The sequence below is a fragment of the Tahibacter harae genome (assembly GCF_024437735.1).
Lineage (GTDB): Bacteria > Pseudomonadota > Gammaproteobacteria > Xanthomonadales > Rhodanobacteraceae > Tahibacter > Tahibacter harae.
Map to the genome: position 1 here is coordinate 1 of NZ_JANFQO010000004.1, position 57,671 is coordinate 57,671.

Sequence of the window (57,671 nt, forward strand, 5' to 3'; positions counted from 1 at the left end):
GCTGGTGGCCTGCATGCGAAAGCTATTGATCATTCTCAATGCGCGTGTGCGCGACGAGCTATCTGCGCTGGCGGCCGTCTAAACGCTTGTTTCGGCGTGAGGGGCAAGACAGTTGCTCTCCCCCAAGCAAGCCTGGAGAAGAGGGAGCACGGCGTGGATGGGTTTACTTTTGGCCCTGCCTGGGCGCGTCGGATCCGGGCTGGTCCGATTGCGGTGACCCGGACTTGCCCTGATCCTGCCGCGCCGCTGCAGGCTTGCCCTGGTCTGACGGCGCCGGTTGCTTGCCCTGGGCCTGGCCGGCCGGCGGCTTGCCTTGAGCCTGCGCCACCGCTTCCGGCTTGCCCTGCACCGCCGCAGTTGCCTGCTGCGCTTCAACCGGCTTTGCCGGTGCGGGCTCGACGCCTAGCCTGCCCACCACCTCGGTCAGCATCTGCGTCGCCTCGCGCGTGGAGCGGGCCATGGCGTTGTCCGCCGAATCGCGCAGCGCCTTGGCCAGGGCTTCGCGCCGGGCCGGCGTGGGGTTGGCGTGGTAGTCGCCCAGCGCGTCGACGGCCAAGGCGAAGGGATGGATGTCCTTTTCCTTGAGCTGCGGATAGCGCTCGGCATCGGCCAGCGACAGGCGAACCAGGGCCTGGGCTTCGGCGTACTTGCCCTGCTCGGCCAGAAACAGCGCATGGCCGGCGCGGAACAGAAACACGTTCAGATGCAGCGGCGGCCATACCTTGGCGGCGGTATCGGTGGCCAGGCGGTAATAGCCTGCAGATTCCTCCACCTTGCCGATCTTGTCCGCGCACAGGGCCAGATTCAGGTAGACCTTCGCCGCCGCCGGCGTGGTTTCCCCCGACTGTGCCTTGACGATTTCCAGTTCCTCCCGGTGCAGCTCGTAGGCGCGGGCGAAATTGCCGCGGGCGCGCTCGATCATCGCAGCGGTGGACAGGGCCGCGCCGAAACGCAGCGAATTGCGGCCGAACACGGTTTCGGCAATGCGCATCTGCACATTGCCCAGTTGCTCGGCCTGATCGACCTTGCTCGCCCGCACCTGCTGCAGGATCAGCAGGTTCATGGTGTCGAGCACGGCCGGCGCGTTCTCGCCCAGGCGCGCCTTCTGCGCCGCGATCAATGCGCTCAGCGCCGGTATCGCCTCGGCGCGCAGCGCGGCGTCGCCGGAACTCATCAGCATCAGGACGCGCTGGCTGGCGCGGGCTTCCTGGTCCGCGGGCGAGAGCAGCGCGGGATCGATCGCCTCGATCATGGCCAGGGATTCGCCTTCCCTTCCCTGCGAAGCTTCCCACTCGGCTTCGTGCAGCTTCCAGCGCGCTGCGGCGGCGGGATCGGCGCTCTCCGCAAGACCACGGCGGATCAGCGCCTGGGCCTCGTCGTGCCGTCCCGTATCCAGCAGCGCCCGCGTCCGGTTGAGCAGCACTTCGTTGCGCTGTTCCGGCGCAAGCAGGCCCGGGTCGATGTCGGCAAGCAGCCGTTCCGCCTGCTGCGGCTGGCCCAGGTCGAGATTGATCGCGGCGATGGCCGCGAGCACGCGCGCGCGCGAATCAGGTTCCAGGCGCGGACTGGCCTTGGCCTGGGCGGCGACGCGCTCGAACACTTCGCGCGCGCTGAGATCCAGCTTGCTGCTGTTGGGATCCAGCGAAGCCACCGCGTCGGTAATCAGGCTGGTCATCTCGTCGGCGCGGCTGCGCTGTGCGGCGGTGGCCAGCTGCTGGCGCCACAGCAGCGCGGCGCCGGTGCCGGCCACGGCCAGGGCCACGCCGGCCAGGCTCACAGCCAGACGATGGCGTGCGGCGAAGCGGCTGGCGCGGTACCAGGCGTTGCCGCGGCGCGCCTGCACCGGACGGCCCTGCAGATGATTGCGCACGTCTTCGGCCAGGTGTTCCACCGAGCTGTAGCGGTCGGCCGGCTGCTTGCGCAGGCAGCGCAGGGTAATCAGATCCAGGTCACGGTCCACGCCCAGGCGCCGGGCCTGCTCGCTGCGCCGGCTGGGCGCGGGCGGATCGACTTCGAGAATCTCGTGCTGCAGTTCGGCCAGGCTGCGCTCGCCCAGCGCGAACGGCGGCAGGCCGGTCAGCAATTCGTACAGCAGGGTGCCCAGGCCATAGACATCGCAGGCGGCGCCGACGCGGCCGTCGCGCAGCTGTTCCGGCGCCGCGTGCGCCGGGGAAAGAAAACGCTGCGCAGCGCTGGTTTCCTCCACCTCGACCGCGCCCAGGCGCGACTGCAGCGGTTTGGCGATGCCGAAATCCAGCAGCCGCGGCCGGCCGCCGCGGTCCACCAGCACGTTGCCGGGCTTGAGGTCGCGGTGCACGACCATGTTGGCGTGCGCATAGGCGACGGCATCGCAGACCTGCAGGAACAGCTGCAGGCGCTGGCGCAGATCCAGCTGCCGTTCGCGCACATGGACGTGGATGGGCGCGCCATCGACGTATTCCATGACCGCGTAGGGACTGCCGTCGTCCAGCTCGCCCAGGTCCAGCATGCCGGCGATGTTGGGATGCTGCAGCACGGCCAGCACCTGGCGTTCCAGGCGGAAGCGCGCGAGGGTGTTGGTATCAAGCATGTCCGGGCGGACGATCTTGATGGCGACCTGCTGCGCCACGCCGCCGTCGACGCGGCTGCCCAGGAATACGCTGCCCATGCCGCCGCGGCCCAGTTCGCGCACGATCTCGTACGGTCCTATGCGCCGGCCTATCCAGTTGCGCGGATCGGCGGGGCTGCGGCCCAGCGCCGGCCGGCTGGTGAGATCGGCGACGCGGGCGTCCGCGGCGAGCAGGCCCTGCAAGTGGCGGCGGGTTTCCTGGTCCAGGTCCGCCTGGGCGTCCAGCCAGCCGTCGCGCTGCTCCAGCGGCAGCTCCACCAGTTGGTCGAACAGCTGCTTGATGCGGTCTATCGAAGACGAAGTCATGCAGAACGATTCCGGAATTGCCGGGCAAATGTGAACAGAGGTAGCCCGCCCCCTGTCCCGGCCATGCGGTACGCCAGCCCTGCCGCCAGGGCCCCTGCTGCGGCGGTGGACTGGTTGTTTGTGCGCGATTGGCGCTTCAGAAGTGGTGATGCGGGATTCACACAAGCTGGTGCGGCACCTCCATCCGTCTCCGCGGATCATCACGACCCGCTGGAACCAGCTCCCATCAATCCGAATTCCGATTCACCAATCCCGGGCTTTCACGCCAGCGCCTGCAACTGATCCGCCAGCCAGGCCTTGGCGAAGCGCCAGTTGCGTACCACGCTGGCGCGGGAAATGCCGGTCGCCTCGGCAATTTCGTCCAGAGTCAGGCCGGAAAAGAATTTCAGCTCCACGATCTGCGCGCAGCCGTGGTCTATGCGTTCCAGCGCATCCAGCGCGGCGTGCACGGCCAGCCAGTCCACGCGCAGGTCTATGCCGTCGCTGCCGCCGGGCTCGTCCGCGCCCAGTTCGTGCAGCGGTACGAAGGGCAGCTGGCCGCCGCGCTTCTCGCTGCCGCGGGCGCGCACATGGTCGATGACGTAGTAGCGGATGGCCCGCGCCGCCATGGCGAAGAAGTGGGTGCGGTCGCGGTATTCGATGTTTTTCTTGCCGGCCAGGCGGGCATAGGTCTCGTTGGCCAGTTCGGTCGCGCTCAGGGTGAAATCCCCCGGCGTACGCAGCAGGCGGGCGCGGGCGATGTCGCGCAGAACCGGATAGACGGCCCGCAACAGGGCGTCCTCGGCCGGTTTCTCCCCGTTGCGCCAGCGCTCCAGCAGGGCGGTGATGTCTGCGTCGGTGGAATTCATGCCATTCGTCGGGTCGGGGCTGTCTGCGGCGCTGCAGGATGGCGGGCCGCCGGCGTGGCGGGACTCTGCGGCAAATCGTCCGCAGACGGACTGGATTGTGCGGCGATTGTTCCGCGACGCGGCCGGAGTTCTGCGGCATCGGTCCATGGCGGTGCCGCAGCAGCCCCCGGAACCGCGTCAGCGGCGCGCCGACGCGAATCTGGCGCGATGGTATACGAACCCCGCCGTAGCCGCTGCCCGGCCCGGCCGGAGCCGGGAAAGAACGCGGCCGCGGCTAGGTTTTCTTCGGCCGCGGCTTGGGCTTGGCCGCGGATTTTCCGCCCGTCTTCTTCGCTGCGGCCCCCTTGCCGCGCACGGCGGCCGGAGCCTGCTGCAGCGCGGCCAGGACGGCGCGGGCCTGGGCGCGCTGGTTGGTATCCAGCTTGCGGTAGCTGTCGAGCATCTCGATCTCGTCCGGCGTGGACGCCGGCGGCACGCGGTACAGCGCGCCGTCCTCGTGCACCCAGCTGCGCACGTCGCGCAGGTTGGCGCTGCGCACGCCGCTGCAGATGTATTGCACATCGAAGCCCTGCCGCACCAGCGCGGCGATGGCATCGAGGGGAGCGGGTATGTACTGTTCCCAGCGTCCTACGGTCTTGGCGCTGCGGCCGGCGAATTCGGCCACCTGCTGCTGGGTCAGATCCAGACGGCTGCGTTCCTCCAGCAGCCGCGCAAAGCATTCCGATGCCAAATCTTCCGAGACTGAGTCCTGCGTTCTCGTGCCCATGGGACGTTCCTGTCCGGCCTTCACGGCGGTAATTTCAACCGTTGCAACCGATTTGCGCAATAGCAAATTGCAATCGCGGCGGCGGAACCGGCGTGAAGGCGTCGTCGCTGCCCCGGCGCCACCGCGGGCCGGCGCGCCGGATCGCGGCAATGCCCCGGCGTATGGGCAGGTTCGACCCGACCGGGTCGAAAAACCCGGCGACGGGCGAATGCCGCTGCTCCGGCGATCCGGCACCCGCCACAGGGATACAGCGGGTGGACCCCGCCAGCACGAAGCAGCCGATCCGGTCCTGCGGGCCGGCAACAGCGCCGCGGCCGGCAGCAATCCGGCAGCGCTGTTGCGCGCCGTGCGGGCGAAGACTGCCCTGGGGAAAGCGCGCGCTGGCTGCGGCGGCGCAGGAAAACGTGCAGCAGCTGCATCGCCGCACCGCGGCGGCCACGCCAGCGGCAGCGTTCTCCGCATCGGCAGCGCTGCTTTTGCACAAACCGGCAAACGCCCATTGCGCGGCTCCGACAACAGCGGTTTCCCACCGCAGTGTCGCGCCATCCGAGCGCCGCCTGCCGTCGCAGAAAAACATCTCTACAAAACCACAAAACAAAATCGCAACGCCATTGCCGCCGCAACGCATCGCACGATGCCATCTCATTCCGCCGCACAAACCATCCGGCAGCGGCACGCGGCAGGAAACCGGCTGCGCTCAGCCACGCCCCTTGCGCGTACGCGGCTTGGCCGCTGCGGAAGCCCGCGATGGCGACTTGGTCTTGCGCGCACCGCGCGGCGGCGGTTGGCGGATTTCGCGTGCGGCGGACGTCTTCAGCGCCAGCACATTCAGCATGGCCCGGGCCTGTTCGCGCTGGGTCGCGCCCAACGCGCGGTAAACCCGCAGCAGTTCCACTTCCTCGCGCGTGGTGCCGGGCATGACTTCGTAATCGACGCCCTTCTCGCGCACTTCGGCCACATTCTTGCTGCGTATGCCGCTGGCCACGTACTGCACGTCATAGCCAATGCCCAGCAGCGGCACCAGCGCGTCCAGCGGAATCGCGACCTGGGACTCCCAGCGCCGCACCGTCTTCACATGCACATTCACCACATCCGCAACCTGCTGCTGGGTGAGGCCCAGACGTGCGCGTTCTTCCCTCAGCCGATCATAGAAATCCATGTATGCACCGCTTGACTTTGGGCCACTTCTGACCCAGCATTTCCAATAGGGACAATTCTGTCCGATACGTTTCGACGCGCTGCGTCTGGCGTCGCCGGCTCTGCTTCGAGCCGGCTGTCGCTGCCGCGCAGCCATCCCCTGGACCGACACGGCTCACGCCCGGACAACCTTCGCGACTCGTCTTGAAACCGTCGACTTCCCGCCACGCGCGACGAAGCACCACTGCCAGACGGCGACAACGAATCAGCAAACGCAGTGCATTTCACCTGCTGCAAGATCATTGCGCAATAGGAAAATTGCGCAAACGCAAATCCGAGCTTTCGCAAACCCGCGCCGTCGACGCAGCGCCTGCGCCCGCGGCCGCGTGTGCGCAGGCTGGAATGCACACGTATGGAATTGTTTTTTCTCGCGCCCCCGTTCATCCGCAACGGCGTGCGTACGTGCAATTGCAATAGTTACAAACCTCGACCCATGGGATGGCCGAGGCCACGGAAAGGGAACCAGTACGCGCGCGTGGCGTTCGTCCCCGAACGGCACCTGCGCGGCAATCCACGGACGATGCACAGGGACAGGCCATGAGCGAGAAGTACACCAACGCAGCCCAGCAACGCATTCTGCGCACCTTGCTGATACTTGCCGAACACGCGCTGGACGGCGCCGCACCAGGCGAGATCGCCCGCCAGCTGAGCACCCTGCCCAGCAACACCACGCGCGATCTCGCCAATCTGCGTCTGGCCGGACTGGCCGAGGTGACGCCCAACGGCCGCTGGCGCATCGCGCCGCGTCTGGTCGAACTGGCCCTGGCCCTGCAGCGCAGCCTGGACAGCGCCCAGCGCCGCCTGGAGGAAACCCGCCGGCGCTATTCGCATGAATGAGCCGGGACTGGTGCAGGTGGCTGCCGCGATGCCGACTGTGTTCGCGCTGGCCGTGCTGACCTTGCTGCACGCGCTGATCGCCTGCTGGGCGGTACGCTCGCTGTGGCCGCGCGCGCGCGCGAAGCGGCTGTCCGCGGGCCCAAGGCGCGCGTCAACGAGGCTGCCGCACTGCAGCACGGAGCCGGTCGGCAAAGCCGCGGCCGGGCGCGAGCCGCTGCGCGCGGACGGCCGTCCGCGCTAGACGACGCGGACGGTACCGGCGCCCGGCACTGCGCCGCCGCCTTCATCTGCGCTAGGCTAGCCCGGCCCTGCCGCACGCGCGGCATTGCCGGAGTGGCGCATGCCCGATGTCGTGCTCGCCTCTGCCCTGGCCCGCTGGCTGGGTCCGCTGCCCGCCGCAGCGCGCGAGCCGCGCATCCGCGTGGACGGCGGCGACCTGCGCACGGTGCTGGACAACCTGTTCCGTCAATACCCGCACCTGCGCGGCTACGTGCTGGACGAACAGGGCCGCGTGCGCCATCACGTCGCGATCTTCGTCGACGGCGCCACCCTGCGCGACAAGTCCGATCTGAGCCAGGCGCTCGCGCCGCAGAGCGAGATCTATCTGCTGCAGGCACTTTCCGGAGGTTGAAATGAAGCGGCACCTGCTGCTGTCCACCCGCAAGGGACTGTTCGCGCTGCAACGCCAGGGCGACGGCGACTGGGTGCTGCGCAATCATTCCTTCCGCGGCGACAACGTCAGCCTGGCCCTGGCCGATGCGCGCGACGGCAGCTGGTATGCGGCGCTGAACCTGGGCCATTTCGGCGTCAAGCTGCAACGTTCCACGGACGAGGGTGCAAGCTGGACTGAATTGGCCGTGCCGGCTTATCCCGCCGGCGAGCTGCTGGCCACGGGCGACGGCAAGGAACCGGTGCCGGCCACGTTGAAACTGCTCTGGTCGCTGGAAACCGGCGGCCGCGACCAGCCCGGCCGGCTCTGGGCCGGCACCATTCCCGGCGGCCTGTTCCGTTCCGACGACGCCGGACAATCCTGGCAGCTGGTGCGCGCGCTGTGGGACGCGCCCGGCCGCGCGCAGTGGTTCGGCGGCGGCTATGACCAGCCCGGCATCCATTCGATCTGCGTGGACCCGCGCGATCCGCGCGTGCTGCGCGTGGCCATATCCTGCGGCGGCGTATGGCAGAGCGACGACGGCGGCGAATCCTGGAACCTGGCCGCGCGCGGCATGTTCGCCGCCTACATGCCGCCGGAGCTGCGCGAGGATCCCAACATCCAGGATCCGCACCGCATGGTGCAATGTCCCGCGGCGCCGGACACCTTGTGGGTGCAGCACCACAACGGCGTCTTCCTCAGCCGCGACGGCGCGCGCAACTGGAGCGAGGTAGCGGCGGTGACGCCCTCGGTGTTCGGCTTCGCGGTGGCCGTACATCCGCAGGATCCGGACACCGCCTGGTTCGTGCCCGCGGTCAAAGATGAATGCCGCATACCCGTCGATGCGCGCCTGGTCGTCGCCCGCACCCGCGACGGAGGCCGCAGTTTCCAGGCCCTGGCCCAGGGCCTGCCGCACCCCGCCTACGACCTGGTCTACCGTCACGGCCTGGCCATCAGCCGCGACGGCGCCGTGCTGGCCATGGCCTCCACCACAGGCGGGCTGTGGCTGAGCGAGGACCAGGGCGACAGCTGGCAGGCGGTTTCGGTGAATCTGCCGCCGGTCTATGCGGTGACGTTTGCTTGAGCGAAGCGATTCGGCGAGTGATTTGGGACAGGTGATTCGGAAGCACCGCACCTGCATCGCTTTTGCGAACCGTCCCACCCAAACCGGCTTTGCATCTCCGGCCCGGCCTTCAGGTCCCGAATCGCCAGTCCCCGCTTCAGGCAACCCGTTTCTTGCGCAGCAACAGCGCGATCACGCCAGCCACCAGCCCCCAGAATGCCGACTTGATGCCGAACAGGCTGATGCCCGACGCGGTGACCAGGAAGGTCAGCAGGGCGGGTTCGCGTTCGTGTTCGTCGGCCAGCGCGGCGGCGAGACCATTGCCGATGGTGCCCAGCAGCGCCAGGCCGGCGATCACCACGATCAGCGCCTTGGGGAAGGCATCGAACACCGCAGCGACGGTGGCGCCGAAGATGCCGACGATGAGATAGAACACGCCGGCCGCGACCGCGGCCACATAGCGCCGCGCGGGGTCTTCATGTGCCTCGCGGCCCATGCAGATGGCCGCGGTGATCGCGGCCAGGTTCAGCGCGAACGCACCGAACGGCGCGAGTACCAGGTTGGCCAGGCCGGTCCAGCCCACCACCGGCGACACCGGCAGCGTATAACCCGAACCGCGCGCCACCGCGATGCCAGGCACGTTCTGCGAGGCCATGGTGACGATGAACAACGGAATCGCCACGCTGACCACGGCGTTGACGCTGAACGCCGGCATGATCCACACCGGCTGTGCCAGCTGCACGCGCACGCCGGCCAGATCGAGCTGGCCCTGGGCCAGGGCCAGCAGCGCGCCCAGCAACAGGGTGACGACCACGGCGTAGCGCGGCCACCAGCGCCGCATGACCAGATAGGCGGCGATCATGCTCAGGGCCAGGCCGAACTGGGTCTCCAGCGCCGCGAATGCGTCGATGCCGAAACGCAGCAGCACGCCGGCCAGCATGCCCGAGGCGATGGATACGGGAATACGGCCGATCACACGCTCGAACAGGCCGGAAAAACCCGCCACGCAGATCAGCACGGCGCTGATAACGAAGGCGCCTATGGCCTGGTCCAGCGGCAGGCCGGCGGCACTGGCGGTAAGCATGGCCGCGCCGGGCGTGGACCAGGCTGTGACCACCGGCATGCGATAGCGCAGCGACAGCAGTATGCAGGTCAGGCCCATGCCCAGTCCCAGCGCCCACATCCACGAAGCCGTCTGCGCCGCATCGGCACCTGCGGCCTGGGCGGCCTGAAACACGATAGCGGCCGAACTGGTGAAGCCGACCAGCACAGTGACAAAGCCGGCGACGACGGCTGGCAGGGACAGGTCGCGCAACAATGAGGCGCGCGGCGGTGCGATGGTTTCGGGCGTGGACATGGGCGGCAGCGCGGCGGAAAACCCCGAGCATAGCGCCTGCGGCAGGCCTGCGTGACGCATGTCCGGGATGGAGCCGGGAGCGGCTGCCGCAGGGGCGGCGCTGCTGGGGAAGCGGAGCTGCTGGGGAAGCGGAGCTGCTGGGGAAGCGGAGCTGCCCGGGGGAGCGGCGCTGTCCGGGGAGCGGCACTGTTGGGAAGGAGCACTGCCCGCATGCAGCCTCCTCTGTCGGCGGCGCGGGGGTTGCGCACGGCGTTGTGCGCCGTGCTGGCTTGCTTGGTCGTGTAAGGCCGTCCCCTCTTGCCTGGCCGTGCCTGGTTTTGCCTGGCCGTGCCTCGTTGGCTTGGTCCTGCCTGGTTTTGCCAAGCAGAGGCCGAAAGCTCCCTCTCCCCCGAGCTTGCCCGGGGGAGAGGGCCGGGGTGAGGGGGCGACGACCAACACGCCTATTCGTTGGATTTTCGCAGCAATATTCAACACACAGCCGGCCGGGGAAAGCCAGAATTTTTTGCAATGCTTGAATCGGCCGAAAATCCTGAATTCTTCGCGCCGGATTCAGCACACTGGCGGGCTGTCCCGAAATCCTGGGGCTGATGCTCACAGAAATGCCGGCTTTTTCCGACTCTTCGTGCGTTGAATTTTCCGGCCAAAATCCAACGAATAGGCGTGTTGGTCGTCGCCCCCTCACCCAACCCTCTCCCCGGGCAAGCCCGTGGGAGAGGGAGCCTTCCGCTTTTATTTGATGCAGTCCGGCACTTTTCACCGGCCAGAAAACAGGTTTCCGCCGCACAATCCTTGCGATTCCGGAATCCCGGCTCCCGAATCCCGATTCCCCCAAACCCACCCACCAACCCCGGCCCCAAGGAACTCCACCCCATTCCCCGTTTTCCAAGCCGCCCGGCCCAACCAGGGAAACTCCGCATGTCCGGCAAGATCCGCAACCTGCTGCGCGAAAATCGCGGCTTCCTCACCTTCGTGGTCCTGATGGTGGTATTCCGCAGTTCGCTGGCCGACTGGAACTCGGTGCCCACCGGCTCCATGAACCCCACCATCGTCGAAGGCGACCGCATCCTGGTCAACAAGCTGGCCTACGACATCAGCTTTCCCCTCACCCATACCCGCCTGCTGCGCCTGGGCGAGCCGCAGCGCGGCGACGTGGTCACCTTTGAATCGGCCGCCGCCAGGACCCGCCTGGTCAAGCGCGTCATCGGCCTGCCCGGCGAGACCGTGCAGCTGGTCGACAACCATCTCATCGTCAACGGCGTCGCTGCCGACTACGCCGACGTGACGCAGACCCCGCGCGGCTTCGAGGCGACCGAGAGCCTGCTCGGCATGAAGCACAAGATCCGCGTCGGCAACGGCTACGGCGCACTGGCCAACTACGGCCCGGTGACGGTACCGGAAGGCCACTACCTGATGCTGGGCGACAACCGCGACAACAGCTCGGACAGCCGCGTCATAGGCCCGGTGCCGCGCGCGGAGATCAGCGGCCGCAGCCAGCGCGTGGTCATGTCGCTGAACTACGACAATTACTACTTGCCGCGCGCGGACCGCTTCCTGCATAGCCTTGATTGAGCTGGGGCTGGGGATTCGGCTCGGAAAGCCTGTGCCGCCCCCGGCCCGCTCCCTCAGTGCCGGATCCCCGATCCCGAATCCCCAATATCTCCGCTTATCCGCCAGACGCGACACCGCATCCGGTAGCGCAGTTGCGGTAGCCGGTGCAGGGGTGACAATGCGGCGGTCTGCCGTGCCGCCAACCTGTCCGGGCGCGGCCGGCCGAATACAGCGTTTCCCTGCGGCCGGCGACGGCCGCGGCCAGACCCGAGGATCGAATCATGCGTCTACTCCTGAGCGCACTGCTGTTCTGCCTGTCGGCCAGCGCCTTTGCCGGCTGCGATGAATGCCTGGCCCAGCTGGGCTGCGACCAGCCCTACAAGGCCTGCATGAGCAAATGCGGCAAGGACGAACTCTGCGGCGAGAAATGCCAGGAAGCCAAGGATCAATGCTTCGCCCAGGCCAAGTCGCGCTGCTCGCTGCAGTGCGAACAGGTACTCAGCTCCGCCGGCAGCCGCGTGCAGCCGATCTGGCAGCAGGCCGAGGCCGGCCCGCGCTGAACCAACCGCCCCGGCGCCCCTCTGCAGCGGCCCGCAAGGCCGCTCGGCACCGGATGGCGGCCTGACGGCATCCGCACCTGAAAAGAGCGCAATTGCGCTCTTTTTTGCGTGTCTGATCCGGCCCTGGCAATTGCCTGACTGCGCCGCGCCGGCGATCACCGCACCGCCGCCTTCGTTCTTCCGCCGTACAGGCCGTTTTTCCCGTGCGTTTGCGCGGTCGCGGACACTTACCGCATTTGCCGCCACCCACAGCCAGTTTGTCCGGCAGCATGAAACCACCGCACATGCGTTTGTGGACACCCACAAACCGGGCCGCCCGGCAGCCACGAAGCCGCCGCGGGAAATCCCCGGCAGAGCCAGCCGGCCAGCCCTGCGCCGCTGCGTCCGCAGCGGCCGTACAGCGATCAGTCCACCCCGTTGCCGGCCATGTCCGCCACAGCCGCGTTACGCGGTGCAACAAAGCTTGCACCCCGCCGGAGCGACTACGCTCCGCTTTCCGCGAAAGCCGCGTTTTAGCCACAAAACCGTAGTGAGCCGGCCGGTTCGGGCAAATTGCAGGCTTTTCCACCATCCGTCTTTATGCGGATGAAAGTCAGCCCCGAGGCTGGTTTCGTGAAAACGTGGTGCGTCGCAGCGTGCCATGGCAGAACCGTAGGGCTAGCATCCCTGCGCCTTCGAAGGGGAGATTCGAAGGGTCGAAGGGGGTTTTGCCGGGGACGATCGTGCTGAAGCCTGCACGCTGCGGTCTTTGACCGCATTGCCAGCAGTTCGCGCGACCGTAGTCATCCGTAGTGCGTTACCGGCAGCCGGCCCCGATCCGGCTCCGGGCCTGGACAACTGTCGCGCATAGGCCGCAGCGGGGGCTGCGGTCTGTGTTCCGGGGGTCAGTCATGCCGCCTGCATGCCAGGCGCCGTGCTGCCGCCTCCGCGCCAGGTTCCGGCGCAGCGCCGATGGCCGCAACGGTTCCGTCAACATCATGCCCGCACCCGTGCGGCGGCGCCCGAAGCGCCGCAGGCGGCGGCCTGTGCGGCAAACCCGGCGACTCCGCGCTCCCGCCCGAGGGATTCCAACAGCCGCAGGCTGCGTCCATCGCGAGACAGGAGCTGTTCCTCATGCGTACATCGTTGTTCATCGGTATAGGTATTGCGTTGTCGTTCTCGGCTCATGCCGCGGACGAAAGCTGCCTGGTTTCGTTCTCCAGCGCCCAGCACGACGTGTGCAGCGGCAAGGTGTCGCTGGTCAACCCGGATCTGGAAGCGCTGGCCAAGCCCGAATCCTTCAAGGATTCGACCCTGCGCCTGATCAAGTTCGATGGTCCCATCGACGCCGCGCGCCGCGCCGCGGTCGAGGCCATCGGCGCCGAAATCGTCGGCTATGCCCCGCACTACGCCTACATCGTGCGCATGGCGCCGGGTCAGGATGCCGCGGCACGCGCGATCTCCGGCGTGCGCTGGTCCGGCCCCTTCCTGCCGGCGTTCAAGGTCGATGCCAACGTCGCCAACGAAATCAAGCACGGCAACATCGCGGCCCGCGCCGGCGTGCAGGAACTCAGCATCAGCCTGCACAACAGCGCTGACCGCAACGCGGTGCAGAACGCCCTGTCCAACGTACCCGGCCTGACCTTCAGCCAGGTCGTCACCGCCGGCGAGGACACCCGCCTGCTGGCCCGCTTCGACCGCGCCCAGCTGCGCAGCTCCGTGGAAGCGCTGGCGGCCAATCCGTCGGTGTCCGCCATCGGCTTCCAGTGGCCGATGCACCTGATGAACTCGCAGGCCGACTGGCTGCACCAGAGCAACGTGAACACGCCGACGCCGCTGCGTCCGGTGTTCGACAAGGGCCTGTACGGCTGCGGCCAGATCATCGGCGCGCTGGACAGTGGCCTGTACATCGGCAACTGCGCGTTCAATGATGCCAACCAGACGCCGCCGATGAGCGCCTGCACCACCGGCGCCAGCTGCCCGACCATCCCCACGCCGAACATGAATCACCGCAAGGTGATCTCGTACTACAAGTGGTCCGGCCTGTCGGGCAGCGGCCCGGAAGACAACCACGGCCACGGCACCCACGTCGCCGGCTCCATCCTCGGCCAGAACCCGGCCACGCCGGTGGACTGCGCCAACTTCACCACGCCGGGCGGCAACACCGACCTGGACGGCACCGCGCCCGGCGCCAAGCTGGTGATGCAGGAATCCGGCGCCAACCTGGCCTACCTCAACACCGCCGGCGGCAACCCGTACCACGCCGCCAGCACCGCCTATGCCAACGGCGCGCGCCTGCACAGCAATTCCTGGGGCGGCGGCTGTACCGACCAGTTCGGCGCCTGCATTTCCGGCTGTACCGTCACCTATGACGCCCAGGCCCGCGACGCCGACAACGTGACCCGCGACAACCAGGATCTGGTCGTCCTGTTCGCCGCCGGCAACGACGCCACTGCCTGCCCGGCCGGCAACAACGTCGGCAGCCCCGGCAACGCCAAGAACGTCATCACCGTCGGCGCCACCCTGCGCGGCACGTCGGCCAACGGCATGGCCAGCTTCTCCTCGCGCGGCCCGACCGACGACGCCCGCACCAAGCCCGACATCACCGCCCAGGGCAACAGCATCGTCTCCGCCGGCCGCAACGCCTGCGGCACCGCCACCATGAGCGGCACCTCGATGGCCACGCCGACCGCGGCCGGCCTCGCCGCCCTGGTGCGCGAATACCTCCAGCGCGGTTTCTACCCGACCGGCCAGAAGGTGCAGGCCAACGAAATCCCCAACCCCTCGGGCGCGCTGATCAAGGCCATCATGATCGCCGGCGCCGCCACCATGACCGGCACCGGCGCGGGCAGCCTGCCCGGCCAGAGCCAGGGCTGGGGCCGCGTGCTGCTGGACAATTCGCTGTTCTTCAACGGCGACACCAGCCGCCTTTACATCCATGACGCCCCGACCGGCCTGCAGACCGGCGGCCAGGACATCCATACCCTGACCGTCGCCGCCGGCACCCCGCTCAGCATCGCGCTGACCTGGACCGACGTCGCCGCCGCCGTCAACGCCAACCCGGCCCTGGTCAACAGCCTGCGCCTGGAAGTGCTGGCACCGGACGGCCAGGTCTATACGCAGAAGCTGCCCGCCGGCGTCAGCGTGACCAACCCGAATCCGACCCAGGATTCGACCACCAGCAATTACGACAATCGCAACAACGTGCACCGCATCCAGTTCGCAGCGCCGACGGCGGGTGCGTACCAGGTGCGCGTGCGCGGCATCAACGTGCCCAGCGGCCCGCAGAAGTACGCCCTGGCCGCGACCGGCAACCTGACGGTGAACACCGGCCCGGACTTCGCCCTGCTGGCCACGCCTAGCACTGCCAACATCTGCGCCGGCTCGCCGGCCGCGTTCAGCACGGGCGTACTCAGCCTGAGCGGTTTCACCGCACCGGTGGCCCTGTCCGTTACCGGCGTTCCCGCCGGCGCCAACGGCGCGTTCACGGTGACCCCGGTCACGCCGGCCGATCCGGCCGCGACCAGCACCTTGAACGTGACCAACACCAGCGGCGTGCCCAGCGGCAGCTACAACCTCGTGATCGCCGGCCAGTCCACCTCGCCGGCCGTGAATCACACCGCCAGCGTCGCGCTGAACGTCACGGCCGCCGCGCCGGTCGCGGGCAGCCTCACCGCCCCGGCCAACGCCGCAACCAACGTGACGACCACGCCGGCCTTCAGCTGGAACGCCATCGCCGAAGCCGCCAGCTACCGCGTCCAGGTGGCCACCGACGCCGGCTTCAGCAACCTGGTGATCAACGAAGTCGTCACCGCGACGAACTACACGCCGACCACCGCGCTGAATCCGAACACCGTCTATCACTGGCGCGTCATCGGCATCAACGCCTGCGGCCCGGGCACGGCTTCGGCGTCCAACAGCTTCACCACCGCGAATGAAATCTGCCGCAACCCGGCCGTCGCCATTCCGGACAACAACACCACCGGCGTCACCGACAGCGTCACCGTCGCCAGCACCGGCGCCCTGACCGGCCTGCGCCTGGCCGTGGACATCACCCACACCTACGTGGGCGACCTGAGCCTGACCCTGACCAAGGGCGCGACCTCGGTCGTGCTGGTGCAGCGTCCGGGCAATGCCGCCAATACCGGCGTCACCGGCTGCAGCGGCCACGACATGGACATCATCCTCGACGATGCCGCCGTGCCGACGGTCGAGACCAACTGCCTGGCCAGCCCGAACGTGGCCTATACCGTCGGCGGCTCCTACAAGCCGAACAACCCGCTCGCGGGCTTCGCCGGCCAGGAACTGTCGGGTCAGTGGAGCCTGAAGGCGACCGACGCGGCCGGCCAGGATACGGGCGTGCTGAACAGCTGGTGCCTGCTGCCGGCGGTGGATGCCGGCCCGGTCGACGAGATCTTCGTGGACGGCTTCGAGCAGTAAGAAACCGCGCGCTATTTCCGCAAGCGCTGTAATGCCGGGGGCGCCGCAGGGCGCCCCCGGTTTTTTCGAGGCGGGGAAAACGCTGCGCCGCGCCCGCCTGCGGCGCAATGCCGCGAACGCCGTTCAGGCCGCGCCGGCTCCCAGCAGTTCGCCCAGCCACGGCGTCGCCGTTCCCAGGCGCAGCGGCAGACCCGGCGCGCCCACGTCGACCACGACCACATGCAGCCGCACAGGGGCGCCCGGCGTGGACGGCAGTTCCAGCACGGTCTCGCGCGCCGCAGCCAGCCCCGCGTGCCAGGGATAGATCAGCGCGACATCGCTGCAGCGGTACGCCGCCGCATAGGCCAGCAGCTGATGCACGTCCTGTACCGCGGGCTCGATATGGCCACCGCGGCCAGGTTCCGCACATTTCCACTTGGTGTCGGCGACGAGGCGCAGTGCGCCGTCCTCGCGCAGCAGCAGATCCGGCTGTACCGGCACCGCCGGATGCGCACGCGGTGCGGTGGCGATATGCGCCAGGAAGGTGCCGCGGTCCTGACGCAGCAGCTCCAGCCGCGCCGGATGCCGCGCGCAGCGTGTCCGCAGATGGCCGGCCACGGCGCGCTCGAACAGCCGGTTGGCGTCGAACAGCAGGCCCGGCGCCACGGCCGCGCCGGCGCGCAGCACGGGCGCGCACGAGGCCACGATCCAGCGCGCCCAGCGCACGGCCGAGGCATAGCGCGCGACCTGCCGGTCCGGCGACAGCCGCGCGAATACGCCGGCGGCATCGGGCAGGTCGGCGACTTCATCAAACGCCGGCCACAGCTCGCTCCAGCGCCGCCGCAGGCGCGGCGAAACCAGCCAGGGACGCAGCACCGCAAGGCCGGCCTTGAGCACGCGGTTCCAGTCATTGTCCGCGCTCAGTTCATCGTAGCGGCAGGCCAGGCGATCCTGGCGCAGCGCGTGGCGGCGCAGCTGCTGCGCAATCAACAGACGCCCGCGCAGCAGCGGCAGGTCGCCGCTTTCCTCGCGGTAGCGCCGCAGCAGCCCGCCGCGCAGCAGCAGGCCGAGTTCATCGAAGAAGGCGGCGATGAAGACGTCCAGCAAGGTCGCCTCGCGCGCGGCCTGGCCCAGCTCGTCCAGCGCGGTCAGCGGCAGGTCGCCGGCCAGCGCCAGCAGGCGCAGGAAGGTGCCGCGGCACTGCGAGGCCGACTGCGTGCGCTGTTCCACCTTGGGCAGGATTTCCAGCGCGCGCCCGGCCAGATGGACCACGCCGCCGTACTGGCTGAAGCGCAGCGAACGGTAGCCGCGCTGGCAGAAACCGGGCCGCTGCAGCGCGATGCGCGCGGCTTCCTCGGCCTCCTGCTCGGACAGCCGCCGCGGCCCGGGCGTCGCGGCGACCGGCACGGCTTCGTGTTCCAGCACGGTCAGCGCCGGCCTCATGCGATATCGGCCTCGTCCTCGCCGGCCACGCCTTCGTACACGCCGCGGAACACCTCCGCGCTCCAGTCCTGCGGCGGCGTCAGCCGGTAGCAGCGCCGTTCGGGTTCCAGTTCCGCGACGCGGCCGAACAGGCTGCGCGCGGCAACGCGCTCTTCGCGCAGGAAGGCGCAGGCGCCGTCCGCATCCGACAGCACGGCAGCGACCCGGCTCCAGTCGTCGAAGAAATATTCCTGCAGCAGCGGCAGGATCTGGCGCGCGAACACTGCCTGCAATTCTTCCAGGCTGGAAACATTCCACAAATAGCCGTGGCCAATGCAGTGATCGCGGTCCAGCAGGTATTCCAGGCGCCGGTTTATCACCTGCAGCAGCCGGCCCAGGTGTACCGCCGCGACCGCACGGTCCAGCGGCTCGTAGCGCGGTGCGAGTTCCTCGAAGGTGAAGCGCCGCCGCAGCGCGATGTCGAGCAAGGCGATGGAGCGGTCCGCCGTGTTCATGCTGCCGTAGATATCCAGATTGGCCGGCACGCCGAACAGCAGCTCGCCCGCGCCGGGCAGCTGCACTTCCAGGCCGCCGGTCAGGCGGCCGTCCGCGTCGTAGCGGGCGCGCTTGTCCGCCTCGACCAGGGTGATCAGCTCGCCGAACACCTTGGCGATATTGGCGCGGTTGATCTCGTCGATGAACAGCGCGTAGCGCCGCGCCGGATTGGCGCGCGCCTGCTGGCAGATCTGCTTGAACACGCCGTCGACCAGGGCGAAGCGCGGCGCGGCGGATTCGGCGTCATCGTCGGTCACCGGGCGCAGGCCGATGACGAAATCCTCGTAGCTGTAGGATGGATGGAAGGTGACCACGCGGTAGCGCCGCACCGGTTCGCGCCCGGCGCCGGGGCCCTGTTCCCAGGCGTGCAGCAGGCGGGCGGCTTCCGGGTCGCGCTCGCGCCATTGCGGCAGCAGGCGCCATTGCGCGTTGGCGTCCTTGTCGAACAGGAAGGGCTCGCGGCGGTTGCTGTAGGCGATCGTGGCCGAGTCAGGATCGGAATGGCTTTGCAGATAACCCCACAACGTCGCCAGCAAATTGCCGCTGCGCCGCCGCTCGGCCGCCTTGGCCAGGATCAGGCCATGCTCGGCGATGTCGCCAACCCGCGCCGTGCCGCCGAGCTGCGCCAGCGCCACCGCGATCACCGCGCGCCAGCCCTGTTCGGCCACCAGGGCGACTTCCCAGGAGCGCCGGTCGATATCGGCTACGGGATCGGTGTATTCGTTGAAAAGCTCCCGCAGTTTTTCAGTCTTGCCCGTGCCGGGCGGACCGTAGTAGATCACGTTGCGCGCCGGCCTGGCGGTGGCGGCCGGCGGCGGCGCGGGTTCGCGCACGCCGGTGTAGACGAAAGACGTCACCGTAGCCGGCGTGGTCTTGTCCTCTTCCTCCTCGTCCGGCTTCCAGCGCGCCCGCAGCGGCGGCGCGTAGAAATCCAGCTTGTCAGTCTGATGCTCGGCTTCCAGCTGCCGGCGCAGGGAAAGCAGCGCCTCGTCGAGCTGGCGGTCGCTCCAGTTCCTGCTGGTCCTCGCATCGGCAACGGCGTAGGCCGCCAGTACGCTGCGCCGGTCGCGGTTGGATGACATGCGCTCCACCTGATCCGGAAACAGGAAGTAGCGCAGCATATGGCGGAACTGGCGCTCGCCTTCCTGCGGCACCGTGGCCAGCCATTCGGTGAAGCTGTCGTACGAGGCGAACACGGCCTCGCGCTGCGCCGGCGGCAGGGCCTTGAGCTTCTGCCCCAGGCCGACCAGGTAGTTCACCTCGCGCCAGCGATTGGTATTCATGCCCATGCCGGCCGAACCGATACCGCGCAGCACCGCGTCGGCCAGCAGCGGATGCTGCGGATCCAGCGCCGCGCCGGACCAGCTCCACACCTCGATGCAGTTCTCGCGCTTGGTATCGGCGGAAATATTCGACGGAAACAACAGCAGCAGCCACAGCGCCTCGGCCATCAGCCGCACCGCCTCCGGCGGCGCCGGCGCCAGCTGGCCGCGCAGCTTTTCGTAGAAGGTGCCCTGGCCTTCGTCGGGCTGCTGGACGAAATAGCGGTCCAGCGCCGCGAAACCCTGCGCCGTCCACAGCGATTGCCCGGAGAACACGCTGCCGTCGCCGATCAGGCAGCGCCGGACGCACGACTGCGCCGCCTCGATGACGGGACTGAGGTTCTTGTCGAAGCCGTAGCGTGCCATGCGATCTCCGCCTGTCGATTGCCGGCCACGGCGCAACTGCCGCGGCCGGAGGCGAATGTATACGACCTCGGCCGTGCGCGTCCGCTGGCATAGACGCGGTGGTCTCCGCTGCGGGCTCAGGCACCGGTTCTGCGCGCGCGACGAGGAGCAGTACGATGGATGTACGGAGCGGCTGCAGCGTTCGCGAGTCCGCCGAAGCTGCGGCTGCAGGAAAATCCCAGACTGGGCATTCCTGCCCTTGCGTCCTCCGGCCCCGACCGCGCGACAGCGGCGGTCGCTGCACAGCGCCGCAGAGCCCCGCTTCCATCGCCTGCCGTTCACCTTCGGTCGCGCTTCGCCATTCTGCACGACGCTATTGCGGCATCGGTCTTTCTGCGCCGCATTTCTGGCAAATGTCGTCATTTATACGCAGCCATCGTGTGGCACACCAATTGCCGTGTCTTCCGGCGCAGCTCGCGCAACACAGTGGAGAGACAACGTGGCAAACAACCAGAACAACCAGGGCGGCAAGAGCGGCCAGGGCCAGGGCGGCCAAAGTGGCCAGGGTAGCCAGGGTGGCCAGGGCAGTCAGGGTGGTGGACGCGGCCAGGACAAGGACAGCGACCGCGGCCAAGGCGAAAGCGGCGGCCGCAGCCAGGAAGAAAGCAGCAGCCAGAGCCGCTCCGGCCAGGGCGGCAGCGAAGGCCGTGGCTTTGCCAGCATGGACGAGGACAAGCAGCGCGAGATCGCCAGCAAGGGCGGCCGCGCCGCGCATGAAAGCGGCAACGCGCACGAGTTCACCTCCGAGGAAGCGCGCGAAGCCGGCCGCAAGGGCGGCGAGTCCGTCAGCCAGGATCGCGAGCACATGGCCGAGATCGGCCGCAAGGGCGGCGAAGCCAGCGGCGGCAACCGGCGCGGCGGCAACGAGTAAGACAGCGGCCAGGGCGGACGCGGTGGCCAGGGCGGCAGCCGCTGACGCTGTGACGTGAACGGCTGATCGCGCGGTCTGGCAGCGCGCCTATGCATCCTGTCGCCGGACCGCGCCTTCGGTTTCACCGTTTCCGCTTTATCCGCACCGCTTTCCGTGCCGAGGTGCCGTGCGTGATCGGCCGCGACGGGTTGCAGCACTTCGCGCCGCGCACGCCGCAGCCATGCGGCCCAGGAGCAAGGGAGAAACACCATGCAAGCACTGGCCTACCACGGCACCAGGGACGTGCGCGTCGAAACCATGCCGGACCCGATACTGCAGCAGGACGACGACATCATCCTGCGCGTGACCGCGACGGCGATCTGCGGTTCGGATCTGCATCTGTACCGCGGCAAGATCCCGGACATGAAGGCCGGCGACATTCTCGGCCATGAATTCATGGGCATCGTCGAAGAAGCCGGCCCGGCGGTGACGCGGGTGCGCAAGGGCGACCGCGTCGTGATCCCGTTCGTGATCGCCTGCGGCCAGTGCTTCTTCTGCGAACGCAGCCAGTTCGCCTGCTGCGAGGCCAGCGGCGACAATCCGGGCTCCGCCCTCAACCGCAAGAACATCTCGCCACCGCCGGCGCTGTTCGGCTACAGCCATCTGTTCGGCGGTGTGCCGGGCGGGCAGGCGGAATTCGTACGCGTGCCCAAGGCCAATGTCGGTCCCTTCGCGGTTCCCGGCAGTCTCGCCGACGAGCAGGTGCTGTTTCTCAGCGACATATTGCCCACCGGCTACCAGGCCGTGCTCAACGCCGAAATCAGCCCGGGCTCGTCGCTGGCGATCTTCGGCGCCGGCCCGGTCGGGCTGATGACAGCGGCCTGCGCGCGGCTGCGCGGCGCGGAAAAGATCTTCATGATCGACCACCATCCCTACCGGCTGGCATTCGCCCAGACCACCTACGGCATCATTCCGCTTAATTTCGACGAAATCAACGATCCGGCCGAAACCATCATCGCCCGGACCCATCAGCGCGGCGTCGACGCAAGCATCGACGCTGTCGGCTTCGAGGCCAAGGGCAGCACTACCGAGACCATCCTGGCCACGCTCAAGATCGAGGCCGGCAGCGGGTTCGTGCTGCGGCAGTGCATCGCGGCTACGCGGCGCGGCGGCATCGTCAGCATTCCCGGCGTCTACGCCGGATGGCTGCACGGATTCCTGCTCGGCGACGCCTTCGACAAGGGGCTCACCTTCCGCATGGGCCAGACCCACGTGCAGCGGCTGCTGCCCGAACTGCTGGCGCATATCGAGAACGGCGACCTCGAACCCCACGCCATCATCACCCACCGCCTGCCCCTGGCGGAGGCGGCGCGCGGCTATGAGATCTTCAACGGGAAACAGGAAGAGTGCCGCAAGGTCGTGCTGGTGCCGTAGCACGGTACACACTGTCCCGGGCGCGCCATTTTCTGCGGTGCGGCTCGGCGTTGCAGCAGCGGCCGACGGTGCGCACCCGCGCGGAGCCATCAAGACCCGGAGTTTGCGGATCCATGCCGTGGATACGGCGATCCCCGGCTCATGATGCGCCCATGTCCCCTGCGAGCCGTTGCCGTCGGCGATGGCGCGTTACGCGCCCCGCGGCCTCCGCAACGCAAGCGGCGCACTGAGCGCGCCCAGCACCAGACTGACCGCAAGAAAACCCAGATCCCACGGAAGCCGGCGGGAAACGAAATCGCGCACATGGTGCAGATCGAGCAGGTGGTGATCGACCACGCCTTCGATACCGTTGAACAGCGCCCAGCCCAGCACCGCGGCAGCCACCAGGCGCCGCCCCTCGCCGGCCAGCGGCGCCCGGCGTGTAGCGCGCCACAGCAGCAGCACGCCAGCGCCGGCGAAAGCCCACATGCCGGCGTGGAAGATACCGTCCCAGAACATGTTGACCTTGGCCGCGATCAGATCGGCCGGTGTCAGGGCGGAGGACACCATGCCGTGCCATTGCAGGATCTGGTGCAGCACGATGCCGTCGACGAAGCCGCCGAAGCCGATACCCAGCAGCAATCCGGCCTGGACCAGCGCGCGCAATCCGCCATCCGCAAAACGGCGGCCTGCCGCCGCGACCAGCAGCACGCAGGCGGCCGCCGTCGCAGCCAGACCGGACAATGGCCGCACTGCACCGAAATCGCCCAGCGCGGCGCGGAATTCGGCACTGCACGAAGGACAGGCACCTGCCGTCGCCGGCAGCAACGCCAGCAGCAGGACCAGAGCGGAGGCACGGCGAAGATCCGCCCGTTTCCGCAGTGCCCGCAATGGCTGCGCAGACGCTTGCCGCGGCCCCGCTGCACTCGCGCCCTGCTTCGCGCCGGAAGAAGACATGCGGCGCGTCACACCAGCGGCGGATCGCGTTCGCGATCGAAATGGCGATGCATGGCCAGCGCCTCGATGAAGCGCTGCGGCAACCCGTCCGCCCAGGCGGCCGCCATGAGCAGGCCGGCATCCGTCTCGTCCGCGGGAATACCGGCGTTCTGCAGCAGTGAAGTGCTGGCGCCGACCAGCAGCATCGTCTTGCAATGGCGGTACTGGTCCTTGAGGAATTCAAGCACGCGGCCGTCCCGGCGCAGCGCCGGCATCTCGCCGTCCGGCACGATCACGCCGTCGAACAAGCAACTGGGCTCGTTCTCCAGCGATGCATCCGCATCGATGACGCCGGGGCCCGTGCTGTCGACCAGGCCTATGCGCGGCCCGACCAGGCGCGGCACGGCACCGGCCTGCAGCAGCGCGCGCTGCAGCGCCGCAACCGTCGCAGCGTTCACGCCGCCGGCCACCAGGATCGCCACCTTGCGGCTGCGCACGCCGGCCTCGCCCGGACGCGCGCGCAGTGAGAGTGCAGGCGAATGGGTGACTTCCGGTGCAGCGGAAGGCTCGATCGCGCGCGGCATGGGTTCGGGCAAGGCCATGCCCAGCCCATCCGCAACCTGCTGCGCGAGATCGTCGGCGACGTTGCGCAGCGATGCCAGCATGCGCTCGCGAACCGCCGGCACGGTGACCTTGCTCAGCTCGAAACGGAAGGCCGCGGCGATATGCGCCTGCTCCGCCGGCGACTGGCTCACATAGAACAGCGTGGCCTGGCGATAGTGCTCGGCAAATTTTTCCGGACGGCCGCGCACTTCGTCCTGCTGCACCGGCTCGGGAAATGGCACGAAGCCCGCGCTGCCGGCCTGGAACGGACAGCCGCCGCCCAGCGAATTCGGCTCGTAGGCCACGCGGCCGCGGTGCACGGTGCGGCGGTGCATGCCGTCGCGCTGGTTGTTGTGCACCGGGGCCAGCGGTGCGTTGATCGGCACCTCGTGGAAATTCGGACCGCCCAGGCGGGAAATCTGCGTATCCACATACGAATGGATGCGCCCGGCCAGCAGTGGATCGTTGCTGAAATCGACACCGGGCACGACATGGGCGGCGCAGAAAGCGACCTGCTCCGTCTCGGCGAAGAAATTGTCGGGATTGCGGTCCAGCACCAGGCGGCCGACGGGAGTGATCGGCACCAGTTCCTCGGGCACGATCTTGCTGGCGTCCAGCACATCGAAGGAATAAGCCTGCGCGGCCTCCTCCGAAATCAGCTGCACACCCAGCTCCCACTGCGGACAGTCGCCGGCTTCGATAGCTTCCCACAGATCGCGGCGATGGTAGTCGGGGTCGGCGCCGCTGATCTTGACGGCCTCGTCCCAGACCAGCGAATGCGTGCCTTGCAGCGGCGTCCAGTGGAATTTCACGAAGGTGGACGCGCCTGCCGCGTTGACGAAGCGGAAAGTGTGCACGCCGAAGCCCTGCATCATGCGATAGCTGCGCGGAATGGCCCGGTCCGACATCAGCCACAGCAGCATGTGGGTGGACTCGGGCATCAGCGAGACGAAATCCCAGAACGTGTCATGCGCCGATGCCGCCTGCGGCATGGCGTGATGCGGTTCGGGCTTCACCGCGTGCACGAGATCGGGGAACTTCATCGCATCCTGGATGAAGAACACCGGCATGTTGTTGCCGACCAGGTCCCAGTTGCCTTCGTCGGTATAGAACTTGACCGCGAAGCCGCGCACGTCGCGCGCCGTGTCCTTGGAGCCGCGCTCGCCGGCCACCGTGGAGAAGCGCACGAATACCGGAGTGCGCTTGCCGGCCGCGGAAAAGAGCGCAGCGCGCGTGAACTCGGTCAGCGGCTCGTAATTCTCGAAATAGCCATGTGCGCCGGAACCGCGCGCGTGCACGATACGCTCGGGAATGCGCTCGTGATCGAAGTGGGTGATCTTCTCGCGCAGGATGAAATCTTTCAGCAGGGCCGGGCCGCGCAGCCCGGCCTTGAGCGAGTTCTGGTTTTCCGCGAGCGGAACGCCCTGGTTGGTGGTGAGCCGCTGGCCGCTGGCGTCGGCGCGCACCGCTTCCAGCGGCGCCACGGCCGCATTGCTGCCCGCGGCGGCGGCGGCGCCGGTCTTCGCCGTGACCCGGCACTCGCTGAGCGTGCTGCCGGTAACGGCCGCAGGGGCTGCCACGTGCGGTCCCTGGGGCGGATCCAGCGCTTGCTCGCGACCGAACTCGGCGGCCTTGATCCGGTTGAACGGAAATGCCGCCGCCGTGCTGTCGACGGCAGCTGCGCGCCGGGCCGGCGCATCATCGCCGGTGCCGTCTGCGCCGGTATGCGCCGGTCCGCTGTCGGTGGCGCGCGCCGCCGCGGCGGCGGCGACTTCGGCCTGGCTGTTGGGTTCTTTGGAAATCATGAGACGCTCCCGAAGCGGCCGGCACGCCGGAAACGGCGCCTGGCCTGGATGGCGGAGAAGAAACTCCCGTTGCGCAAGCACCGTGCCAGTGCGCAGACGGCGGCAAGCGCCCGATCCGTTCCTGTGGTGATGCGCGAAAGGCCGCGGGCAGCGCAGTCCACCCATGCCGCCGCCAGGGCAATGTGCCCTTGGCTGTCCAAACGTTCTTGCAAAACGCATCTTCCACATTGCCGCGGAAGTCACGGGCAGGATGATTTCTGGCGGGGGCGGCAGCTGGCGCGCAGGACGACCGGAATGCACAGACAGGCTCGTCGGCGGCGGATGTGGCGCGCTGCGCCGACGCATCATGCTGGCTGGATCAGGTCCCGCTCGGTACGCGGCAATCCGGCATGGAGATGACAGGCGGCGACCGCCGCGTGGCCGAAGGCCACGGCGATCTGGTTCAGGCCACTGACGATATCGCCGATGGCATAGACGCCGTCGACGGCGGTCATCTGATAGCGGTCGACCTCGATCTCGCCGGCTTCGCTCACGCGCGCGCCGATCGCGGTCACCAGTTCGGCCGCGGTGTTGGAACCCAGGCAGGCATAGACCGCGTCCAGCACGGTGCGGGCGCCCGCGCGTGCGCGGTGCGCGATGCGCCGGCCGTCGAATTCCAGTTCGCCCGGCGGCAGGATCGGCAATCCCGCGGCCGCGGCGGCCTGCCTGTCCTGCTCGTCACCGGCGTCGGTGGGCAGCAGCAGGACCTGTGCGGAAAAGGTGCGCAGAAAGCGCGCGTGGGAAATGAGCTTGTCCAGGCGGCCGTAGACGCCGATGCGCAGGTCCGTGGCCTCGTAGGCGTCGCAGACTGCGCACAGGCGCAGCGCGCGCTGGGCGATGGCCTGTTCCACCCAGGCATACGGCGGCAGCTGATCCTTGATGCCGCTGGCGAGAATGACCGTGCGTGCGCGCCAGGAACGCGCGCCGGCGCAGACCACGAACTCGCCGCCGTCGACGCTGACACGATCAACCAGGCCTTTCTCCAGGGTCACGCCATAGGACCCGGCGTGCTGGTGCAGACGCTGCAGCAGCCGGGGACCGCGGATGCCGTCGGGAAATCCCGGGCAGTTGTTGCTTTCCGGTATCCAGCGCGCGCGGCTTTCGCCCGCATCCACCACCAGACAGCTGCGGTGAAACCGGCACAGGTACGTCGCGGCGGTCAGTCCGGCGGGCCCGCCGCCGATGATGAGGCAATCCCAGCAGTGTTCTGTCGCGGCCATGTCCGGTACCCGTCGCCGATCCGGCTTTCCACACAGCAAATAGCCGGCCAGGCCGGGCGGCGCCCGTCGCATCCGGTTCAGCCAGCGCGCCGCCGGGGTTTCCGCAACCGCAGCGGTTTCACGTGCAGCGCCCGGTGCAATACCGAATCGCGCGTGCATCCCCGCGCACCGCGCCAGCCAGGCCATTCGATACGTGGCGGGCTGCGCCGCGCGGCCGTATGCGAGGACCAGCGCCGCGGACGCTGTCCACCGTCACCAGATCAGATCGTCCGGCACCTTGAACTGGGCGTAATACGCATCGTCTTCGGAAGTACCGGCGGCCGGCTCGGCGCCGGTGCTCTGGCCGTGATCGAGCACGATCATGGACGCATCGCGTTCGCGCACCTTGTCGGCGGCCGCGCGCGGCAGCAGCTCGAAGCGATCATCCACGCGCACGATCACCAGCGCGCCGCTGGACAGCTTGCCGCGCAGATCCGCGTTCACCAGCAGCGTGCGGATGGCGCCGTCGACGCTGAAGCGGTATTCGCTCTCGCCGGAGCGCGGCACCTTGCGGTCCTGGATGATCTGGCGCGCCTGGGCGCGCAGTTCGGCGATGCGCGCCTGGGCCTTGCTCTCGGCGGCGAGCACGCGGTCGCGCTCGACCTTCTCCGCCCTGGCCCGCTCGGCCTCGATCTGGATTTCGCTGGGCCCGGCCGGCGCCTTGGCATGCCGCGCCTTGTTCTGTTCGCGCGCCACCTCGGCCACTTTGGACTTCTTGACCAGGCCGGCCTTGAGCAGCTGTTCCTGGAGCGGATTCGCCTTCGCCATGTCACGGTTTCATGTTGAGGATTTCCGTCCCATCATACCTGCCGTTCCCGCCGCCCGCGCCCCTGCCGAACATGAGTCCTCTGAAATACCTCGCCGGCTACTCGCCGCATCTGCAGATGCGGGTGCAGGAGCTGATCGCACAGGGCCGGCTGGGCACGCTGCTGGCCGAAAAGTACGGCCAGCCCCACGGCGTGCGCAACGACGGCCAGCTCTACGACTACGTGCAGGCGCTCAAGGAGCGGCACCTGAAAAAGTCGGCGCCGCTGGGCAAGGTGATCTACGACGCCAGGCTGCAGGTGATGAAGCACGCGCTGGGCACGCATACCACCATCTCCCGCGTACAGGGCAGCCGGCTCAAGGCCAGCCGCGAAATCCGTATCGCCAGCGTCTTCCGCGAGGCGCCCGCCGAATTTCTCCGCACCATCGTGGTACACGAACTGGCGCATCTGAAGGAGGCCGAGCACAACAAGGCCTTCTACCAGCTGTGTACGCATATCGAGCCGGACTACCACCAGCTGGAATTCGATCTGCGGCTGTATCTGACGCAGCTCGAACTGGAACAGGCGGAGCAGGCACGGCCCGGCGGCATACGCTGAGGCCGGAGAATGGCCGGCCGCCGCGGCCCGCACCTGGATTCAAGCCTGCGGTATCACCGCCGCAGCAAACGGCGCAAGCACCATCCAGCCGAGATTCGCATACAGGCCGCGGCCGTCTTCTGTCGCGACCAGGAGCTGCGGCGTGGCCGCCGAGTTTCTCGCCGCGCCGAGCGCGGCCATCACCGCGGCCCCGAGTCCCTTGCGCCGATGATCCGGCGAGGTTTCGATGCGGTCGTAAATGAACACCGCCGCCGTCTCCGCGGCGCATCCGCTTGCTGCCAGCCCGCCATCCGGCGCGACGACGCAAGCCCGGACGACGGGCCCGGCCTGCGCGACGTCCATCCTGTACCCATCCGGCAGCGGCTTCGTACCAGGCATTGCCGCCGTCGCGACCATGAAATAGTTCGCCGGCTGAATCGTCCAGCGATCCGGCAGCACACTGCGCAATTCCTCGTCGGTGCCGCACAGCTTCAGGAAATGCCGCGGTGCCGCGATTTCCTGCGCGATTTCGCGCAGGCCCGCACACAGCTGCGGAAACACCCAGCGCTTCACTTCTTTTTCCGAACCGGTATCGACGCGATAGCCGCCGCGGTCATGCACGGGAAGCGGCGCGCCGCGGGCCATGGAATGGGCGGTTTGCCAGGCAAGAACGAGCTGCGGATCGATGCGGGATGGCGTCATGGGCGGTTGCAGATGTGGGACGGGATGCGATGCATTCCTGCGGGATTGCGCGTACCAGCCCGGGCGTCGTACGCAAAGTCCGAGGACTCATTGTAATCATTCGGGTCCTATGAGCATCATGGCGAGGAGCACCGAAATGAAGAACAAGACCGACTTCGGCAACCGTTGCGCGCGCTCCGCGCCGAACGTGGCTACTCGCAGGAACAGCGCGCCCGTATCTGCGGCCTCGGTCGCAGCTACGTCGGCGGCGCTGAGCGGGTTGCGCGGAATGTCAGCCTTGTCAACATCCGCAAGCTGGCGAACGCTCTCATGCTATCGCCCGGGGAGTTCTTCGAGTGAACCGATCTGCCGATGCCGTAGCAATCCTGCACGCTGATGCGCCAAAGGTGATGGACGCAATCAACGCGTTCACAGCACAGACATTCCGGACGCGCGGCGGCCGCCTGGGCAGCGGCATGGGCAGCTTGCTTGAGGCACTGTGGGTGTACCACATGAACAATGTGCTGGCGAATGAAGGCGGACTTGCGCGCAAGTGCGAGCTGGCGTGGCTGCCGGATCACGAGCCCGCAGATTTCGCCTGCCTGTACCGGGGCGCCGAATGGGAACCGCAAGGCCGCCACGGCGAGCTGTTCCGGATCGAAGCCAAATCAATGAATGTCGGCGTGGACGAAGCCAAAGGCCACTTCACGAACCTCGCAAAGGAGACGGCCGGACACGACCAGCTTCTTGTGCTGATCTGGTCGTGGGAAAACCTGGAAAACGGATATTCGTGGCCGAGAATTCACGACTACTTCCTGGGCCCCTCTCTGCCCATCATCGAGGTGCGCGACCAGCTTCACCTGGCGCGGGGCGGTACTTTCGTAACCGGATCGGCCTGCCCGGACGGCTGCACCCGGAAGGCATGCACGCATGATGGAGAACCGCTGAACGCCGCCGGCAAACGGGAGCGGAGATCCGGCCCCAAGTCGTGCAAGCCCGCGAACGTCGAATACGCGGCGAATTTCGGCGGCCTGGTGCGGATGCTGAAGACCGACAACGGCGCAGCCCGCGCCATCTTCCGCGGGCTGCGGAAAAAGGACGACATCATTCATGCCTACATATCATTCATTCACAGACACTTTCCTTCCGAAGAAGTCAACCAGTTCAAAAAGATCGAATGGCAAGCCGCGCTGAAGGCGCTGGGAATCAATGCCGTGAACCCGACCGCCGCAGCAGCAAACGAACTGCTGCGTAAGCATGTATCCGACTACCAGGACCGCTTGCGAAGCCTGTTCTAGGGCATCAATCCGCCGCGGCAGTCCGGATGACAGGCTTTCCCGTTGAAAGCGCTTCCAGAAGCCCTTCGGCCTGCTGCAATGGCAGCGCTTCCAGGCGCGCGCGCAGCGCGATGATCTCCTGATCGATTTCCAGAAGCTGTTCGACCAGCCTGGATTGCACATCAAGAGGCGGCACCGGAACTTCTATGCTGAACAAGTCCTCCGCAGCCATGCGCGGAAGCGAGGCGCCGACCGTGAACTTTCCCGCAAGCTGCGTGACGAAGGGCGAGGCCAGAATGTGCCGCAGATAACGCGGCAGCACCCTGTCCTGGCGCGCGGTCAGGACAATGAATTCGCCGGAACAGACGCCCTCCGATGCGGGCGGCTGTGCCAAATAGACCTTGTTCAATTCCGGGCGCAGGCGCCCGTACAGGACGTCATTTTCCCGGAATGTCTTCGATCGGGATTTGATCGACGACGCCCGGCGCGGCGCGAATTCCACCAGCTCTCCGGTCGTCGACCTGATGTTTTCCAGACCAAGATAGACGATGCGCGTGTCGCCGTAGTGCTGGGGGTCGAGCGTGGTTCGGCGCTCGTCGGCCAGTTCCCGCAAGGGAAGATGGCGATACGCGGAAACGCCGGGAGCCTCAGCCTCGGCAAAGTAGGAAACCGTCCACCGATTTGCCTTCAGCAGCCTCGTGCTCTCGACAACATCCACCCACATCACCAGCCCTCCTTGTCAAGAAACGCTCTGAAGCGATTGGCTGCCGCCTCGAGGTCGCTGTCGCCGGAAGGCCGGCCGCTGGCGTCGTACCCTATGGAGCCGAGATCAGCGAGAAATATGTTGTAGCCGCCTGGATCCGCCTCCCCAGGCTCGCATTTTCGCAGGACGAGAATGCTGGTCTTGATATTGGCCCCGAACGGCGAGAAGGTTTCGACGGGCAGGCTGAAAATGGCACGCACGCGCGCCTGGCCTGCAATCCAATGGCGCACGCCGGCGGTGCTGCGGTTGCCGAGCACGCTGTCCGGAAGAACAATCGCAAGACGGCCGCCGGGACGCAAAAGCTGAAGACACCGCTCAAGCGCGACGATTTCCAGCGAGACTGCCGAGCGGCGATCTGCCGCCAGCTCAAAAGGACCCAGTTGCGAAAGACTGTCTTGCGGCAAGTCCACACCAAACGGCGGATTGGTCATTACCAGGTCGAAAGTACCGCGGTACAGGTCAGGATAATTGGAGAACGGAAGAAGCGAGTCGATACATCGGATATTGCTGTGTCCATCGCCGTGAAGCCGCATATCGGTCATCGCAATCCTGACCATGCGGTCGCTCTTCTCGATGCCATGCAGCCGCGTGAAGGCAAACTCGTGGAACAGCTTGCCTGCCTTGGCGTGGGTTTTGCGGACGTAGTCGATGGCCGAGGTCAGAAAATGACCGGAACCGCAAAAAGGGTCGATGATGAGTTCGCGAACATTCGGCTGCATCACGCGCACGATGAAGTCGATGACTTCCTTAGGCGTGAAATATTGCCCCATGCCGGCGCGGACAGCGGGAAGCAGGACGTTCTGGAACGCCCGGCCCTTGATGTCCACCGGCGAATTGCTGAGATCGTAGTACTGGAGCAGTTCGACCGCGCGAACGATGGCAGGACTCGACAGAAGCAACTGGCCGCGGAATACGCCGCGCGAACGCTCATAGGCGGGGATCCTGTTGGAGAATATCGCCTTGTCGTCGTCTATCGCCTTGAGATAGAGCCGCCTGATTTCAGCGGCACACTCCTCCACCGCGGTATAGCGGGAACGCTGAAAGAGAAGCTCGCCCGTCTTGATGCTCTGCTCTTCATCGTAGAGCTTGGCGTAGATCAGCTTGCAGATCTCGTCCAGCGCATCCGGCGCATGCAGACCATCGATATCCCGCAACGCGCTATGCACCTCGAACAGGACATTCTCCAGCTTGCCTGTAAGCGGCTTGAGGGACTTGGGTTCGAGGCGGTGAGCGGAGGCAGGGATGCTGGGCTTCTCAAAGGAAGCGACATAGTCGAAATCACCGGTCCGCAAGCTGTGCCGGATGATCTTCCTGACCTGCCCCTTGGCATCGAGCTGGAGCGCCATGCTGACGGGCGGCAAGGCCAGCAGGCACTTGCGCAGGTGTGCGTCATCGCCGGACGTCGACCCTTTTTTTGCAATCGCGCAGATTACGTAGTTCGTACCTCGTTCGTTGGAGACGACGTACACCTCGCTGCCGGCCTCTTGTGCGTAGCGGTCGATGGAATGGCCGCCGGTAGCGGGAAGCGCGAGGGCTTCTGCTATGAGCAGCCGGGCATTCGTGACCAAGGGAACCACACTCCATGACAGGACGCCGCGCCGTATTATGACAGAAGGTCATGCAGGGCATTCCAGATCCTGCGCCGGCATTGGCTTGGGGTTTCTTCGGCCCGCGTCCAGGACGGGAAAACAAGGCTTGAGAGGGATGCCATCCGCACTCCAGCGAAATTGCGCTGGCGCTATCGGCGACATCAATCGCCTGCGGCATCCGTTTCCGCCCGGTCCATTTCCAGGACATATCGGCCCGCTTTACGCGCACTTCGGGCGAAGCACCGCGTGAGCCGGGCTGACTTGGCGTGCAGTAACGCCGCGTCTGGCTCGCGGCAACGGGCTTTCGCGCCTATCAGCCGATGGCAGGCACGAAGCCCACGGATAATCTGTTCAACAGCCGATCCAAGTCGGCCGACCTCGCCAGCAAGCGAAGCCGCTGCCTGAACTGGACCGCGCCCAGGACACGCGGCAAGTCCGGGTTCCACGCCGATCACCGCATCCAGTACTCCGGCGCACGCTCATCTGCAGGATCGGAGCCTTGCCCGAGGCATGCGCCCGCGAGGCGGATGCGGGGCAGCGCCGAGGCCGGATGCTTCTCCGGTCTGAAAGACGGATTGATCCAACGTCTGACGGAAGTGGTGGGCCCACCAGGATTCGAACCTGGAACCAAAGGATTATGAGTCCTCTGCTCTAACCGTTGAGCTATAGGCCCGTCAATGACTTGGCAGCGCTTTCCGGAAACCCGGTGTAATTTCTGTGTAACCGTGCCGGACAATCTGCCCCCAGCGCATCCATTGCCACGCCGAGGTTGGCCGCGTGCGTGTAGCGATCGGCCATGGCCCGGGTTTTCCAGCCGCCAAGACCCTGGATTGTAGCTGAGTCCAGGCCAGCTTGGGCAGCACCGGTCGCAACGCCGTGCCGCGGGTGTGCGAGGCGCAGGATGCGGCAGCTCGCCGCTTCGTTCGCCCCTTTTCTGGGTGCCTGCCAGCCGACCCGGACGAGGATGCCTGGTTGTTTCCAAAAGCAATTCCCGCTACGTCGCCTGCACGATGCCCACACCGGTCGCCGCTGGCGAACCGCCTGTACGGGGCTCCGGTATCGGAGCGGTGTCAACAGCCGTCGACCTGCGTTCCCCGTGCATCCGTCGCGCCCGGAGAACTGCCGTTCTCGCGCAGCGACATGCCAGATGGAACACTCCAACTCGCCGCACCCGACGCCGGCAGCGGCCGCGTCACGCATTTGTCATTATTTCCACAGGTATATCAGGTCCGGTTCCGCCGTCTGCCAGGCACAACAGTATCCCGATACGCGAACGGATGGCCCGGCCGTTCCACACCGCCGAAGGCTGTGCTATCTGATAGGGACTTGCTCGACGCCGTCGCCAGGGGACTCTGCCGTATTCGCAACGACTACGGCCGTGGCGCGGCTGCGCAGTGCGGGTGACCATCATCGCTATACACGCGCCATGGGGATATCGCATGCGAAAGTATTTGTTTGTCTGTGTAAGTCTGTCCTTGTCTTTCTCGGCCTACGCCGCGGGCGGCGAGCGTTGTGCCGTGTCGTTCGCCGGAGCGCAGATGGATGTCTGCAGCGGCAAGGTGTCGGCGCCGGAGCCGTTTGCGCAGCTGGCGCAGGTCGAGGCGTTCAAGGATTCCAGCCTGCGCCTGATCAAGTTCGACGGCCCCATCGATGACGCGCGGCGCGCGGCGGTGGAGGCGATCGGGGCAAAGATCGTCGACTACGCGCCGTACTACGCCTACGTGGTGCAGATGCCGTCCACGCTGGACGGCCGCGCCCGCGCCATTCCCGGCGTGGTGTGGAGCGGTCCGTTCCTGCCGGCGTTCAAGATCGATCCGAACATCGCCGCGGAACTGCGCGGCGGCACGCTGCTGCGGGATGCGGGCATCACCGAGCTTTCCATCAGCCTGCACGCGGGCGCCGACCGCGCCGCGATGCAGCAGCTGGCGGCCCGCGCGCCGGGGCTGAGCGTGGTCAACACGGTCGCGGCCGGCGGCGATACGCAGCTGATTGCGCGCTTCGAGCGCGCCCAGCTGCGCGCGGCGGTGGAGCAGCTGGCGGCGGATCCGCGGGTTTCGGCGATCGGCTTCCGCCTGCCCAAGCGCCTGCTCAATTCCCAGGCGGACTGGCTGCACCAGAGCAATGTCAACTCGCCCAGCCCGCTGCGCCCGGTATTCGCCAAGGGCCTGTACGGCTGCGGACAGACGGTAGGCGTGCTGGATTCGGGCCTGTTCATCGGCAACTGCGCCTTCAACGACGCGGCGCAGACGCCGGCCATCAGCGACTGCAACACCGGCGCGAGCTGTCCGCCGGTGACCACGCCCAATCTCGCCCACCGCAAGGTGACGGCCTACTACAAATGGTCCGGCGATGCCGGCGGCGCACCGGCCGACGAACACGGCCACGGCACGCATGTGACCGGCTCGATCGCCGGCAACAATCCGGCCAATGCGGTGGACTGCACCAACTTCACCACCGAAGGCGGCAATACCGATCTGGACGGCACCGCGCCCGGCGCCAAGATCGTGATGCAGGAGATGGGCGGCGATCTGGCCTATCTGAGCAACACCGGCAATCCGTATCACGCCGCGGACATGGCCTATACCAGCGGCGCGCGCCTGCACAGCAATTCCTGGGGCGGCGGTTGCACCAACATCTTCGGCGGCTGCGTCAGCGGCTGTACCGTCACCTACGATGCCGAGGCACGCCATGCCGACAACATCATGCACGACCGGCCGGAGATGCTGGTGCTGTTTGCCGCCGGCAACGACGCCTCGGCCTGCCCGGCCGGCAACAACGTCGGCAGCCCGGGCAATGCCAAGAGCGTGATGACCATTGGCGCCAGCCTGCGCGGCACCGCCGCCAACGGCATGGCCAGCTTTTCCTCGCGCGGCCCCACGCTGGATGTGCGCACCAAGCCGGATCTCACCGCCCAGGGCGACAGCATAGTGTCGGCCCAGCGCGACGCCTGCGGTACGCGCACCTCCAGCGGCACCTCGATGGCCACGCCCACCGCCGCCGGCCTGGCCGCGCTGGTGCGCGACTATCTCGCGCGCGGCTTCTATCCCAGCGGCCAGCGCAATCCGGCCGACGCCATCACCAATCCATCCGGCGCCCTGATCAAGGCCATCATGATTTCCGGCGCCTTCAGCATGAGCGGCAGCGGCGCCGGCAGCGCGCCCGGCCAGTCGCAGGGCTGGGGCCGGATACTTCTGGATAATTCCCTTTATTTCAACGGCGACACCAGCCGGCTCTACATCCACGATTCGCCCAACGGCCTGTCCACCGGCGGGCAGGATACGCATACCGTGGTGATCACCGCCGGTCAGCCCTTCAACGCCACCCTGGCCTGGACCGACGCCGCCGCCGCCATCGGCGCCAGCCCGGCCCTGGTCAACAGCCTGCGCCTGGAAGTGGTCGCGCCCAACGGCGATGTGTGGACGCAGAAGCTGCCGGCCGCCGCCACGCCGTCCAATCCCAATCCGACCCAGGACACGACCACGGCCAACTACGACGACCGCAACACGGTGCAGCGCATCAGCTTCACCGCACCGGCCACCGGCCCGTATCAGCTGCGCGTGCGCGGCATCAACGTGCCCAGCGGACCGCAGAAATACGCCCTGGCCGCCACCGGCTCCCTGGTCGTGGGCACCGATCCGGACTTTGCCCTGCAGGTCAATCCGCAGACCGCCAATATCTGCGCCGGCTCGCCAGCCAGCTACGACGTCGGCGTGCAGAGCCTGAACGGCTTCACCAGTCCGGTCACCCTCAGCGTCACCGGCCTGCCGGGCAGCGCGACGGGCACGTTCACACCCAACCCGGTGACGCCGGCCCAGCCGGCGGCGATCTCGCAGCTGGCCGTGGCCAATACCGCCGGCGTGGCGAGCGGCAGCTACACCCTGTCCCTGGCCGGCAATTCGGCCTCGCCGCCGCTGCAGCACACGGCCAGTGCGACGCTGAACGTGGTCGCCGCCGCCCCCGCCGCGGGCAGCCTGACCGCACCGGCCAACAACGCCACCGGCCAGGCGACCTCGCCGGTCTTCAGCTGGGCGCCGATCGCCGATGCGGCGTCGTATCGCATCCAGGTCGCCACCGACGCGGGCTTCACCACCCTGGTAGAGAACCAGGTCGTCACCACCACCAGCTATACGCCCAGCGTGGCGCTGAGCCCGGACACGGCGTATTTCTGGCGCGTCTACGGCATCAATGCCTGCGGCCAGGGCACGGTGTCGGCGGTGTTCCAGTTCCGCACGGCGAATGAGATCTGCCGCGCACCCAATGCCGCGATTCCGGACAACAACGCCACCGGCGTCACCGACAGCCAGACCGTGGCGACCACGGGCACGCTGAACGGCCTGCGCCTGGGTCTGCAGATCACCCATACCTACGTGGGCGACCTCACCCTGACCCTGAGCAAGGGCGCCACCTCGGTCGTGTTCCTGCAGCGCCCGCCCAACGGCAACGGCGGCTGCAGCGGCAACAACATGGACCTGACCGTCGACGACGCGGCCACCCTGGCCCTGCACGCCAACTGCACCAGCGGCACCGAGCCCGCGCCGGCCTACATCACCGGCAGCAGCTACAAGCCCAACAGTCCGCTGGCGGCCTTCGCCGGACACGATCTGAGCGGCAGCTGGAGCCTGAAGGCAGTCGACAGCGCCGGCCAGGACACGGGCACCATCGTGCGCTGGTGCCTGCTGCCGGATGTGGCGCCGCCGCAGCCGGACCAGATCTTCAAGGACGGCTTCGAAGCGCCGGCACGCTGAACCCAGCGCGGCACGCACAAGCCGGGGGCGGCGACGTCCCCGGCTTTTTTCTTGTCGGCGGTGTGACCGGACGCCGCAGCTAGTCGCGGCGCCTGGGGCTTCCGTCGCCATGCGCTCAGGCATTGGCCGCGCCCCGCCCGGGCCGCCCGCAATTTTCGGCGGCGCCGGAGGCCGCGCAGCGGCGCGTTTGTGCAGTCCGCGACGAACCAGCTCATCCCCGCTGCAACCTGCGGCGCGCGCCCGGCACTTGAGCCCCGCGCGCCAACCCGCGATTCTTACGGGCTGGAACGGGCCGCCGCAGCGGCCCGGCACAGGACGCCCGGGGGCCGCGGCTGTATCGACGCCGCGCGGGCACTGGCAGGGACAACTCGGGGGGAATTGCTGATGTCGATTTCGCGCATGGCCTGGGCCGTGCTGAATGCGTTGCAGCTGGTGTTCACGCTGCTGTGGACGGCGGGCTGGATCTGCCTGGCCCTGCTGGTGCTGCTGGTCACGCGCAGCCGCCGCCTGCCGCTGCGCATGGCCGCGCGCTGCTGGGCGCCGGGGCTGCTGCGCGGTTCAGGCGCACGCCTGGTGGTGCGCGGGGCCGAGCAGGTGGACTGGTCCAGGCCGCATGTGGTGGTGGCCAACCACCAGTCCATGATCGACATTTGCGCCCTGTTCCGCGCCGTGCCGGTACCGCTGCAGTTCCTGCTCAAGCAGGAGCTGGCGCGGGTGCCGTTCGTGGGGCGCTACGCCCGCGCCATGGGCATGATCTTCGTCGAGCGTTCCAGCGCGCGCGAGGCGGCGCGGCGCACGCGCGAGGCGACCGACCTGGTCGCCGCCGGCGCCACGCTGTGCGTATTCCCCGAAGGCACGCGCAGCCGCGACGGCGAGGTGCAGGCATTCAAGAGCGGCGCCTTCCAGATCGCGCTGGACGCCGGCGCCGAAGTGGTGCCCATCGCCATCCACGGTTCGGGCAAGGTGCTGAGCCTGCAGGGCCTCTTCCACGTGCGGCCGGGCACCATCGTGGTGAATATCGGCCGGCCCATCTCCGCCGCCGAGCTGGCCGACCGCCAGGCGCTGGCGCAGCGCGCGCGCGAGGATGTGATTGCGCTGCTGCGGGCGGCTTGAGCGGCTGTGCGAATTTGAACGGTTGCACACAGCCGGGAAGCGCGGCTCGCAAGCCCTGGCGCCGTACGTAATTCCCGCGCCATAGCGGCGGCGACCGGACACGGCCGCAACCGGGCTGCCGGCCAGGGGCGCAGTCCTTGCCAGTCACGGATGCCGTTCCATGCGGCGCCGGCGCTGCGTTCGCCGGCAGTTCCGCACTCGCGCCGCAACACCGATCGCACCGCCTGCAGAGATGGCCGCAACCGCCGGCTCTCTCACCGCTGCGCGCCGCGAAACCCGCAGCGCGCAGTGCTCAAGGCCGCGTATTCAGCGCCGTGCGCTCGCCGCGCGCGGCCGGGTTCATCCAGATATCCGAAGCGCCGCGCATGCCGCTCTGCGCGACCAGGCGCGCGCGGCGCTCGTCCGGGCAGCCGGCGGCGGCGATATTGGCATCCATCAGGCTGTGCACCAGCAGTTCGCCGAGCACATCGCCGCGCTCGCGCGCGTCGGCGTGCAGGGCGTCGATCTGGCGCGCCGCAGCGGCAAGCTGGCCGCGCGACTGGCTGAGCAGGGCCTGCACCGTGCGCAGGCGGCGGCGCTCGTACCAGTAGTCGGCCGGCAGCAGGGCGGCGCCGGCGGCAGCTTCGCGTTCCGCATCGGCGGGACGGTCCTCGGCCAGGGCGATCTCCGCCAGCGTGATGCGCAGGTCGGCCTCGATCAGGCGGTAGCCCGATTCGACCACCGCCGGCAGCACTTCCTCGACCAGCTCGCGCGCGCCGCGCAGGTCGCCGCTGCGGGCCAGCAGCGGGGCCAGGTCCATGCTCAGGCCCCAGCGGTCCGGCTGCGCGCTCACCGCGGCCAGGCGCGCACGCACGGGCGCGAGCAGGCGGCGCGCCTCGGCCAGGTCGCCGGCCTGGATGGCGAGTTCCGCGTCGCCCAGGTCGGCCAGCTGGTTGAACGCGGGCAGGCCGGAGGCGCGGCAGTCGCGGTAGTCGTTGCGCGCGCTGGTCGTCTGGCCCAGCAAGGTGTGCACGATGGCGCGGTAGCAGCCTACAGTGACAGCGATCTGCGGCAGCACGCCGTCGCCGGCTTCGCGCAGCAGATCGTCGGTCTGCTGCAGCACGGCCAGCGCGGCCGGGTACTGGCCGCGCAGGTAGTGCAGGCGCGCCTGGGCCACGCCGACCGCGTAGGCCAGCGCGCCCTGCAGCGGCTGCGCGCGCAGCACGGCGATGCGGTTTTCCAGCGCGGCGAAATCCAGCCGCAGCGCGTCCTCGCGCAGCAGTTCCATGTCGGTGCGGCGGCGTTCGTAGCGGTTGCCGGTGGATTCGGCCACGGCGGCGGCCTGGTCCAGGCGCGCGCGCACATCGCGTGCGTCGCCGCGGCGGTAGCTCCACTGCGCGGCGCGGCGCAGGGCGTCGATCTCGACCGCGGCATTGCCGGCCGAGCGCGCCTGGGCCAGCAGTTCGTCCAGATGCGCCAGGGCAGCCGCGGCCGGCGCCTGGGCGAGTTCCGCATACAGCCGCGCGCGCAGCGCGCCGAGGCGGTCGCCGGCGGCTTCGAAGCCGGCCGCCGCCTGTGCGAACAGATCCTGTTCCACCGCCTGGCCGCGGCTGACCTGGATATCGGCCAGCAGCAGCGCGGCCCGCGCCTGCTCGTGGGTGGAACCCTGGCGGCGGGCCAGCTCCAGCGCCCGCGCCGCGGTTTCGCCGGCGCGCGCCAGGTCGCGGTTGGCCAGTTCGATCTGGCTTTGCTCCAGCAGCCAGCGCAGGGCCAGTTCCGGCGCCGCCGGCAGTTCGCCGGCGAGGCGGCGCGCGGCGTCCAGGCTGCGTCCGCCCAGGCTCAGGCTGGCGGCTTCGGCCAGGCGGTAGGCGGGGTTGTCGCCGCCGCTCTTGAGCAGGCCGGCGTAGATCTGCGCGGCGCCGTCGTAGTCGCGCCGGATCAGCGCCTGCTCGGCCTGTATCGGCAGGCGCAGATTGGCCGGCAACGCATCGGTCCAGGGCTGGGCGCGGGACAGTTCGACCTGCGCCGCGGCCTGCTGGCCCAGCTCAGCCAGACTCTGCGCCAGGCGCAGGCGGGCAAAGCCCAGACCCGGGGATTTTTCCACGACGCCGGTCAGTATCCGCACCGCCTCGGCCCAGCGCCGCTGCCGCTGCGCGTCCAGGCCGTCGACCAGTTCCGCCGCGGTGAGCTGATCCAGCGCCAGCGGCGGTGCCTGCGCCGCGTCCAGGCGCGCCGACAACGCGGCCAGGGTGCGCCGGCTGACCTGGTCCAGGGTCGCGACCAGGCGCTCGCTGCTGCTGAATTGCACGATGTCGGCCGGCGCCGCGCTGCCGCGGAAACGTGCCGCGACCTGCCATTCGCCGTCGCGCTGGGCGCTCATGTCCACGCTGAGCAGCACGGCCAGTTCGTGGCCCTGGGCCGCGCCGCGGCCGGCGTCGCCCACGACCAGATCCGGCGCGCTGTGCAGCTGCCAGTCCAGCCAGGCGTGCAGCAGCCGGGCCGGCCAGCGCGTGGGCGCGGCCGCGGCGGAATCGGAGGCGTCGACCAGCAGCACGCGCATGGGCAGGGCCGGGCCGCCATCCTTGTGCAGCAGCGCCGCGGCCAGCAGGAACAGGGCCAGGCAGGCGGCCAGGGCCAGCAGTGCGGCGCGGCTGCGGCTGAGCAGCGGCTCGCGCGGCGGCGGCGGCTGCAGCGGTGCGGCCTGCGGCGTGGGTTCTTCGATCGCGGCGTAGTGCTCGCCGTCGTGCAGGGCCTGGGCCGGTGCGGCCGCGGCGGGCTGCGGCTCGGGGTCGCAGACTTCCAGCTGCACCGAGGCCGGCGGATCGAAAATGTAACCTTGTTTGGATACTGTACGTATCCACTGTTTGGCCAGGCCGCCCAGCGCGCGGCGCAGCATCCAGATGCCGGTGGTGAGGTTGGCGTCCTCCACCACCACGCCGGGCCAGACCTTGCGGAAGATGGCCTCACGCGTCTGCAGCATGCGCGGCTCGCGCAGGAACAGCAGCAGCAGTTCAAAGCAGCGCGGATTCAGCTCGTAGGCGACTCCGCCCCTGTGCACGCTGCGGTAGCGCAGGTCGATCTCGACTTCGCCCAGGCGCAGCCGTTGGGCGCCGCATTCCGGCCAGCGCAGCCCCGTGACCTCTTCCATTGTCCCCTCCCCGATGACGCCGTTGCCGCCAGCCCCGGGAATCCCCGGTCTGGCCGCAGGAAGCGCGTAGCCGTCCCCCGACCACTACGCGCGCGTGTCAACTCGGCCGTGTAACCGATCCGCCGGTAATACTCAAGCGTATAAGCCCGCCGGCGCGACGCAGTAATCAATCGGGGCCGGCTGGGGCCGGCAGTGCAGGCGCGCTACGGCAGCGTATGGAAAGCGCGCGGCCGTCGCGCCGGCCGCGTGCCTGGAAACCGGCAGCGCAGGTACGCGGCGGATGCGTACGGAAGGCACAAACGACTGCGGCGCCGGAGGGCATCCGGCGCCGCAGTCGGGTACAAGCGGATTGGCTTATTCCAGGTCGAGGAACGAACGCAGCTGTTCCGAACGGCTGGGATGGCGCAGCTTGCGCAGGGCCTTGGCTTCGATCTGGCGGATGCGCTCGCGGGTCACGTCGAACTGCTTGCCGACTTCCTCAAGGGTGTGGTCGGTGTTCATGTCGATGCCGAAGCGCATGCGCAGCACCTTGGCCTCGCGCGGAGTCAGGCCGGCGAGCACGTCGCGCACGGTCTCCGACAGGCCGGTGCTGGTGGCCGATTCGATCGGCGAATCGACGTTGGTGTCCTCGATGAAGTCGCCCAGGTGGGAATCCTCGTCGTCGCCGATCGGGGTTTCCATGGAGATCGGCTCCTTGGCGATCTTCATGACCTTGCGGATCTTGTCCTCGGGCATCTCCATCTTCTTGGCCAGCTCTTCCGGCGTGGGCTCGCGGCCCATCTCCTGCAGCATCTGGCGGCTGATGCGGTTGAGCTTGTTGATCGTCTCGATCATGTGCACTGGGATGCGGATGGTGCGCGCCTGGTCGGCGATCGAGCGGGTGATGGCCTGGCGTATCCACCAGGTCGCATAGGTGGAGAACTTGTAGCCGCGGCGGTATTCGAACTTGTCCACCGCCTTCATCAGGCCGATGTTGCCTTCCTGGATCAGGTCCAGGAACTGCAGGCCGCGATTCGTATACTTCTTGGCAATGGAGATGACCAGGCGCAGGTTGGCCTCGACCATTTCCTTCTTGGCGCGGCGGGCCTTGGCCTCGCCGATGGACATGGCGCGGTTGATTTCCTTGATGTCGGGCAGGGACAGGAACAGGCCCTTCTCGATCGCGACCAGCTTTTCCTGCTCGGCGACGATCTCGTCCTTGTGCGCGCGTATGCCCGAGGACCACTTCTGCTTCTTGCGGATCAGTTCCTCGGTCCACTCCAGGTCGATCTCGTGGCCCGGGAAGGCGCGCAGGAAGTCCTTGCGCGGCATCTTGGCGTACTTGACGCACAGGTCGAGGATGATGCGCTCGTGGTTGCGGATGTTGCCGACCACGTCGCGCAGCTTCTTGACGAAGCTGTCGATCATCACCGCCGGCAGCTTGAGCTTGAGGAAGCCTTCGGCCATCTGGTCGCGCAGCTTCTGCGCCTTCTTGTCGGCCAGGCCGTACTTTTCCGCGGTCTTCTGGAACTTGGCATAGAACTGGCGCAGCTCGTCCAGGCGACGGGCGACTTCGACCGGATCCGGGCCCGTCTCGCCGGGGCCGGCTTCCTCGCCGTTGCCGTCGCCTTCTTCCTCGTCGTCCTTGGTCGCGGCGGCCGCGGCGCCGCCGTTCTCGTCGGCTTCGAGCATTTCCTCGCTGATGGCCGGCTGCGGCTCTTCCACGTCGGCGAAGCCGGCAATGACTTCGGACAGGCGGCGCTTGCCTTCGATGTGCTGGTCGTATTCCTCGATCAGCAGCTGGATCGACCAGGGGAAGCTGGCCAGGGCGGTCTGCACCGCGGTCAGGCCTTCCTCGATGCGCTTGGCGATGGCGATTTCGCCCTCGCGGGTGAGCAGTTCCACCGTGCCCATCTCGCGCATGTACATGCGCACCGGGTCGGTGGTGCGGCCGACTTCGGCGTCCACCGCGGCCAGGATGGCGACGGCCTCCTCGGTCGCGGTTTCGTCGTCGGCCACGGCCGAAGGCGCGTCCTGCGGCAGCATCTCGCCTTCGGGTGCGGTCTCGTGCACCTCGATGCCCATGCCGTTGATCATGCCGATGATGTCTTCGATCTGTTCCGGATCGACGATATCGTCGGGCAGGTGGTCGTTGACTTCGGCGTAGGTCAGGTAGCCCTGCTCGCGCCCCTTCACGATGAGGAGCTTCAGGTCGGACTGCTGGTCCTGGGTGGTGTTCTCAATGGCCATGTGGGCTCGGCTGGGGGCAAAGACTGGAAATTATAGGAAGCCTGTCAAGGGCGCCCCGCGGGCGGACTCGAACGGGCATAGCGTGCTCTGGCGTATCAACTCATCAACGGACTTCCAGACGGAAGGTGACAGGCCCGTCGTTGACCAGATGGACCTGCATATGGGCACCGAAACGCCCGGTTTCCACCCCCGGATGGGCCGCCCGGGCCAGTTCGACCAGGCGGTTGAACCAGCGTTCGGCTTCGGCCGGGGCCGCCGCCGTGGTGAAACTGGGCCGCATGCCCGAATCCGTGTCCGCGGCCAGGGTGAACTGGGATACCAGCAGCAGCCCGCCGCCGGTATCGGCCAGGGAGCGGTTCATGCGCCCGGATTCGTCGCCGAACACGCGGTAGCCCAGCAGGCGCTGCAGCATGCGCGCCGTCTGCGCCTCGCCGTCGCCGGGCTGCACCGCGACCAGGGCGAGCAGGCCCGCGCCTATGGCGCCGACCGGGATCTGGTCCACCTCGACACGGGCGCTGCTGACGCGCTGGATCAGGGCGATCATCGCCTTCCTCGGATTCCGGGGGGACGCGATGGTGCGCAAGCATGGCCAGCGGGTCAATCCGGCCGGTACCATCCGCGGTTCGCATGCGCCTACCTGTCGCCATCGTCTATTTCCTGCTGCGCCTGACCGGGCTGCTGCCTTTGCGCCTGCTGCACGGGCTGGGCGCGCTGGCGGGCCGCCTGATGTGGTGGTCCGGCGGCAAGGTGCGCCGCCACACCGAGATCAATCTGCGTCTGGTTCTTACGCAATACGGCGAACAGGAGCGTCAACGGACAGCCCGCCGCGTGCTGGCCGAAACCGGCCGCTCCATCACCGAGATCGCGCGGATCTGGGGCGGCGGGCCATACCGGGCGCTGCGCCTGGTGCGCGAAGTCGACGGTGAAGAACTGTTTCAGGAGGCGCTGACCTCCCGCCGCGGCCTGATCGTGGCGGCGCCGCACCTGGGCTGCTGGGAGTTGCTGAACTTCTGGCTGTGCAGCCGCACCGAGCTGGCCATCGTCTACCGCCCGCCGCGCCACGCCTGGGTGGAACCGCTGCTGCTCAAGGCCCGCGGCGCGCTGCGTCCGGAACAGGTGCGGGCCGAGGGCGCCGGCGTGCGCACCTTGTACAAGCGCCTGCAGGCCGGCGGCGTTGTCGGCATCCTGCCCGACCAGCAGCCCAAGCAGGGCGACGGCGAATTCGCCCCGTTCTTTGGCGTGCAGGCCCTGACCATGGTGCTGGTCTCGCGCCTGGCCCAGCGCACCGGTGCGACCGTGCTGTTCGCCTTCGCCGAACGCCTGCCCCGGGGCCAGGGCTTCCGCATCCGCTTCCGCCCGGCCCCGGCCGGCATCGCCGACGCCGACCTGCCGCGCGCCGTGGCGGCGCTGAACCGGGGCGTGGAAGACTGCGTCAATCTGGCGTTCGAGCAATACCAATGGCATTACAAGCGGTTCCAGTATCGGCCTGGACCGGACGAGCCGAATCCGTACTGGGTCGAGAAGAGCCGGGATCAGGGATTCAGGATTTGAAGAGCGGGCAGCGGCGGCAGGTTGCCGTTTGCCGGGTTCGTCCGATCCTCCCTGCCGCGTTATCCCGGTTTACCTCGGCCCGCAGATTCCGCACCCAGGCCCCAGCTCGACGTCCGGCCCCGAATCCCCATTCCCGAATCCCCAATTCCATGCATCAATCCCCTGCCGCGCGCCTGCGCGAACTCACCCAGACCGCCAGCGCCGGCCTGGTCGGCCGCGAACCGCTGGCCGAGCTGATCGTGCTGGCCGCCGTCGCGCAGGAACACCTGCTGGTGATAGGCCCGCCGGGCACCGCCAAGAGCATCGTGGTACGCCGGGTGGCCCAGGCCCTGGGCGGGCGCTATTTCGAATACCTGCTGGGGCGCTTCACCGAGCCCAGCGAGCTGTTCGGCGCGGTCGACCTGCGCAAGCTGCGCGAGGGCACGGTGGAAACCGACACCAGCGGCATGCTGCCCGAGGCCGAAGTCGCCTTCCTGGACGAGGTCTTCCTTGGCTCCACCGCTATCCTCAACACCTTGCTCGGCATCCTCAACGAGCGCCGCTTCCGCCGCGGCCATACCCAGCAGAGCTGTCCGCTGCGGGTCTGCGTGGGTGCATCCAATGCCCTGCCCGAGGACGAATCCCTCGCCGCCTTCGCCGACCGCTTCCTGCTGCATGTCTTCATCGACGCCGTGCCCGACCACCAGCTCGAAGCCCTGCTCGCCGGCGGCTGGCAGGCCGAGCGCAGCAGCACCGGCCATGTCGCCGACATCGGCGATATCGACCAGCTCAGCCGGCGCGTGCTGGCCGCGGACCTGGACGGCGTGCGCGGCCTGCTTGCCGCCGCCGTGCGCCGCCTGCGCGCGGCGGGGCTGGCCCTGTCGGACCGGCGCATCGTCAAGGCGCAGCGCCTGATCGCCGCCGCCGCGGTGCTGGCCGGCCGCGATACAGCCGAGGCGGCCGACCTGTGGCCGCTGTTCTACGTGCTGCCCACGCGCGAAGCGCAGTCCGCGGCCCAGGACGTGCTGCGCGAGCACCTGGGCGCGGCGGCCAACCCGACCCTGCGGGCGGCGGTGGAAGCCGCTTCGCTGCAACCGCCGGCGCGCGCGGCACGGCTGATCGACGCCGCGCGGCAATGCCTGGCCGACGACACCGCCCACGGCGAAGCCGTGCTGCGCGAGATCGACGCGAATTTCTCCGCCGCCAGCCTGCCGCCGGAACTGGCCGCGCTGCGCCAGGAACTGGCCCGGCGCAGCGCGGACGCATGAACTGGCACTGGCAGGACGAAGCCGCGCCGCCCGAACCCGCCGGCGTGCTGGGCACCGGCGCGGCCGCACGCCGGCTGTGGCGGCGCGCCCAGGCCCGGCTGGAGTCCGGCCCGGACGGCGCCGGCTGGCAAGTGCTGGCCCATGGCGACTTGCTGCTGCTCTGCGGCGCCGCCGCCGGCCTGCCCTGGGTAGAAGGCGCCGTCTACTGCGCCCCGCGCAGCGAGGCTGCAGGCCTGTGGCTGGACACCGCGCGCCGCCCCGGCGCGCCGCTGGACCTGCTGCACAACGCGATCCAGCAGCGCCACGGCGTCGGTTCCTACCTGCTGCTGGCCGAACCGGCCCAGCTGGTCCCACTGGCGCGGCTGCGTCCGGCCAGCGCCGCAACCCTGGCCGCGATCGCGGCGCGCTGGCGCTGAAATGGAGCTGCCGCCGCCCCTGGCGCCCTGGCGCGCGCACCTGAGCGGGTTCGACCCCGCCGTCGCCGGCGTGCTGGTCGACCTGCTGCGCCGGCTGCAACCGCTGCTGGGGCCGGCCAACGCGCATCGGCGCCACGGCCAGCTCCACTACGACGGCGTGGACGGCCTGCAGCGCAACGGCAGCTATGACCGGCTGCTGCCCAGCGAATGGGTGCTGGCCGAGGTTGAACCGGAGGAATTCCTGCGCCGCGCCGCCGTCGGCGAACACCTGTTCCTGGCGCCGCGGCGGGTGCAGCCGCGCTCGCGCCCGCTGCTCGTGGCCGTGTTCGACAGCGGCCCGAACCAGCTCGGCGCGCCGCGCCTGGTCCATATCGCCCTGGCCCTGCTGCTGGCCCAGCGCGCCGCCGCCCTGGGCGCGCAATTCGTCTGGGCCTGCCTGCAGGAACGCGGCGAAGCGGCAGAACTGAGCCAGCCGGAACATCTGCAGCGCCTGCTGCGCAGCCGCAGCCTGCGGCCAGCCGACGCCGCGGACGCGGCCTACTGGAACAGTCGCCTGGCCGTCCCCGCCCCGGCCGAATGCTGGCTGATCGGCGCCGGCGCCGCGCCGGGACTGGCCCACAACCACGCGGTCGACGTGCAGCGCCGCCTGGACGGCCAGCTGGACGTAGAGGTACGCAGCGGCAACCGCCAGCGCGGACTGCTGCTGCAGCCGCCGCCGGACAAGGCCGCCGTGCGCCTGCTGCGCGGCGAATTCGCCGGCCTGGCCGCGCCGCCGGCCAGCACGGCGACGCAACTCAAGCAACGCCTGAGCCTGGCCCATGCGCCGCTGCTGGACTGGCGCGGCCAGCGCCTGGGCCTGGCCCTGCTCGACCGTACCACCCTGCTCTACGTGCGCCTGCAGCCCGGCGGGCGGGTATCGCGCACGCCGCTGCACTGGCGCCGCGGTGCCAGCCTGCTCGGCGCAGTGCTGGGCAACAGCAACCTGGGCGGCGTGCTGTTCGCCGGCGACGCTCTGCGCGGCTGGAACCTGCGCGAATTCAAGCGCTGGCCGCGGCCGCCGGCGCAGGAACTGGCCTGCGTGCCGGGCCAGGCCCACTGGCTGCGCGGCGTGCTGTTGGACGAGGGCGCGCCGCCGCTGTCGCTGTTGCTGCTGGACCACGGCGGCAACCTGGTGGAATGGGTCTGGGATCTGAAAGACCCGCCGCCGGCGGGTTACGAGTCACGCCACGGCATACGCCTGCAGCAGAACTGGCGCCGGGTGCTGGCCCTGCACCAGGCCAGTCCCCGGGATGTGCTGATCGCCCGGGTCGCCGGCGACAAGCTGGAGCTGGTCAGGATCTTCCAGAACCAGAAGCGCCTGTCCCTGCTCTCCCTGGCTACCGTGCCGGTGCCGGATACCGTCTTTCTCGCCGGCAAGGCGGCCGGCGCCGGCTGGCAGGGTTGCTGCGCCCATGCGGTTGCCACGGGCCGCGGCAACGCCACGATCCTGTGGCAGCTGCTGCATCTGGAGACGGACCGCAGCCAGCACACCAGCCTGCTGCCGCTGCCGGCGCAATGCCAGGCACTGGGCTTGGTGCGCGCGCCGGAAACGCCGCAGCAGTACGGCCTGCTGGTGCTGGACGAATCGCGCCGCCGCCTGCGCGTGTTCGCGCCCGCGCCGCAGGCGCTGTACCTGGCCGATGCGCCCATCGTGCATGCGACGGTTTCCGACGACGGCGAGCGCGTCGCCCTGCTGACCGAGCGGCGCGAAGTGCTGCTGCTGGAAGCGGCGACCCGGCGCGTGCTGCTGCACCTGGGCAGCGCGGCATGAACGCGCCGGTGCGCCAGCCGCTGTGGCAGGGCTGCCAGCCGGTAGCCGCGCTGTGGTTCGCCGCGGCGCTGCGCGATGAGTCCGCGCGCGAACGCTGCCTGCTGCGCGAATGGCAGCCCGGCGCGCGGGCACTGCGCTTCGACGAAGGCGACCTGCTCTGTTTCGCCGCGCCCGTCTGGCGCGACTGCAACCAGGGCCTGGGCCTGCCGCTGTGCCGCCACGACGGCGTGCTGTGCAGCGGCCCGCTGCAGGGCGGGGAAGGCGCCAGCCTGGGCGAAGGCGAGATCGGCCTGATCGGCGGCGCGCAGCTGCACACGCTGGCGCTGCAGCTGGGCCAGCCGCTGGACCTGAGCCGGCATCTGTCGCTGGCCGACTACGCCCTGCGCTTGCCCTTCGACCTCGACGAAACCGGCGCCGCCGCGCCGCTGACGGGGAAGAATCCGCGCGAAGTGCTGGGCGCCAAGGCACCGCCGGCCAGCGCGGCGGCGCGGCAGTTCCAGCAGCTGCTGCAGCGCCGTGCCGCGGAACGGAGGAAACAAGGCGGGATGCCGCAGCGCGGGCCTTTTGCACGCTGGCTGGACCGGCTGGCGGGAAAGAAACCGGCCTCGGCGTCCGCCACCGGCGATGGCAGCGGCAAGCCCGCCCCCGGCGGCATCGCGGCGCGGCGCCCGCCGGCCAGGCCGCAGCGCTGGCGCACCTGGCTCAGCCGCGCGATCGACCTGACCCGCACCGGCGCCCTGCTCGGCTGGCAGCAGGCCGCCTATCTGCGCAAGCTGCTGGGCCAGTTCGAGAACAACAATCTGGACGAAGCGCTGCGCAACGCACTGCCGCTGGGCGGTGGCGGCGAAAGTGCCGGCGAGGCTTTCGGCACGCCAGGCCGGCGCAGCAATCTGAGCCTGAGCAGCCAGCGCGACAGCGGCATAGCCATCAACCTGCCCGAAGCGATCCACCACCAGTTGCGCAAGCTCTATCGCCAGGCCTTTGAACGGCTGGACCGCGCCGGGCGCGTGGACGAAGCCTTGTTCGTGCTGGCCGAGTTGCTCGGCGCGCGCCAGGAAGCGCTGGACTACCTGGTCAAGCACCAGCGCGCGGCCGAGGCGGCCGAACTCGCCCTGGGCTGGGACATGCCCGCGCCCAGCATCGTGCGCCTGTTGCTGCTGGCCGGCGACACCGCGCGCGCGCTGCTGGTGGCGCGGCGCGACGACGCCTTCGCCGCAACCGTGGGCCTGCTCGAAGGCCAGCATCCGGAACTCGCCGCGCAGTTGCGCCTGGAATGGGGCCGCAGCCTGGTCGCCCGCGGCGACTGGCTGGCCGCGGTGGAAACCGTCTGGCCGCTGCCGTCGCAGCGCGAGCTGGCCACGCAGTGGCTGCTGGCGGCGGAAAAAGCCGGCGCCGAGCTGGGCGCCCGCGCCCTGGTGCAGCGCGCGGTGCTGCTGCCGGACTCGCTGCCGCAGCAGGCGCGGCGCCTGCGCGCATTGCACGATTCGGCCGCGCTGAGCAGCGAACGCGCCGCACTGGCCCAGGCCCTGCTGGCCGCACCGCAACGGACCACGGCACTGGGCCGGCTCAGCGCCCTGCTGCTGCCCGCCATCGCCGCCGACCGCGCTCTGGGCCGCAACACGCTCAGCGGCAAGGAACTCGACCGCCTCGCCCGGCACGCCGGCGATCCGCTGCTGCTGGCCGACCTGCCGCCCTGGCTGACGCCGGCGGCACAGGGCGAACCGCTACTGCGCGGCAATACCCTGCTGCAACTGGCCGCGCCGGCCGCCGGCCTGCACGGGGTCTGCGACATCGCCGCGCTGGGCCGGGACCGCTGGCTGGTGGCGCTGGGCGAGACCGGCGTGGCCGTCGTCGATGCCGGCGGCCGCAGCGTGCAGCGCTATGCCCTGCCGGCGCAGGACCTGGTCGTGGCCGACAGCGGCCTGGTTGCACTGGCGCTGGCGCGGCGCGAAGGCGTTATCCAGGTCAGCCGCATCGACCTGGTCGGCCAGCGCATCAGCGATCTGGGCAGCCTGCCGCTGGCGGATCCAGGGCTGGTGTTCAACCGGCGCTACGACGGCCTGTGCTGGAGCGTGGCCGGGTCGCGGCATATCCGCGTGCTGGATACGGCAGCGCCGGGTCTGGCAGTACTGTGGCAGGTGGAGACGCCCGGCTGCATCGTGCAGGCGCGCTACTGCGCCGCCGGCGAGGACTATCTGGTGAAGGCGCCGGACGGCTTCGAGCGCTGGGTCTACCGCGGCCGCGAGCGCCGCCTGGCGCGGCGCGAGGAAGTGGTGCTGGATTCCGCCCGCCCTGTGCTGCTGGAAGAAAACGGCACGCTGCAATTGCAGCTGGTCCATACCGCCGACGACAGCCACAAACTGCTGTTCAACCCGGCAGGCAGCGAGCAGCAGGAGGTGCTGGAGCTGGATCCGGCCGCCGCTGCACCCACCTGCCATCACTGCCTGGCCGTCGACGGCTGCGGCCTGCTGGCGGCGCTGCAATACGGCAGGAATCTGCGTTATCTGCTTTTCCACACGTACAGGAAGCAGCGCGTGCTGGAACTGGACTGGCCGGCGGAGTCGCCGGCGCAGGTCTTCGTGCGCGGCGACAGCCTGCTGTTCGCCGACGCCCGCGGCCGCGTCGTGCAGGTCCATCTGGACAGCAGCCGTACGCAGACCTTCGCGCTGATCTGAGCCGCGCCGCCCCTACCCCCTGAACGCGGGGTAGGTAAGCCCGTGACGGATTTTTACCATTGCCGGCGTACGGCCGCGGCATGTCCCGCGCGGCCTTCGCCACAGGGGAAAATCCATGCTTGTGCCCGTTGCACTGCCGCCGTCGCGGCCGGCGCGCGCCGCTGCGCGCCGGCTCTGGCGCGGACTGGCCCTGGTCCTGCTCGCCGCCGCCTCCGTGCTGATCGCGCTGGCCTGGCGCGGCAGCGCCGAAAACGGCGAGGGCCAGATCGGACCGGCGACGCGCTTTGACTATGTCGCCGTGTTCCCGCCCGGCGCCAGCCCGGGCCAGGTCGAGGACTGGCGCAGCCAGGTGCTGCGCGTGCACGAAAGCGCCTGTTTCCGCGGTTTTCCCTGCATCGCGCGCAGCCTGCGCGGCGCCGAACTGGGCCGCGCGCGGCAGTACGCCATCGGTTTTGACCTGATGCGCGAAATCAGTCCGAACGAACGCAGCGCCCTGCTCGCCGCGGCGCAGCAGCGCCTGCCCGGCCTGCGCCTGGTCGCCGCCAGCAGCCTGCAGCAGGCCGTCGAATAACCCCGTCCGCCACCCATCCGCCACTGGAGAAGTCATGCGCCACCGTTTCCGTCTGATCACCGCCGCCGTCCTGCTCTGCTGCGCCGGCGCCAGCCAGGCCGTTTTCACCAACGGCGGCTTCGAGCAGAACAACCTGACCGGCTGGACGCTGGGCGGCGGCAGCAATCCCGGCCTGTCCGGCAGCGCGCCCTTCACCGGCGCCAGCGTGCAGATCACGCCGGGGGCGCCGGGCCCGGCCAGCGTGGTCGGCGCCATGACCGATCCGCGCGCGCCCGGGATCGTGCTGCCGCGCGTGGGCAACTTCACCGGCAAGATCAACGACGAGGCCACCGGCGCCCTGCTCACCACGCTGAGCCAGACCGACACCATCACCGCCGCCGACGTCGATCCCGCCGACGGCCTGCCGCATGTGCGCTTCGCCTTTGCGCCGGTGCTGGACGATCCCGCTCACGCGCCGCAGGAGCAGCCGTATTTCTACGTAGTCGTGCGCAATGTCGCCGACAACAGCGTGCTGTTCGAGCAGTTCGCCTATTCCGGCCAGCCCGGCGTGACCTTCCAGCAGGGCACCGGCAGCTGGAAATACCTGCCGTTCCAGAACGTGGACGCAGTGCTGCCGGCCAGCGCGGTAGGCCAGCAGATCAGCCTGACCGTGATCGGCGCGGACTGCTCGCTCAGCGGCCATGCGGGTTATGTCTATGTCGACGGCTTCGGCTCCGGCCAGGTCGGCAACGGCGGCGGTGTCGCCGTCACCCAGCGCCCGGTGCCGGGCCTGGACCGCTACGGCATGACCCTGCTCGCGCTGCTGCTGGCCAGTGCGGGAATGCTGGCGTGGCGCCGTTCGGCCTGACCGGTGCCGCGCCGACCGAACCCGCGCTGGTCCAGGCCGGCGCGGGTTCCAAGTGGACTTCTGGATCCAAACCCGACCGGATCGTCACCGGCGTGAACAACGCCGGCGCGATCAGAAATTGTTCACAAGGCCGCGCCGCGTCGCTTCCAGCGCGGCCTCCGCGCGGGAGTTCACGCTGAGCTTGCGGTAGATGGCCTTGAGATAGCCGGCCACGGTGTGGCGCGACAGATCCAGCACGCCGGCCGATTCGGCCACGGTCAGGCCCTTGGCGATCAGGCGCAGCACGTCGGTCTCGCGCGCGGTCAGCGCCTCGGTTTCCTGCGCCGGCGCCGGCTCGGGCTGGAAATGGCGCAGCAGGCGCCGCGCGATCGACGGCGACAGCGGCGGCTGGCCGGCGGCGATGCCGCGCAGCATCTCGGCCAGGTGTTCCGGCGACTGGTCCTTGAGCACGTAGCCTTCGGCGCCGGCGCGCAGGGCCGGGAACAGGTGCGCGTCGTCATCGAACACGGTGGCGACGATGCACAAGGTAGGACCGGGCAGGCTGCGCAGCGCCTCGATCAGGCGCAGGCCGCTGCCGTCGGGCAGGCCCAGGTCGATCAGCGCCAGCGGCGGCGGCGGTTCCAGGCAGGCCAGGCCTTCGGCCAGGCTGGCCGCCTGCTGCACGGCGATGCCCGGAAACGCCAGTGCCAGCGCCCGTGCCAGCCAGTCGCGGCTGCCGGCGAGATCGTCTACCACCAAGGCCCGCTGTGGCGTATCCATGCGCCTTTTTATCCTGCGCCGGCCGGCAAGGGAAATACCAACACCACCTTGGTGCCGCCGGCGGTGCCTTCGGTCCAGCGTATGTCGCCGGCCAGCTCCTGCGCGCGCTGGCGCATGCCGCGCGTGCCGCGGCCGTCGCCGGGGCTGCGGTGGCCATCGTCGGTAAGTTCCAGCAGCAGCTCGCCGCCGCGCCGGGCCACGCGCACGCGCAAGCTGCCGGCCTCGGCATGGCGGATGGTGTTGCTGATCGCTTCGCGCACGATGCGGTGCAAGTGCAGCGACTGCTCGCTGCGCAGCGGCGGATCGGGCAGGTTGTCGGCCTCGTTCCAGTGCAGCGTGATTGACGCCGCGGCCAGGCGCTGGCGCGCCTCGTTGCGGATATCGGCGAGTACGTCGCTCAGGTTCCCCGGCGTGCCGCGCGAACGGCTCACCGTGTCGCGCAGATCCTGCAGCACCGCGCGCGCCTGGTCGGCCTGCTGCGGCGTGCTGGCGCCGTGGATCAGGCCCAGCAGCTTGGCGCCCAGATCATCGTGCAGATCGTGGTAGATGCGTTCGCGTTCCTGCGCGGCGGCCTGTTCGCCGATGACGCGCTCGCGCTCGGCACGTTCGGCCTGCAGCGCGGCGACCGCGGCGCGATGGGCGCGGCGCTCGCGCTGCCAGCACACGGCGAAACCCAGCAGCAGCACGCCCAGCAGGGCCAGCAGCAGCGGCATCATGGCGTGGCCGCCTTTTCCAGCGCCGCGGCGCGGGCGGCGTCGCCCTGATGGCGGTAGACCGCGGCCAGGCGCGTCGCCGCGGTGCGGCTGCGCTCGTGGCCGGGGCCGAACTTGGCGACCAGGCCCGCATGTGCGCCTTCGAGTACCTGGCGCGCCTCGTCCCAGCGTCCCAGCCGCGCCAGGCATTCGCCGCGGTTGCTGGCGAAGATGGCGAAATATGGATGGCCGGCGGGCAGGTTGGCCTGCATCCATTTATCCAATGCGTCGAATTCCAGCAGCGCGTCGGCCGGACGCTGCTGTTTCAGCAGCAGCATGGCGAGGTTGTTGCGCGGGCCTATGGCCTCGGCGTTGGCCGGGCCGCCGTCGCGGCTCTGCGCGGCGATCACCTTGCGCAGTTCCGCCTCGGCCTCGGCCAGGCGGCCCTGGTCCTCCAGCGCATAGGCCAGCACATTGCGCGCGAGCAGGTTGTTGGGCGCATCGTCCTCGCCGCGCAGGCGGCGCGCCGCGATCACGTCGCGGATCAGCGCGATGCCCGCGTCGGCCTGGCCGCGCCGCACCAGGAACGAGGCCAGCGCCTGTTGTGCGTTTAAGGTGGCCGGATGGGCCGCGCCGAGCACGCGCGCACGCACCTCGATCACGCCGCGGAATTCGGCCTCGGCCGCGGCGTTGTCCTCCTTCAGTTCGTACAGGGCGCCCAGCAGGCTGCGCAGGTTCAGTGTCTGAGGATGATCCGGGCCGAAGCGCTGCAGATGCGCCGCGAGCGTGCCGCGGGCCAGCGCGATGGCCTCGTCATAGCGCCCGGCCAGGCGCAGCACCGAGCCCAGGTTCTGCGCCGTGGCCAAGCTCAGCGCGTGCTGCTCGCCCAGTTCGCGGCGCATGTCCTCCAGCAGCGGGCGCAGTTTTTCCTCCGCGGCGGCGGATTTGCCCTGGGCACCCAGGCCCTCGGCTTCGGCCAGGCGGGCGTCGAGCTGGGTCTCGGCCTCGATCTGGCCGGCCGGCCGCGCGATCAGCGGCGCGAGCACAGCCTCGGCCGCGGCGTATTTCTTCTGCGCGTACAGCGCCCGCGCCTGGCCGACCAGCAGCTGGTCGCGCAGCGCCGGCGGCGCGGCGGCGTCGAGCTGGGCCAGCGCCTGTGCGTACAGCGCCTCGGCGCGGGCGCCTTCGCCGAGCTTGTTGAAACTGCCGGCGAGCGTGAGGTTGACGCGCGCGGCGACCAGCGGCGGCAGGGCGGCCTGGGCCAGCTCGGCCTGGGCCGCGTCGAGCACGCTGCGCACGGTGAGATCGCCGCCCTGGCTGCGCTCCGGATCGGCCGAGACCAGCATGCGTTGGAGGAAGCCGTTGACCGCGCCGGCCTCGGCCGCGCGTGCCTCGGCCTCGCGCCGCGCCGCCGCCTCGGACCAGGCCAGGCGCAGCGAGACTACGCTGGCGACGACCAGAGCCAGCACGCTCAGCGCCGCCGCCGCACTGGCCAGGCGGTGCCGGCGCACGAAGCGGGCGATGAGGTAGCCGACCGTCGGCGGCCGCGCCTCGACCGGGCGGTGCTCGCGCACGCGCTGCAGGTCGGCGGCGAATTCGGCGGCCGAGGCATAGCGCCGCTCCGGCTCGGCCGCCAGGGCCTTCATCACCACGGTCTCCAGATCGCCGCGCGCGGCCGCGGCGACCTTGCCCAGCGGCGGCGGCGACTGGTGCCGCACGATGTCGATGGCCTCGAACAGTGTAGAGGCGGACAACTGCGGATGCGGCAGCCGTCCGCTGAGCAGTTCGTAGGCGATGCAGCCCAGCGCATAGACGTCGCTGCGCGCATCCACCGCGGCGCTGTTGCCGGACAGCTGCTCCGGACTCATGTACGGCACGGTGCCCAGCACCTGGCCGAGCTGGGTCATGTCGCGCGCAAGCCCGTCGGCGAGGCGGGCGATGCCGAAATCCAGCACCTTGGGCTGGCCGTCGGCATCGACCAGGATGTTGCCGGGCTTGAGGTCGCGATGGATCACGCCGCGGCCGTGGGCGTACTGCACTGCGCGGCAAATCGCGATCAGCCGGACCAGGCGCGCATCCAGGTCCAGGCCGCGTTCGTGCGCATCGCTGATCAGGTCGCGGCCGCGCACGTATTCCAGCGCCAGCCAGGGCGGCCCGGTGCTTTCCGCGGCGGCATCGCTGGCGGCGTAGAGGCGGGCTATGCCCGGATGTTCCAGCTGCGCCAGCAGTTCCACCTCGCGCCGGAAGCGCGCCAGCGCGCTGCGTCCCAGCGCGTGCATGACCTTGAGCGCGACTTCGCGCGGCGGCTGGCTTTCGCGGGCGCGGTAGACCCGGCCCATGGCGCCTTCGCCGAGCAGGCCGAGGATCTGGTACGGCCCGATCTGCGCCGGCAGTTCCGCATCCGCCGCAGCGGACGGGCCGGCGTCGGCCAGTGTGGTCAGATGGCGGGGGTCTTGCGGATCGGACGGCTGCATCGCCTCAGTCTTCCCGCGCCCCGGCCTTCACATCCACGCCCAGGTCGCGCAGCTTGCGGTAGAGATGGGTGCGCTCCATGCCGACCAGCTTGGCCAGCTTGCCCACGCTGCCGCCGGTCTCCTGCAGCTGGCGCAGCAGGTAGACGCGCTCGAACTGCTCGCGCGCCTCGCGCAGCGGCAGGCCGTAGTCGATGTCGAAGCCATCGCCGCGCAGCGGCTGGCGCGGCGGCGGTGCGCCGCCGCCCAGGGCCTGCTCGACCTCGTTGAGTTCCACTTCCGGCGCCGCGCCCAGGATCAGCAGGCGCTGCACCAGATTGCGCAGCTCGCGCAGGTTGCCCGGCCAGGGGTAGTTGCGCAGGCGGTTCTGCACCGCCACCGGGAAAATGCGATAAGGCAACTTGTCGCGATTGGAGAAAAAGTCGGCGTAGTACTGCAGCAGCTCGGGCACGTCCTCGATGCGCTCGCGCAGCGCGGGCACCGCCAGCGGCACGACCTTGAGCTGGTAGTACAGCTCCTCGCGGAAGCGGCCGGCCGCGACCAGCGCGTCCAGGTCCTGCGCCGAGGCGGCGATCACGCGCACATCCAGGCCCACCGGCTCGCGCCCGCCGCAGCGGATCAGCGCACGCCGCTCCAGGGTCGAGGACAGGCGCAGCTGCAGTTCCGGATCCAGCTCCGCCACCTCGTCCAGATACAGGCTGCCGCCGTTGGCCTGTTCCAGCAGGCCCAGCTGCACCGCGCCGCTTTCCTCCGAACCGAACAGGGTCTGCGCAGCGTGGTCGCGGGCGATGGAACCCGGCGCGACGGTGACGAAGGGGCCGCCGCGGCGCGCGCTTTTCTCGTGCAGCCAGCGCGCCAGCGATTCCTTGCCGCTGCCGGCCTCGCCGCTGAGCAGCAGCCAAGTGTCGTGGCCGGCCAGGCGTTCCAGCTGGGCGCGCAGCGCCTGCATCGCGCGCGAGGATCCAATCGGCTCCAGCGGCACCGGCAGCTGGCGCTTGAGGCCCTCGTTCTCGCGCTTG

Annotated in this window: 42 protein-coding genes, 1 tRNA gene and 1 pseudogene (1 of these 44 running past the window's edge); 21 read left to right on the forward strand and 23 right to left on the reverse strand. The window is 69.0% G+C overall.

Translation table 11 applies throughout. From position 1 onward, the window contains the following. Positions 1-163 precede the first annotated feature (163 nt). From NM961_RS05085 to NM961_RS05105, 5 genes are all read right to left on the reverse strand, one after another. Entirely contained in the window at positions 164-2,914 is a 2,751-nt protein-coding gene (locus tag NM961_RS05085; protein ID WP_255912209.1) for a serine/threonine-protein kinase, read from the reverse strand. Between the two features lie 260 nt (positions 2,915-3,174). Next, complete coding sequence (locus tag NM961_RS05090; protein ID WP_255912211.1) at positions 3,175-3,762, reverse strand: ECF-type sigma factor; 588 nt, start codon at positions 3,760-3,762, stop codon at positions 3,175-3,177. A 274-nt stretch (positions 3,763-4,036) separates the two neighbouring features. Beyond that, positions 4,037-4,528, reverse strand: coding sequence for a helix-turn-helix domain-containing protein (locus NM961_RS05095; RefSeq protein WP_255912213.1), 492 nt, complete (start codon positions 4,526-4,528; stop codon positions 4,037-4,039). Between the two features lie 34 nt (positions 4,529-4,562). Continuing rightward, positions 4,563-5,174 (reverse strand): hypothetical protein, encoded by a 612-nt coding sequence (locus tag NM961_RS05100; protein WP_255912215.1) that lies wholly within the window; start codon positions 5,172-5,174, stop codon positions 4,563-4,565. 51 nt (positions 5,175-5,225) lie between these two features. Further along, a complete protein-coding gene (locus tag NM961_RS05105; protein ID WP_255912226.1) occupies positions 5,226-5,687 on the reverse strand; it encodes a helix-turn-helix transcriptional regulator in 462 nt (153 codons plus the stop codon). A 575-nt stretch (positions 5,688-6,262) separates the two neighbouring features. Between NM961_RS05105 and NM961_RS05110 the strand changes: the two genes are divergently transcribed. The 4 genes from NM961_RS05110 (at position 6,263) to NM961_RS05125 (ending at position 8,295) form a co-directional block, all read left to right on the forward strand. After that, entirely contained in the window at positions 6,263-6,562 is a 300-nt protein-coding gene (locus NM961_RS05110) for a hypothetical protein (protein WP_255912228.1), read from the forward strand. After that, on the forward strand, positions 6,555-6,803 hold the full coding sequence (locus tag NM961_RS05115; protein ID WP_255912230.1) for a hypothetical protein: 249 nt from the start codon (positions 6,555-6,557) through the stop codon (positions 6,801-6,803). Before NM961_RS05110 ends, NM961_RS05115 begins: the two co-directional genes overlap by 8 nt. Before the next feature lie 99 nt (positions 6,804-6,902). Then, entirely contained in the window at positions 6,903-7,193 is a 291-nt protein-coding gene (locus NM961_RS05120; RefSeq protein WP_255912232.1) for a MoaD/ThiS family protein, read from the forward strand. Position 7,194: 1 nt separating this feature from the next. After that, complete coding sequence (locus tag NM961_RS05125; RefSeq protein WP_255912242.1) at positions 7,195-8,295, forward strand: WD40/YVTN/BNR-like repeat-containing protein; 1,101 nt, start codon at positions 7,195-7,197, stop codon at positions 8,293-8,295. A gap of 136 nt (positions 8,296-8,431) precedes the next feature. On the opposite strand, the gene NM961_RS05130 is transcribed toward NM961_RS05125, so the two are convergent. Next, a complete protein-coding gene (locus NM961_RS05130) occupies positions 8,432-9,631 on the reverse strand; it encodes a benzoate/H(+) symporter BenE family transporter (protein ID WP_255912244.1) in 1,200 nt (399 codons plus the stop codon). A gap of 915 nt (positions 9,632-10,546) precedes the next feature. Between NM961_RS05130 and lepB the strand changes: the two genes are divergently transcribed. From lepB to NM961_RS05145, 3 genes are all read left to right on the forward strand, one after another. Beyond that, positions 10,547-11,200, forward strand: a complete 654-nt coding sequence (gene lepB / locus NM961_RS05135; RefSeq protein WP_255912254.1) for a signal peptidase I — start codon at positions 10,547-10,549, stop codon at positions 11,198-11,200. 260 nt (positions 11,201-11,460) lie between these two features. Continuing rightward, positions 11,461-11,739, forward strand: a complete 279-nt coding sequence (locus tag NM961_RS05140) for a hypothetical protein (protein ID WP_255912256.1) — start codon at positions 11,461-11,463, stop codon at positions 11,737-11,739. Between the two features lie 1,113 nt (positions 11,740-12,852). Next, on the forward strand, positions 12,853-16,158 hold the full coding sequence (locus NM961_RS05145; RefSeq protein WP_255912258.1) for a S8 family serine peptidase: 3,306 nt from the start codon (positions 12,853-12,855) through the stop codon (positions 16,156-16,158). 123 nt (positions 16,159-16,281) lie between these two features. On the opposite strand, the gene NM961_RS05150 is transcribed toward NM961_RS05145, so the two are convergent. Then, positions 16,282-17,580: an McrC family protein gene (locus NM961_RS05150; protein ID WP_255912260.1), complete on the reverse strand. Its 1,299-nt coding sequence runs from the start codon at positions 17,578-17,580 to the stop codon at positions 16,282-16,284. Then, positions 17,577-19,802 carry an McrB family protein gene (locus NM961_RS05155; protein WP_255912281.1) on the reverse strand — a complete coding sequence of 742 codons (2,226 nt, stop codon included), beginning with the start codon at positions 19,800-19,802 and terminating at the stop codon, positions 17,577-17,579. Before NM961_RS05155 ends, NM961_RS05150 begins: the two co-directional genes overlap by 4 nt. A 673-nt stretch (positions 19,803-20,475) precedes the next feature. Here NM961_RS05155 and NM961_RS05160 point away from each other — a divergent pair. After that, positions 20,476-20,712: pseudogene (locus tag NM961_RS05160) on the forward strand (KGG domain-containing protein); the annotation flags it as partial. Between the two features lie 249 nt (positions 20,713-20,961). Continuing rightward, the gene (locus NM961_RS05165; protein ID WP_255912283.1) at positions 20,962-22,125 is read left to right on the forward strand and encodes a zinc-dependent alcohol dehydrogenase; all 1,164 of its coding nucleotides are present in this window, start codon (positions 20,962-20,964) and stop codon (positions 22,123-22,125) included. A gap of 189 nt (positions 22,126-22,314) precedes the next feature. On the opposite strand, the gene NM961_RS05170 is transcribed toward NM961_RS05165, so the two are convergent. The 4 genes from NM961_RS05170 to NM961_RS05185 all read right to left on the reverse strand — a co-directional run bounded on the left by NM961_RS05170 (position 22,315) and on the right by NM961_RS05185 (position 27,514). Next, entirely contained in the window at positions 22,315-22,848 is a 534-nt protein-coding gene (locus NM961_RS05170) for a DUF2243 domain-containing protein (RefSeq protein ID WP_255912285.1), read from the reverse strand. Between the two features lie 221 nt (positions 22,849-23,069). Continuing rightward, positions 23,070-25,448 carry a catalase gene (locus NM961_RS05175; protein ID WP_255912287.1) on the reverse strand — a complete coding sequence of 793 codons (2,379 nt, stop codon included), beginning with the start codon at positions 25,446-25,448 and terminating at the stop codon, positions 23,070-23,072. Positions 25,449-25,792: 344 nt separating this feature from the next. Continuing rightward, complete coding sequence (locus NM961_RS05180; protein WP_255912289.1) at positions 25,793-26,707, reverse strand: NAD(P)/FAD-dependent oxidoreductase; 915 nt, start codon at positions 26,705-26,707, stop codon at positions 25,793-25,795. A gap of 252 nt (positions 26,708-26,959) precedes the next feature. Beyond that, positions 26,960-27,514 (reverse strand): DUF2058 domain-containing protein, encoded by a 555-nt coding sequence (locus NM961_RS05185; RefSeq protein WP_255912291.1) that lies wholly within the window; start codon positions 27,512-27,514, stop codon positions 26,960-26,962. Between the two features lie 71 nt (positions 27,515-27,585). Here NM961_RS05185 and NM961_RS05190 point away from each other — a divergent pair, with 71 nt between their 5' ends. Continuing rightward, complete coding sequence (locus tag NM961_RS05190; RefSeq protein ID WP_255912293.1) at positions 27,586-28,110, forward strand: M48 metallopeptidase family protein; 525 nt, start codon at positions 27,586-27,588, stop codon at positions 28,108-28,110. A gap of 39 nt (positions 28,111-28,149) precedes the next feature. On the opposite strand, the gene NM961_RS05195 is transcribed toward NM961_RS05190, so the two are convergent. Next, positions 28,150-28,791, reverse strand: a complete 642-nt coding sequence (locus tag NM961_RS05195) for a hypothetical protein (protein ID WP_255912295.1) — start codon at positions 28,789-28,791, stop codon at positions 28,150-28,152. A gap of 165 nt (positions 28,792-28,956) precedes the next feature. On the opposite strand from NM961_RS05195, the gene NM961_RS05200 reads away from it, so the two are divergent. Beyond that, on the forward strand, positions 28,957-29,130 hold the full coding sequence (locus tag NM961_RS05200) for a helix-turn-helix domain-containing protein (protein ID WP_255912296.1): 174 nt from the start codon (positions 28,957-28,959) through the stop codon (positions 29,128-29,130). Continuing rightward, a complete protein-coding gene (locus tag NM961_RS05205; RefSeq protein WP_255912298.1) occupies positions 29,127-30,068 on the forward strand; it encodes a hypothetical protein in 942 nt (313 codons plus the stop codon). The genes NM961_RS05200 and NM961_RS05205 overlap by 4 nt, the downstream gene beginning before the upstream one ends. Positions 30,069-30,072: 4 nt before the next feature. On the opposite strand, the gene NM961_RS05210 is transcribed toward NM961_RS05205, so the two are convergent. From NM961_RS05210 to NM961_RS05220, 3 genes are all read right to left on the reverse strand, one after another. Continuing rightward, the gene (locus tag NM961_RS05210; protein ID WP_255912300.1) at positions 30,073-30,774 is read right to left on the reverse strand and encodes a restriction endonuclease subunit S domain-containing protein; all 702 of its coding nucleotides are present in this window, start codon (positions 30,772-30,774) and stop codon (positions 30,073-30,075) included. Continuing rightward, on the reverse strand, positions 30,771-32,378 hold the full coding sequence (locus tag NM961_RS05215; RefSeq protein WP_255912302.1) for an HsdM family class I SAM-dependent methyltransferase: 1,608 nt from the start codon (positions 32,376-32,378) through the stop codon (positions 30,771-30,773). Before NM961_RS05215 ends, NM961_RS05210 begins: the two co-directional genes overlap by 4 nt. A 618-nt stretch (positions 32,379-32,996) precedes the next feature. Beyond that, positions 32,997-33,072 (reverse strand) — tRNA-Ile (locus NM961_RS05220). A gap of 766 nt (positions 33,073-33,838) precedes the next feature. On the opposite strand from NM961_RS05220, the gene NM961_RS05225 reads away from it, so the two are divergent. Both NM961_RS05225 and NM961_RS05230 read left to right on the forward strand, forming a co-directional pair. Further along, on the forward strand, positions 33,839-37,144 hold the full coding sequence (locus NM961_RS05225; protein WP_255912313.1) for a S8 family serine peptidase: 3,306 nt from the start codon (positions 33,839-33,841) through the stop codon (positions 37,142-37,144). 384 nt (positions 37,145-37,528) lie between these two features. Further along, on the forward strand, positions 37,529-38,257 hold the full coding sequence (locus NM961_RS05230; protein ID WP_255912315.1) for a lysophospholipid acyltransferase family protein: 729 nt from the start codon (positions 37,529-37,531) through the stop codon (positions 38,255-38,257). A 292-nt stretch (positions 38,258-38,549) separates the two neighbouring features. Here NM961_RS05230 and NM961_RS05235 read toward each other — a convergent pair whose 3' ends face one another. From NM961_RS05235 to dtd, 3 genes are all read right to left on the reverse strand, one after another. Continuing rightward, positions 38,550-41,384 carry a winged helix-turn-helix domain-containing protein gene (locus tag NM961_RS05235; RefSeq protein WP_255912317.1) on the reverse strand — a complete coding sequence of 945 codons (2,835 nt, stop codon included), beginning with the start codon at positions 41,382-41,384 and terminating at the stop codon, positions 38,550-38,552. Between the two features lie 354 nt (positions 41,385-41,738). Further along, a complete protein-coding gene (gene rpoD, locus NM961_RS05240) occupies positions 41,739-43,613 on the reverse strand; it encodes an RNA polymerase sigma factor RpoD (RefSeq protein WP_255912328.1) in 1,875 nt (624 codons plus the stop codon). 103 nt (positions 43,614-43,716) lie between these two features. After that, a complete protein-coding gene (gene dtd / locus NM961_RS05245) occupies positions 43,717-44,157 on the reverse strand; it encodes a D-aminoacyl-tRNA deacylase (RefSeq protein ID WP_255912330.1) in 441 nt (146 codons plus the stop codon). An 83-nt stretch (positions 44,158-44,240) separates the two neighbouring features. Here dtd and NM961_RS05250 point away from each other — a divergent pair, with 83 nt between their 5' ends. The 7 genes from NM961_RS05250 to NM961_RS05280 all read left to right on the forward strand — a co-directional run bounded on the left by NM961_RS05250 (position 44,241) and on the right by NM961_RS05280 (position 52,730). Next, on the forward strand, positions 44,241-45,164 hold the full coding sequence (locus NM961_RS05250) for an LpxL/LpxP family acyltransferase (RefSeq protein WP_255912332.1): 924 nt from the start codon (positions 44,241-44,243) through the stop codon (positions 45,162-45,164). 149 nt (positions 45,165-45,313) lie between these two features. Continuing rightward, positions 45,314-46,411, forward strand: coding sequence for an AAA family ATPase (locus NM961_RS05255; RefSeq protein WP_255912334.1), 1,098 nt, complete (start codon positions 45,314-45,316; stop codon positions 46,409-46,411). Continuing rightward, positions 46,408-46,827 carry a bpX5 domain-containing protein gene (locus NM961_RS05260; protein WP_255912345.1) on the forward strand — a complete coding sequence of 140 codons (420 nt, stop codon included), beginning with the start codon at positions 46,408-46,410 and terminating at the stop codon, positions 46,825-46,827. Before NM961_RS05255 ends, NM961_RS05260 begins: the two co-directional genes overlap by 4 nt. Position 46,828: 1 nt before the next feature. After that, complete coding sequence (locus NM961_RS05265) at positions 46,829-48,637, forward strand: hypothetical protein (RefSeq protein ID WP_255912356.1); 1,809 nt, start codon at positions 46,829-46,831, stop codon at positions 48,635-48,637. Beyond that, positions 48,634-51,312, forward strand: coding sequence for a bpX6 domain-containing protein (locus tag NM961_RS05270; RefSeq protein WP_255912358.1), 2,679 nt, complete (start codon positions 48,634-48,636; stop codon positions 51,310-51,312). The genes NM961_RS05265 and NM961_RS05270 overlap by 4 nt, the downstream gene beginning before the upstream one ends. A 115-nt stretch (positions 51,313-51,427) precedes the next feature. Then, positions 51,428-51,883, forward strand: coding sequence for a hypothetical protein (locus NM961_RS05275; RefSeq protein WP_255912360.1), 456 nt, complete (start codon positions 51,428-51,430; stop codon positions 51,881-51,883). A gap of 34 nt (positions 51,884-51,917) precedes the next feature. Next, positions 51,918-52,730 carry a carbohydrate binding domain-containing protein gene (locus NM961_RS05280; protein ID WP_255912362.1) on the forward strand — a complete coding sequence of 271 codons (813 nt, stop codon included), beginning with the start codon at positions 51,918-51,920 and terminating at the stop codon, positions 52,728-52,730. A gap of 111 nt (positions 52,731-52,841) precedes the next feature. On the opposite strand, the gene NM961_RS05285 is transcribed toward NM961_RS05280, so the two are convergent. The 4 genes in view from NM961_RS05285 to NM961_RS05300 are tightly spaced (at most 8 nt apart) and all read right to left on the reverse strand, a layout consistent with a single transcriptional unit that may run on beyond the window. Next, positions 52,842-53,489 (reverse strand): LuxR C-terminal-related transcriptional regulator, encoded by a 648-nt coding sequence (locus tag NM961_RS05285; protein WP_255912364.1) that lies wholly within the window; start codon positions 53,487-53,489, stop codon positions 52,842-52,844. Between the two features lie 8 nt (positions 53,490-53,497). Further along, positions 53,498-54,205 (reverse strand): sensor histidine kinase, encoded by a 708-nt coding sequence (locus tag NM961_RS05290; RefSeq protein ID WP_255912366.1) that lies wholly within the window; start codon positions 54,203-54,205, stop codon positions 53,498-53,500. Beyond that, positions 54,202-56,655 carry a serine/threonine-protein kinase gene (locus tag NM961_RS05295; RefSeq protein ID WP_255912368.1) on the reverse strand — a complete coding sequence of 818 codons (2,454 nt, stop codon included), beginning with the start codon at positions 56,653-56,655 and terminating at the stop codon, positions 54,202-54,204. Before NM961_RS05295 ends, NM961_RS05290 begins: the two co-directional genes overlap by 4 nt. A gap of 4 nt (positions 56,656-56,659) precedes the next feature. Further along, on the reverse strand, positions 56,660-57,671 hold the 3' portion of the coding sequence (locus NM961_RS05300) for a sigma-54-dependent transcriptional regulator (RefSeq protein WP_255912370.1). Its footprint extends 374 nt past the window's final position; the window shows 1,012 of its 1,386 coding nt (coding positions 375-1,386); its start codon lies off the right edge, out of view — the gene reads right to left on this strand; the stop codon is at positions 56,660-56,662.

Excerpts from the sequence above, each read along its gene's own strand:
- NM961_RS05125 (WP_255912242.1), top strand. The coding sequence starts at position 7,195 with ATGAAGCGGCACCTGCTGCTGTCCACCCGCAAGGGACTGTTCGCGCTG.
- NM961_RS05295 (WP_255912368.1), bottom strand. The coding sequence starts at position 56,655 with ATGCAGCCGTCCGATCCGCAAGACCCCCGCCATCTGACCACACTGGCC.
- NM961_RS05165 (WP_255912283.1), top strand. The coding sequence starts at position 20,962 with ATGCAAGCACTGGCCTACCACGGCACCAGGGACGTGCGCGTCGAAACC.
- NM961_RS05195 (WP_255912295.1), bottom strand. The coding sequence starts at position 28,791 with ATGACGCCATCCCGCATCGATCCGCAGCTCGTTCTTGCCTGGCAAACC.
- NM961_RS05130 (WP_255912244.1), bottom strand. The coding sequence starts at position 9,631 with ATGTCCACGCCCGAAACCATCGCACCGCCGCGCGCCTCATTGTTGCGC.
- NM961_RS05110 (WP_255912228.1), top strand. The coding sequence starts at position 6,263 with ATGAGCGAGAAGTACACCAACGCAGCCCAGCAACGCATTCTGCGCACC.
- NM961_RS05230 (WP_255912315.1), top strand. The coding sequence starts at position 37,529 with ATGTCGATTTCGCGCATGGCCTGGGCCGTGCTGAATGCGTTGCAGCTG.
- NM961_RS05155 (WP_255912281.1), bottom strand. The coding sequence starts at position 19,802 with ATGGCACGCTACGGCTTCGACAAGAACCTCAGTCCCGTCATCGAGGCG.
- NM961_RS05095 (WP_255912213.1), bottom strand. The coding sequence starts at position 4,528 with ATGGGCACGAGAACGCAGGACTCAGTCTCGGAAGATTTGGCATCGGAA.
- NM961_RS05275 (WP_255912360.1), top strand. The coding sequence starts at position 51,428 with ATGCTTGTGCCCGTTGCACTGCCGCCGTCGCGGCCGGCGCGCGCCGCT.
- NM961_RS05105 (WP_255912226.1), bottom strand. The coding sequence starts at position 5,687 with ATGGATTTCTATGATCGGCTGAGGGAAGAACGCGCACGTCTGGGCCTC.
- NM961_RS05255 (WP_255912334.1), top strand. The coding sequence starts at position 45,314 with ATGCATCAATCCCCTGCCGCGCGCCTGCGCGAACTCACCCAGACCGCC.
- NM961_RS05090 (WP_255912211.1), bottom strand. The coding sequence starts at position 3,762 with ATGAATTCCACCGACGCAGACATCACCGCCCTGCTGGAGCGCTGGCGC.
- NM961_RS05100 (WP_255912215.1), bottom strand. The coding sequence starts at position 5,174 with ATGAGATGGCATCGTGCGATGCGTTGCGGCGGCAATGGCGTTGCGATT.
- NM961_RS05260 (WP_255912345.1), top strand. The coding sequence starts at position 46,408 with ATGAACTGGCACTGGCAGGACGAAGCCGCGCCGCCCGAACCCGCCGGC.
- lepB (WP_255912254.1), top strand. The coding sequence starts at position 10,547 with ATGTCCGGCAAGATCCGCAACCTGCTGCGCGAAAATCGCGGCTTCCTC.
- NM961_RS05235 (WP_255912317.1), bottom strand. The coding sequence starts at position 41,384 with ATGGAAGAGGTCACGGGGCTGCGCTGGCCGGAATGCGGCGCCCAACGG.
- NM961_RS05250 (WP_255912332.1), top strand. The coding sequence starts at position 44,241 with ATGCGCCTACCTGTCGCCATCGTCTATTTCCTGCTGCGCCTGACCGGG.
- NM961_RS05085 (WP_255912209.1), bottom strand. The coding sequence starts at position 2,914 with ATGACTTCGTCTTCGATAGACCGCATCAAGCAGCTGTTCGACCAACTG.
- NM961_RS05140 (WP_255912256.1), top strand. The coding sequence starts at position 11,461 with ATGCGTCTACTCCTGAGCGCACTGCTGTTCTGCCTGTCGGCCAGCGCC.
- NM961_RS05120 (WP_255912232.1), top strand. The coding sequence starts at position 6,903 with ATGCCCGATGTCGTGCTCGCCTCTGCCCTGGCCCGCTGGCTGGGTCCG.
- NM961_RS05180 (WP_255912289.1), bottom strand. The coding sequence starts at position 26,707 with ATGGCCGCGACAGAACACTGCTGGGATTGCCTCATCATCGGCGGCGGG.
- dtd (WP_255912330.1), bottom strand. The coding sequence starts at position 44,157 with ATGATCGCCCTGATCCAGCGCGTCAGCAGCGCCCGTGTCGAGGTGGAC.
- rpoD (WP_255912328.1), bottom strand. The coding sequence starts at position 43,613 with ATGGCCATTGAGAACACCACCCAGGACCAGCAGTCCGACCTGAAGCTC.
- NM961_RS05145 (WP_255912258.1), top strand. The coding sequence starts at position 12,853 with ATGCGTACATCGTTGTTCATCGGTATAGGTATTGCGTTGTCGTTCTCG.
- NM961_RS05150 (WP_255912260.1), bottom strand. The coding sequence starts at position 17,580 with ATGAGGCCGGCGCTGACCGTGCTGGAACACGAAGCCGTGCCGGTCGCC.
- NM961_RS05185 (WP_255912291.1), bottom strand. The coding sequence starts at position 27,514 with ATGGCGAAGGCGAATCCGCTCCAGGAACAGCTGCTCAAGGCCGGCCTG.
- NM961_RS05115 (WP_255912230.1), top strand. The coding sequence starts at position 6,555 with ATGAATGAGCCGGGACTGGTGCAGGTGGCTGCCGCGATGCCGACTGTG.
- NM961_RS05285 (WP_255912364.1), bottom strand. The coding sequence starts at position 53,489 with ATGGATACGCCACAGCGGGCCTTGGTGGTAGACGATCTCGCCGGCAGC.
- NM961_RS05280 (WP_255912362.1), top strand. The coding sequence starts at position 51,918 with ATGCGCCACCGTTTCCGTCTGATCACCGCCGCCGTCCTGCTCTGCTGC.
- NM961_RS05270 (WP_255912358.1), top strand. The coding sequence starts at position 48,634 with ATGAACGCGCCGGTGCGCCAGCCGCTGTGGCAGGGCTGCCAGCCGGTA.
- NM961_RS05225 (WP_255912313.1), top strand. The coding sequence starts at position 33,839 with ATGCGAAAGTATTTGTTTGTCTGTGTAAGTCTGTCCTTGTCTTTCTCG.
- NM961_RS05175 (WP_255912287.1), bottom strand. The coding sequence starts at position 25,448 with ATGATTTCCAAAGAACCCAACAGCCAGGCCGAAGTCGCCGCCGCCGCG.
- NM961_RS05190 (WP_255912293.1), top strand. The coding sequence starts at position 27,586 with ATGAGTCCTCTGAAATACCTCGCCGGCTACTCGCCGCATCTGCAGATG.
- NM961_RS05265 (WP_255912356.1), top strand. The coding sequence starts at position 46,829 with ATGGAGCTGCCGCCGCCCCTGGCGCCCTGGCGCGCGCACCTGAGCGGG.
- NM961_RS05290 (WP_255912366.1), bottom strand. The coding sequence starts at position 54,205 with ATGATGCCGCTGCTGCTGGCCCTGCTGGGCGTGCTGCTGCTGGGTTTC.